Source organism: Corallococcus terminator, assembly GCF_049194865.1.
Taxonomy (GTDB): Bacteria; Myxococcota; Myxococcia; order Myxococcales; family Myxococcaceae; genus Myxococcus; species Myxococcus terminator_A.
The window spans coordinates 310,001-361,466 of record NZ_JBLZWL010000071.1; the positions used below are offsets into that span (position 1 = coordinate 310,001).

Annotated in this window: 46 protein-coding genes and 2 rRNA genes (1 of these 48 only partly in view); 27 read left to right on the top strand and 21 right to left on the bottom strand. The window is 69.2% G+C overall.

What is annotated here, in order from left to right; translation table 11 throughout:
- Window positions 1-1,535: ribosomal RNA gene (locus tag ACN469_RS23140) — 23S ribosomal RNA — on the top strand; it begins 1,429 nt to the left of the window's first position.
- A gap of 158 nt (window positions 1,536-1,693) precedes the next feature.
- Window positions 1,694-1,810: ribosomal RNA gene (gene rrf, locus ACN469_RS23145) — 5S ribosomal RNA — on the top strand.
- 167 nt (window positions 1,811-1,977) lie between these two features.
- Here the strand turns inward: rrf and ACN469_RS23150 are convergent.
- The gene (locus ACN469_RS23150) at window positions 1,978-2,949 is read right to left on the bottom strand and encodes a quinone oxidoreductase family protein (RefSeq protein WP_498770907.1); all 972 of its coding nucleotides are present in this window, start codon (window positions 2,947-2,949) and stop codon (window positions 1,978-1,980) included.
- 247 nt (window positions 2,950-3,196) lie between these two features.
- Here ACN469_RS23150 and ACN469_RS23155 point away from each other — a divergent pair, with 247 nt between their 5' ends.
- Window positions 3,197-3,643: a hypothetical protein gene (locus tag ACN469_RS23155; RefSeq protein WP_498770908.1), complete on the top strand. Its 447-nt coding sequence runs from the start codon at window positions 3,197-3,199 to the stop codon at window positions 3,641-3,643.
- A 4-nt stretch (window positions 3,644-3,647) separates the two neighbouring features.
- On the opposite strand, the gene ACN469_RS23160 is transcribed toward ACN469_RS23155, so the two are convergent.
- Window positions 3,648-3,848, bottom strand: coding sequence for a SlyX family protein (locus ACN469_RS23160; RefSeq protein WP_163865888.1), 201 nt, complete (start codon window positions 3,846-3,848; stop codon window positions 3,648-3,650).
- Window positions 3,849-3,912: 64 nt separating this feature from the next.
- On the opposite strand from ACN469_RS23160, the gene ACN469_RS23165 reads away from it, so the two are divergent.
- Complete coding sequence (locus tag ACN469_RS23165) at window positions 3,913-4,212, top strand: hypothetical protein (protein WP_498770909.1); 300 nt, start codon at window positions 3,913-3,915, stop codon at window positions 4,210-4,212.
- A gap of 6 nt (window positions 4,213-4,218) precedes the next feature.
- On the opposite strand, the gene ACN469_RS23170 is transcribed toward ACN469_RS23165, so the two are convergent.
- Together ACN469_RS23170 and ACN469_RS23175 are read right to left on the bottom strand one after the other, a co-directional pair.
- A complete protein-coding gene (locus ACN469_RS23170; protein ID WP_498770910.1) occupies window positions 4,219-5,103 on the bottom strand; it encodes a tetratricopeptide repeat protein in 885 nt (294 codons plus the stop codon).
- A gap of 135 nt (window positions 5,104-5,238) precedes the next feature.
- On the bottom strand, window positions 5,239-5,583 hold the full coding sequence (locus tag ACN469_RS23175; protein WP_498770911.1) for a putative signal transducing protein: 345 nt from the start codon (window positions 5,581-5,583) through the stop codon (window positions 5,239-5,241).
- A gap of 265 nt (window positions 5,584-5,848) precedes the next feature.
- Here ACN469_RS23175 and ACN469_RS23180 point away from each other — a divergent pair, with 265 nt between their 5' ends.
- Complete coding sequence (locus tag ACN469_RS23180) at window positions 5,849-7,786, top strand: sensor histidine kinase (protein WP_498770912.1); 1,938 nt, start codon at window positions 5,849-5,851, stop codon at window positions 7,784-7,786.
- 6 nt (window positions 7,787-7,792) lie between these two features.
- Here the strand turns inward: ACN469_RS23180 and ACN469_RS23185 are convergent, their stop codons facing one another.
- Window positions 7,793-8,215, bottom strand: coding sequence for a hypothetical protein (locus ACN469_RS23185; protein ID WP_498770913.1), 423 nt, complete (start codon window positions 8,213-8,215; stop codon window positions 7,793-7,795).
- A gap of 214 nt (window positions 8,216-8,429) precedes the next feature.
- Between ACN469_RS23185 and ACN469_RS23190 the strand changes: the two genes are divergently transcribed.
- Entirely contained in the window at window positions 8,430-8,636 is a 207-nt protein-coding gene (locus ACN469_RS23190; protein ID WP_498770914.1) for a hypothetical protein, read from the top strand.
- Between the two features lie 67 nt (window positions 8,637-8,703).
- Here ACN469_RS23190 and ACN469_RS23195 read toward each other — a convergent pair whose 3' ends face one another.
- From ACN469_RS23195 to ACN469_RS23210, 4 genes are all read right to left on the bottom strand, one after another.
- Window positions 8,704-9,543, bottom strand: coding sequence for a hypothetical protein (locus tag ACN469_RS23195; protein WP_498770915.1), 840 nt, complete (start codon window positions 9,541-9,543; stop codon window positions 8,704-8,706).
- Window positions 9,540-10,310, bottom strand: coding sequence for a hypothetical protein (locus tag ACN469_RS23200; protein ID WP_498770916.1), 771 nt, complete (start codon window positions 10,308-10,310; stop codon window positions 9,540-9,542). The genes ACN469_RS23195 and ACN469_RS23200 overlap by 4 nt, the downstream gene beginning before the upstream one ends.
- Complete coding sequence (locus ACN469_RS23205; protein WP_498770958.1) at window positions 10,307-12,619, bottom strand: TonB-dependent receptor; 2,313 nt, start codon at window positions 12,617-12,619, stop codon at window positions 10,307-10,309. The genes ACN469_RS23200 and ACN469_RS23205 overlap by 4 nt, the downstream gene beginning before the upstream one ends.
- A gap of 211 nt (window positions 12,620-12,830) precedes the next feature.
- Window positions 12,831-13,250, bottom strand: a complete 420-nt coding sequence (locus tag ACN469_RS23210; protein ID WP_498770917.1) for a hypothetical protein — start codon at window positions 13,248-13,250, stop codon at window positions 12,831-12,833.
- A gap of 118 nt (window positions 13,251-13,368) precedes the next feature.
- Between ACN469_RS23210 and ACN469_RS23215 the strand changes: the two genes are divergently transcribed.
- From ACN469_RS23215 to ACN469_RS23225, 3 genes are all read left to right on the top strand, one after another.
- On the top strand, window positions 13,369-13,551 hold the full coding sequence (locus tag ACN469_RS23215; RefSeq protein ID WP_498770918.1) for a hypothetical protein: 183 nt from the start codon (window positions 13,369-13,371) through the stop codon (window positions 13,549-13,551).
- 363 nt (window positions 13,552-13,914) lie between these two features.
- Window positions 13,915-15,612 carry a glycerol-3-phosphate dehydrogenase gene (gene glpD / locus ACN469_RS23220; protein ID WP_498770919.1) on the top strand — a complete coding sequence of 566 codons (1,698 nt, stop codon included), beginning with the start codon at window positions 13,915-13,917 and terminating at the stop codon, window positions 15,610-15,612.
- 227 nt (window positions 15,613-15,839) lie between these two features.
- Window positions 15,840-17,627 (top strand): S8 family serine peptidase, encoded by a 1,788-nt coding sequence (locus ACN469_RS23225; protein ID WP_498770920.1) that lies wholly within the window; start codon window positions 15,840-15,842, stop codon window positions 17,625-17,627.
- An 8-nt stretch (window positions 17,628-17,635) separates the two neighbouring features.
- Here the strand turns inward: ACN469_RS23225 and ACN469_RS23230 are convergent, their stop codons facing one another.
- Both ACN469_RS23230 and ACN469_RS23235 read right to left on the bottom strand, forming a co-directional pair.
- Complete coding sequence (locus ACN469_RS23230) at window positions 17,636-18,118, bottom strand: anti-sigma factor family protein (protein WP_498770921.1); 483 nt, start codon at window positions 18,116-18,118, stop codon at window positions 17,636-17,638.
- Window positions 18,115-18,732: an RNA polymerase sigma factor gene (locus ACN469_RS23235; RefSeq protein ID WP_498770922.1), complete on the bottom strand. Its 618-nt coding sequence runs from the start codon at window positions 18,730-18,732 to the stop codon at window positions 18,115-18,117. Before ACN469_RS23235 ends, ACN469_RS23230 begins: the two co-directional genes overlap by 4 nt.
- Window positions 18,733-18,881: 149 nt before the next feature.
- Between ACN469_RS23235 and ACN469_RS23240 the strand changes: the two genes are divergently transcribed.
- On the top strand, window positions 18,882-20,108 hold the full coding sequence (locus tag ACN469_RS23240; RefSeq protein WP_498770923.1) for an acyltransferase family protein: 1,227 nt from the start codon (window positions 18,882-18,884) through the stop codon (window positions 20,106-20,108).
- 53 nt (window positions 20,109-20,161) lie between these two features.
- Here ACN469_RS23240 and ACN469_RS23245 read toward each other — a convergent pair whose 3' ends face one another.
- Window positions 20,162-20,452, bottom strand: coding sequence for a FruA-associating protein, FapA (locus tag ACN469_RS23245; protein WP_498770924.1), 291 nt, complete (start codon window positions 20,450-20,452; stop codon window positions 20,162-20,164).
- Between the two features lie 141 nt (window positions 20,453-20,593).
- Window positions 20,594-21,640: an NAD(P)-dependent alcohol dehydrogenase gene (locus ACN469_RS23250; protein ID WP_498770925.1), complete on the bottom strand. Its 1,047-nt coding sequence runs from the start codon at window positions 21,638-21,640 to the stop codon at window positions 20,594-20,596.
- A gap of 103 nt (window positions 21,641-21,743) precedes the next feature.
- Between ACN469_RS23250 and ACN469_RS23255 the strand changes: the two genes are divergently transcribed.
- Entirely contained in the window at window positions 21,744-22,691 is a 948-nt protein-coding gene (locus tag ACN469_RS23255) for a LysR family transcriptional regulator (RefSeq protein WP_498770926.1), read from the top strand.
- Between the two features lie 11 nt (window positions 22,692-22,702).
- Here ACN469_RS23255 and ACN469_RS23260 read toward each other — a convergent pair whose 3' ends face one another.
- Entirely contained in the window at window positions 22,703-24,775 is a 2,073-nt protein-coding gene (locus ACN469_RS23260) for an ATP-binding protein (RefSeq protein WP_498770927.1), read from the bottom strand.
- Between the two features lie 250 nt (window positions 24,776-25,025).
- Here ACN469_RS23260 and mhpA point away from each other — a divergent pair, with 250 nt between their 5' ends.
- The 5 genes from mhpA to ACN469_RS23285 all read left to right on the top strand — a co-directional run bounded on the left by mhpA (window position 25,026) and on the right by ACN469_RS23285 (window position 30,345).
- Window positions 25,026-26,612 carry a bifunctional 3-(3-hydroxy-phenyl)propionate/3-hydroxycinnamic acid hydroxylase MhpA gene (mhpA, locus tag ACN469_RS23265; protein ID WP_498770928.1) on the top strand — a complete coding sequence of 529 codons (1,587 nt, stop codon included), beginning with the start codon at window positions 25,026-25,028 and terminating at the stop codon, window positions 26,610-26,612.
- A gap of 193 nt (window positions 26,613-26,805) precedes the next feature.
- Window positions 26,806-27,936: a M4 family metallopeptidase gene (locus tag ACN469_RS23270; protein WP_498770929.1), complete on the top strand. Its 1,131-nt coding sequence runs from the start codon at window positions 26,806-26,808 to the stop codon at window positions 27,934-27,936.
- A 3-nt stretch (window positions 27,937-27,939) separates the two neighbouring features.
- Window positions 27,940-28,281 (top strand): protealysin inhibitor emfourin, encoded by a 342-nt coding sequence (locus ACN469_RS23275; RefSeq protein ID WP_498770930.1) that lies wholly within the window; start codon window positions 27,940-27,942, stop codon window positions 28,279-28,281.
- A gap of 64 nt (window positions 28,282-28,345) precedes the next feature.
- Complete coding sequence (locus ACN469_RS23280) at window positions 28,346-28,744, top strand: BlaI/MecI/CopY family transcriptional regulator (protein WP_498770931.1); 399 nt, start codon at window positions 28,346-28,348, stop codon at window positions 28,742-28,744.
- Window positions 28,741-30,345, top strand: a complete 1,605-nt coding sequence (locus ACN469_RS23285; protein ID WP_498770932.1) for a transglycosylase SLT domain-containing protein — start codon at window positions 28,741-28,743, stop codon at window positions 30,343-30,345. Before ACN469_RS23280 ends, ACN469_RS23285 begins: the two co-directional genes overlap by 4 nt.
- Before the next feature lie 202 nt (window positions 30,346-30,547).
- Here ACN469_RS23285 and ACN469_RS23290 read toward each other — a convergent pair whose 3' ends face one another.
- Window positions 30,548-31,192, bottom strand: coding sequence for a TetR/AcrR family transcriptional regulator (locus ACN469_RS23290; RefSeq protein WP_498770933.1), 645 nt, complete (start codon window positions 31,190-31,192; stop codon window positions 30,548-30,550).
- Window positions 31,193-31,264: 72 nt separating this feature from the next.
- Here ACN469_RS23290 and ACN469_RS23295 point away from each other — a divergent pair, with 72 nt between their 5' ends.
- Complete coding sequence (locus tag ACN469_RS23295; protein ID WP_498770934.1) at window positions 31,265-32,080, top strand: alpha/beta fold hydrolase; 816 nt, start codon at window positions 31,265-31,267, stop codon at window positions 32,078-32,080.
- A gap of 43 nt (window positions 32,081-32,123) precedes the next feature.
- Window positions 32,124-33,134: an extracellular catalytic domain type 1 short-chain-length polyhydroxyalkanoate depolymerase gene (locus ACN469_RS23300; RefSeq protein WP_498770935.1), complete on the top strand. Its 1,011-nt coding sequence runs from the start codon at window positions 32,124-32,126 to the stop codon at window positions 33,132-33,134.
- Window positions 33,135-33,194: 60 nt separating this feature from the next.
- On the opposite strand, the gene ACN469_RS23305 is transcribed toward ACN469_RS23300, so the two are convergent.
- A complete protein-coding gene (locus ACN469_RS23305) occupies window positions 33,195-34,151 on the bottom strand; it encodes an MBL fold metallo-hydrolase (RefSeq protein WP_498770936.1) in 957 nt (318 codons plus the stop codon).
- 65 nt (window positions 34,152-34,216) lie between these two features.
- On the opposite strand from ACN469_RS23305, the gene ACN469_RS23310 reads away from it, so the two are divergent.
- Complete coding sequence (locus tag ACN469_RS23310) at window positions 34,217-35,107, top strand: LysR family transcriptional regulator (protein WP_498770937.1); 891 nt, start codon at window positions 34,217-34,219, stop codon at window positions 35,105-35,107.
- Between the two features lie 24 nt (window positions 35,108-35,131).
- Here ACN469_RS23310 and ACN469_RS23315 read toward each other — a convergent pair whose 3' ends face one another.
- The gene (locus ACN469_RS23315) at window positions 35,132-36,121 is read right to left on the bottom strand and encodes a dioxygenase family protein (protein WP_498770938.1); all 990 of its coding nucleotides are present in this window, start codon (window positions 36,119-36,121) and stop codon (window positions 35,132-35,134) included.
- A gap of 132 nt (window positions 36,122-36,253) precedes the next feature.
- Between ACN469_RS23315 and ACN469_RS23320 the strand changes: the two genes are divergently transcribed.
- The 5 genes from ACN469_RS23320 to mltA all read left to right on the top strand — a co-directional run bounded on the left by ACN469_RS23320 (window position 36,254) and on the right by mltA (window position 45,255).
- Window positions 36,254-37,075: an SDR family oxidoreductase gene (locus ACN469_RS23320; protein ID WP_498770939.1), complete on the top strand. Its 822-nt coding sequence runs from the start codon at window positions 36,254-36,256 to the stop codon at window positions 37,073-37,075.
- A 398-nt stretch (window positions 37,076-37,473) separates the two neighbouring features.
- Window positions 37,474-41,211 (top strand): ATP-binding protein, encoded by a 3,738-nt coding sequence (locus ACN469_RS23325; protein WP_498770940.1) that lies wholly within the window; start codon window positions 37,474-37,476, stop codon window positions 41,209-41,211.
- A gap of 131 nt (window positions 41,212-41,342) precedes the next feature.
- Entirely contained in the window at window positions 41,343-42,434 is a 1,092-nt protein-coding gene (locus tag ACN469_RS23330; protein WP_498770941.1) for an isopenicillin N synthase family oxygenase, read from the top strand.
- A 206-nt stretch (window positions 42,435-42,640) separates the two neighbouring features.
- Window positions 42,641-43,999, top strand: coding sequence for an amidohydrolase family protein (locus ACN469_RS23335; protein WP_498770942.1), 1,359 nt, complete (start codon window positions 42,641-42,643; stop codon window positions 43,997-43,999).
- A gap of 41 nt (window positions 44,000-44,040) precedes the next feature.
- On the top strand, window positions 44,041-45,255 hold the full coding sequence (gene mltA, locus ACN469_RS23340; protein ID WP_498770943.1) for a murein transglycosylase A: 1,215 nt from the start codon (window positions 44,041-44,043) through the stop codon (window positions 45,253-45,255).
- Window positions 45,256-45,279: 24 nt separating this feature from the next.
- Here mltA and ACN469_RS23345 read toward each other — a convergent pair whose 3' ends face one another.
- Complete coding sequence (locus tag ACN469_RS23345) at window positions 45,280-46,608, bottom strand: DsbA family protein (protein WP_498770944.1); 1,329 nt, start codon at window positions 46,606-46,608, stop codon at window positions 45,280-45,282.
- A 221-nt stretch (window positions 46,609-46,829) separates the two neighbouring features.
- Here ACN469_RS23345 and ACN469_RS23350 point away from each other — a divergent pair, with 221 nt between their 5' ends.
- Window positions 46,830-47,477 (top strand): hypothetical protein, encoded by a 648-nt coding sequence (locus ACN469_RS23350; protein ID WP_498770945.1) that lies wholly within the window; start codon window positions 46,830-46,832, stop codon window positions 47,475-47,477.
- Between the two features lie 66 nt (window positions 47,478-47,543).
- The gene (locus tag ACN469_RS23355) at window positions 47,544-47,762 is read left to right on the top strand and encodes a hypothetical protein (RefSeq protein WP_498770946.1); all 219 of its coding nucleotides are present in this window, start codon (window positions 47,544-47,546) and stop codon (window positions 47,760-47,762) included.
- Between the two features lie 11 nt (window positions 47,763-47,773).
- Here ACN469_RS23355 and ACN469_RS23360 read toward each other — a convergent pair whose 3' ends face one another.
- Window positions 47,774-48,376, bottom strand: coding sequence for a CDP-alcohol phosphatidyltransferase family protein (locus ACN469_RS23360; protein ID WP_498770947.1), 603 nt, complete (start codon window positions 48,374-48,376; stop codon window positions 47,774-47,776).
- 346 nt (window positions 48,377-48,722) lie between these two features.
- Between ACN469_RS23360 and ACN469_RS23365 the strand changes: the two genes are divergently transcribed.
- Window positions 48,723-49,574 (top strand): DUF4846 domain-containing protein, encoded by an 852-nt coding sequence (locus ACN469_RS23365; RefSeq protein WP_498770959.1) that lies wholly within the window; start codon window positions 48,723-48,725, stop codon window positions 49,572-49,574.
- Window positions 49,575-49,677: 103 nt separating this feature from the next.
- On the opposite strand, the gene ACN469_RS23370 is transcribed toward ACN469_RS23365, so the two are convergent.
- The gene (locus ACN469_RS23370; RefSeq protein WP_498770948.1) at window positions 49,678-50,667 is read right to left on the bottom strand and encodes a fatty acid desaturase family protein; all 990 of its coding nucleotides are present in this window, start codon (window positions 50,665-50,667) and stop codon (window positions 49,678-49,680) included.
- A 411-nt stretch (window positions 50,668-51,078) separates the two neighbouring features.
- On the bottom strand, window positions 51,079-51,466 hold a 388-nt coding region (locus ACN469_RS23375; protein WP_498770949.1), incomplete at its 5' end, for a cytochrome P450.

Consider the following 51,466-nt stretch of genomic DNA (forward strand, 5'->3'; position numbering starts at 1 on the left):
TAGATGATGGAAAGCAGGTTAATATTCCTGCGCCATCTTGTAAGCGTTGAACTAAGGGAGGACGGAGAAAGCTAGACGAGCTGACCGGCGGTTGTGTCAGTCCAAAGGCGTAGGGGTGTCGCGTACGATTAAAGGCGCGACAGCTATCCCCGAGACCCCATGGCGCCCCGTAAGGGGTAAGTCGTTGATGCTCTGCTTCCAAGAAAAGTCCCGTAGGGAGCTTGCAGGGTGTCCGTACCGTAAACCGACACAGGTGGGTGAGGAGAAAATCCTAAGGCGCTTGAGAGAACTCTCCTCCAAGGAACTAGGCAAATTTCCACCGTAACTTCGGAAGAAGGTGGGCCTCTGGTAGGTGAAGGCGTACAGCCGGAGCCGAGAGAGGTTGCAGAGAAATGGCGGTAGCGACTGTTTACCAAAAACACAGGACTCTGCGAAGGCGACAAGCCGACGTATAGGGTCTGACTCCTGCCCGGTGCTGGAAGGTTAAGGGGATTCGTCAGCCGCAAGGCAAAGCGATGATCCGAAGCCCCAGTAAACGGCGGCCGTAACTATAACGGTCCTAAGGTAGCGAAATTCCTTGTCGGGTAAGTTCCGACCTGCACGAATGGAGTAACGACTTCCGCGCTGTCTCGGAGAGGGACTCAGCGAAATTGAAATAGCTGTGCCGATGCAGTTTACCCGCAGCAAGACGGAAAGACCCCGTGAACCTTTACTATAACTTGACAGTGACACTAGGGATTGACTGTGTAGGATAGGTGGGAGCCTTTGAAGCCGGGCCGCTAGGTTCGGTGGAGGCAACGGTGAAATACCACCCTGTTGATTTCTGGTGTCTAACCATGTCCCGTCAGCCGGGATTGGGACACTGTCTGGTGGGTAGTTTGACTGGGGCGGTCGCCTCCCAAAGAGTAACGGAGGCGCGCGATGGTTCCCTCAGCCCGATTGGAAACCGGGCGGCGAGTGCAATGGCATAAGGGAGCTTGACTGCGAGACGGACACGTCGAGCAGGTGCGAAAGCAGGTCATAGTGATCCGGTGGTCCTGAATGGAAGGGCCATCGCTCAACGGATAAAAGGTACTCCGGGGATAACAGGCTTATCTCCCCCAAGAGTTCACATCGACGGGGAGGTTTGGCACCTCGATGTCGGCTCATCGCATCCTGGGGCTGGAGCAGGTCCCAAGGGTTTGGCTGTTCGCCAATTAAAGCGGTACGCGAGCTGGGTTCAAAACGTCGTGAGACAGTTTGGTCCCTATCTGCTGTGGGCGTAGGATACTTGAGAGGCTCTGACCTTAGTACGAGAGGACCGGGTTGGAGGCACCGCTGGTGTACCAGTTGTCTCGCCAGAGGCATCGCTGGGTAGCCATGTGCCGATTGGATAACCGCTGAAAGCATCTAAGCGGGAAACCGACCTCAAGACCAGGTATCCCGGGCGCAAGCCCCTGAAGACCCGTCGAAGACTACGACGTTGATAGGCCAGGTGTGTAAGCGCGGTAACGCGTTGAGCTAACTGGTACTAATTGGTCGAGAGGCTTACTTCCCCCTATCTCTTGCATGCCCCCTCAAGGGGAGTAAGGGACTCGGGGCCAAGGCCGAGACTGAATGCACTATGCATTCACCCGGACGAAACACTTAGCGCACAGCGAGACTTGTACTCGCAGACTATTGCAACTTACCCTTTGTATGCACTTACAGCTTTTCCGGTGGCAATGTCGGAGGGGTCACACCCGTTCCCATCCCGAACACGGAAGTTAAGCCCTCCAGAGCCGATGGTACTCCGCGGGAAACCGCGTGGGAGAGTAGGTCGCTGCCGGATTCTTTTTGAGAGAAGCCCTCGTCGCCTCGTGCGACGGGGGCTTTTCGCTTTTCCGCGTCCTCGCGTCCCAGGCTCCGCCGGGCACCGGCGTGACGGCCTTGGGCCGCCGGCCGGGCACGGCGGGCTGGAGGCCCACGGCGCCTCGTGGCCCGCGGGCGGGCCCGTTTTCAGGGCACCCGCAGCACCACCTTGCCCACCGTCGCGCGCGACTCCAGCCGCTGGTGCGCCCGCGTCGCCTCCTCCAGCTCCACCACCAGGCCCAACTTCACACGCAGCTCTCCTCGCGCCAACGCCTGACCCAGCGCTTCGCGGGCTCGGCGCTGCAAGGCTGGCGGGTGCGGTGTGCGCAGCCAGTACGCGCTGACTTTCAGGGACTTCGCGTACAGCGACTCCACGTCCACCGGCGGTGGGTGCCCGCTCGCACTTCCGTAGGCCACCAGGTGACCGAAGGGCGCGAGAGACTCGAGGCTGCTCTCCCAGGTGCTGGCTCCGACGGAATCCAGCACGAGCTCCACTCCACTTCCTTCGGTGAGCTTGCGAACCCACTCCGCCACTGAGCCGGTTCCTCCGTACACGAAGACGTCATCGGCTCCCGAGTCGCGCGCGAGCTTCGCCTTCTCCTCCGTGGAGACGGCTCCGAACACTGTCGCGCCTGCTTGTTTCGCGAGCTGTATCGCCAGGAGTCCAACGCCTCCCGCCGCCGCGTGAATCAGGACTCGCTGTCCGGGTTGCAGCCGGGCCGAGGTGTGAATCAGATGCCAGGCTGTCAGTCCCTGAACGAGAAGCCCGGCCGCCTCTTCGAATGAGACGTGTTCCGGTAGCTCGAGCAGCTCCTCTTCGGAGGTCGTCGCGAACTCCGCGTAGCTCCGGAGCGCGAGGGCCACCACCCTGCGGCCCACCCACTTCGCGTCGACCCCTGGTCCCACCGCGTCCACGAGCCCCGCGGCCTCGCTCCCCAGAATCCTGGGCAACGGTGACTGCGCGTCATACAGGCCGCGACGCCGCTCCGTGTCGGCGAAGTTCACCCCTGCCGCCTTCACCCGGATGCGGACCTCACCGGGACCAGGAGTCGGCGTGGGCACTTCGTCCAGACGCAGGACCTCCGGCCCCCCTACCTCGTGATAGCGAATGGCTTTCATGCGAGACCTCCTAACGGGGGACCTGGCTTCATGCCGCTGCTCGAACGGGGGCGCCCTCAGGCCCGCGAACTCATGCGTCGAGCTTCGTGTGTCTCGGCAGGTCCGTTGAGGCTGTCGGTGTTCCGCTGACGTTGGTTCATTGAGCGGAAAAAGCGACGGAACGACGGGAGGATCGCCTCGTGTGACTGGCCTCACTCCGCCTGGCTTGCTTGAGTGGTGGCCCCCCTCACGCAGAGGAGCCTCCCGCATGAAGCTGCTTCGTCCCTCGCTCGGTGTTCTGCTCGCGGCCGGATTCTTCGTCGCGCCCATGAACTCAGAAGCCACCACGGTTCGCGTCGGGCTCGGAGCCGACTATTGGATTGATCAGAGCGCGGCCTTCAGCTTCCTGCTCGGCGTGGAAGGCCGAATCACCGGTCCCATTTCCGTCGGAGCCCGCTTCGGCGCGTCGCTCATCACCGATGGCAACGACGTGGGCATCCCCCTGGACCTCGTCATTCGCGCCAACATCACCAGCGCCAAGGTCTACGTGGAGGGGCTCGTCGGCCCCTGGATTGTCATGGGCCGAGGGGACACACTCCGCGCCCATGCGGCCTTCGGCTTCGGCCTCCAGGGCAAGGCGGCCAGCATCGGCGTCGAGGTGGGCTACCTGGAACCCGACCCCGTCATCGGTCTGCGCCTGGGCTACAAGTTCTGAACCGTCAGTAGTGGGGCGGGCGCTCGTGCTGCCGGGAATCCACCAGCCCGGGCTCCGCCTCCAGCTTCTTCTTCAGGATGTCCAGCTCCACCCGCAGCGCCTCGATGACACGCTGCTGCTGGTAGAGCACGTCGCTCAACTCCTGCAGCGTCTCCTGCTGCTGCATGTAGCGAATCTCCAGCTCGGCGATGCGCTTCTCGTCCATGGGGCCTACCCTTACCCTGGAGAGGCCCTCGTCGTCCCCCCTCGCCACGCGCTCCCGTCTCGCCATGAACGTCCAGGAACATCTACAGCGAGCTCAAGAGCTCCTCGCGCGAGGACAACCCGAGCTGGCCGAGTCCGCTCTCAGTGATGCCATCGACGCCTCCGTCGCCGCGGATGACCTCATCCAGCTGACGCGCGCCCGCTTCGCGCTCGGAGCGTTCCTTTTTCAGCAGCAGCGCGACGACGAGGCGCTTCCCTACCTGCAGGCCGTCGTCCGCACCGAACGCGTCGACGGCGCCGTGGACTCGGAGGTCAAAGCCTCCGCGCGGATGCTTCGCCAGATTCGAGGAACCGAGCCTCGGTGAATCGGCTCAGGGAATGCTGCACGACTGGCGGATCAGCTCCATCCGTCCCGAGAAGCGTCGCTCCAGGTCCATCCGCGTCAGTCGCGCGTCATCGATGAGCTTGGCCCGGAGCTGAAGCGCGCAGAGCGCCGCGAGGGATTTGGGGCTCGCGAGGTCCAACCGGTCCGCCTGCCTCAGTGCCTCCTGCGCGGCCTCCAGGTCCCCCACCCGAAACAACGCCAGACCCAGCTCGTAGTACGCCAGCGAGAGCCTCGGGTCCTCCTGCGTGGCCTTGCGGAGCACCGCGACCGCCTCCGTGTCCTTGCCGTCCGCGCTCAACACCAGCCCCTGCTCCACCAGCAGCCGCGCTCGCGGCACCAGCCCCCGCAACGCGCTGAGCACCGCGAGGGCCTCCGAGGGCCGCTCGGCCGCGCTCAGAAGTCGCACATACCGCAAGCCGATGAGCGGGTCCGTCGGCGCCTTGCCGTACGCGACGCCCATCGCCTCCGAGGCCCCCACCACGTCTCCACTCTTCTCCTTCAGCTCCGCGCGCAGGACCTCCGGTCTCGGGTCTCCCGGTGCCACCTGTGTCGCCCGCTCCAGCGCGGTTCGGACACACCGCTCCATCCGCTCCGTGTCGCAGATGCGCGCGAGCAACAACTGGGTCTCCACCGCCGCCGGCTCGCGTCGCTCCGCCTCCTGCGCCAGCTCATGCGCCTCGGCGGGTGCTCCTTCCAGGAGCAGCTCCGCTGCTTCCCTCAGTTCGGCGGAGGTCGCCTTCGGGTGTGCTCGCAGCGGCATCAGCAACTTCACCCGCGCCTCTACCCCCTGCGTCACCCTCGCGATGGCCAGCTCCTGCTCCGGCATGTTCCTGGGCAGCAGGAGCGGGATGAGATGCAGCAGGACGGCCACGGCACAGACAATCACCATGCCGCGCAGGCCCCGATGACGCCTCGGAGGCCTGACGGCTTCGTGCGAACGCCTCTCGAGGACGTCGTCCACTGGCGCTGGTTGCTCGGCTTCCAACTTCCCATCTCCCCGCGCGAGCTACACCGCCCGAAGGCTCGTCCGAAGGCCCTTCGGCAGCTCCACCCCGCAGCTCCAGCAGAGCTCGAAGTTGCCAGGGTTCTCCTCACGACAGCCGGGGCACTCCACCGTGCGCGACGATTCCCCCTCGTCCTTCTTCAGCTCCGCCACCACGGCCTGGGCTTGCTCCACGTCGCCGGGCAGCAGCCATAGCTCCACCCACGTCTCTCCGCTCGGAATCTCTCCGCTCAGCGGGACGAGGGCTTCGCCACGCACCTGCACGGACATTCCCTCGGCTTCCAGCGTGCCCGCCAGCAACCGCGCCTCTCCTACCGTGCGGTGCACGGAGAACCGCACTCGCGTCATGTCTCTCTCTTCACAGAACGCAGGGCGCTCGGCAACCACACCTGCCCTCCTGCTCGTGCCTTCACTCACCGCTGCCTGCTCGTCTGCTTATTGTTCATGCTTTGTCACAAGTCGCGCGGAAGCAGATCCCCTCGCCCCCTCGTGTTTGCCTTTCACCGCGCGTCCAGGTGAAGATCAGCACCGACAGGCTGTCGGCTCGAGAGTCTCCCCGCGCTCCTGTCATCCGGTGTGTGAAGCCTTTGTCCAGGAAGCGAGACGCCGTCCGATGCGTGCGCACGCTCTCCATATCAGTACGTCCGCCTTCGGGCGCCCGGTGTGGGCTCGACATGGCGTGGCCGTGCTCTGCGCGGGCATCGCCTGGGGCCTCCCGTGGCTGCTGGGGCCCCTTCCCGCGTCCCTGGGCGTTCTGCTCTCCATCGCCGCGGTCCTCGCCGCCGCGCTCGTCGGTGGCGCGGGCCCCGCTTGGGTGGCCACGCTCCTGGGCTCGTTCGCCGTCGCCTCCAATACCTCCGCGAGTCCCGTCGCCGCTGTCGCCCTGGAGTTCGCCCTGTTCCTCGCGGTCGGGGGGCTCGTCGCCCTCCTCGCGGGACGGCGCTCGAATGGAACCGCCGCCGTCGGACCCTTCTCCCTCCGCCCCGCGCCGTCTCCTGTCGGAGAGCCGCTGGAGGCCCGCCTGTTGCGAAGCCTTGGCGACGCGGTCCTCGCCACGGATGCGCACGGCGTCGTGCGCTACCTCAATCCCGCCGCCGCTCAGCTGCTCCAGTGTCCGGAAGTCGAAGCCATCGGCGCGCCGCTGACCCAGGTGCTGCGCTCCCGGCCCGAGTCCGGCTCCTTCCCCACCATCCGACACCCGACCACGCTCGCGACCTGGTCCCAGTGGCCCCGCGCCCTGAGGCGACGCGACGGGGGAGAGCTGCCCATCGAGGAGTGCATCGCCCCACTCAAGGGGCGCGACGGAGAGGACCCTGGCGCGGTGTGGATGTTCCGCGATGCGACGTCACGCCGGCAACTGGAGCTCGAGCGCTCGCGGTTGCTCGAACGCGAGCACGCCGCACTGGGGGAGGCCCAGGCCCAGCGCGAGCGCATGGAGTCCCTCTTCATGCAGGCTCCCGCCGCCATCGCCGTCTTCCAGGGCCCCGACCACGTCTGCGCGCTGCTCAATCCCCAGGCGCGTGCCCTGCTGGATGTCGATGGCGGCGCCATCGGCAAGCCCCTGCGCGACGTCCAGCCGGCCATGGACCCGGGCATGCTGAGCCTCCTCGATGAGGTCTACCGCGAAGGACGGCCCTTCTCCGGACGCGAAGTGCCCCTGGCCTCGCCCTCGCCCTTCGTCACGCCCTCGCTCTCCCGACAGCAGCGGTACCATGACTTCACCTGGCAGCCCTGGCGCGATGCGCGCGGAGTCATCCAGGGCGTCATGGCCGTGGCCGTGGAAGTCACGGGGTTGGTGGTGGCTCGCCGCGCGGCGGAGGACCTGGCTCGCGACCTGCGCGAGGCCGTCCAGGCCCGTGACGAGTTCCTCTCCATCGCCAGCCACGAGCTGCGCACCCCCATCACCTCCGTCCAGCTCCAGCTCCAATTCCTCCTGCGCGCGGCCCCCTCAACGGATTCCGAGGGGCTCGTGCACCGCCGCGTCGAGAGCACGCTGCGCTCCATGGCCCAGCTCCATCAGCTCGTCGCGACGTTGCTCGATGTGTCTCGCATCCGCGCGGGGCGGCTCGACCTGCATCACGAACCGGTGGACCTGTCCTCCCTCACGCAGGACCTCGTCTCCCGCGTCCAGGAGGATGCCGCGGGCGCGCGGTGCTCGGTGCGGCTCGTGGTGGACGAGCCCCTGGTGGGCTCGTGGGACCGCGTGCGCGTGGAGCAGGTCATCACCAACCTGCTCTCCAACGCCTTCAAGTACGGCGCGCAGCGGCCCGTGGAGGTCCACGTCACCCGCGAAGGAGACTTCGCGCGGCTGTGCGTGAAGGACCACGGAATCGGCATCGCCCCCGAGGACCAGGCCCGCATCTTCCACCGCTTCGAGCGCGCCGTGTCCCAGCGCCACTACAGCGGCTTCGGTCTGGGCCTGTGGATTGTCCGGCAGATTGTCGAGGCCCTCCACGGCGACATCCGCGTGGAGAGCCGACCCAACGTCGGCTCCTCCTTCATCGTCCTGTTGCCCCTGGAGCGCGCCGCCACTGTCGACGTCTCCGCGTGAGGCCCGCTACTCCTCCTGACGAAGCTGGTGCGGCAGCACCACGTGCGCTTGCCGTGGAGCCCGGGCGTGCAGCTCCTTCGTCAGCAGCACGTCCAGCTCGCCGAGCAGCGCGTCGTAGTGCGGCCCCGCTCCTCGCGCGGGCAGTCGCTCCGCGGCCAGTCGGACCCGAGGGGACTCCTCATCCTCGAACGCGAGCGTCACCGCGAGGCCGTCCGGCCCTCCCGCCTGGGGGACCAGCACCGCGGGCGCCGGCTGCCGCGTCGCTTCCTCCAGCAGTGGCGCCAGACTCCGCGCCTCGTGGGGCGTCAAGTCCCGCTCCGACACCACCTCGCCCTGCTCCAGGACCCACAGGTGCTTGAGTCCCTCCACCCTCAGTGCCTGGGCCGCCGTGTTCGTCCGGCCGCTGCGCTCATAGGTCATCGTCTTCACGCCCATCACCTCCGTGGGAGGGAGGTAGGCACTCGGGCGCGCATCGCCATCCCCGCACGTGCGAACGGAGGCCCGCAACGAGGGGTACCCACCGCGCGGACGTACGCTGCATGACAGCGTGGCGAGCCCGCCGGCCGAGTGCCCCCTCGCGAGCCCCTCTCTACGGTGCGTCCCGCTCGAGCACTCACTGCTCGAGCCTCCGGAGGCCTCGCCCATGAGCAACAAGGGAAGTGGCAAGACGCCGAGCGCGAATGACCAGCGCTCCGATTCGAAGAACCCCAACAACCCCTCGCAGAAGTCCACGCAGGACAACCGCTCCAACCAGATGAACCCGAACCACGGGGGCAGCAAGAGCCCTCCGTCCACCACGCCGGGTGGCACGTCCAGCGGCGGCGGACGTCCGGACCCGTCGAAGCACTGAGTTCGCCCAACGTCATCCCATCTCCGGCGCGGACCAGCGTACCGGAGATGGAATGACGGAGGTCAGCTCAGCGCGCCTTGGGCGAGCACTCGCCCTCGCCACGGAAGTGGCCCGCCGTACGAACCAGCGCGGTGACGAAGTCGCGCAGGTTGCGCACGTTGCCCGCGCCCCCCGTGCCGTACTGCTCCGCCGGCAGCTCCGTGAGGTCCACGGCCGCCAGTTCCTCCAACGTCACCAGGCCGTCAGCCCCGGCGATGCCCAGCGTGTCCGCCGCCGCCATCGCGTCGAAGCGCATCTTCGCGTCCGGCGACTGCAGGTCGTCGAAGAAGAGGTGGTCGCCGTGGATGGTGAGCTGCACTGTCTCCTCGCCATCCTTCGGCACCGTCACGCCCGCGCCGAGCTCCGGGCTCTCGCAGCGCTCGTAGAGGGTGTTCGTCTTGAAGCCCCAGTCGAACTGCTTCGTCACGCGGCCCTTCGTCGCGGTGCCCACCACGAGCACGCTCAGGCCTTCCGTCTTCATCCGCTCGACGTCCGCCGCGTCCGCGTTGCCGGACACCGCGCTCGCCACAGGCGCAATCGCGTAGCTGATGTGGTCCCACTCCTGGGCGGACAGGTCCTTGAAGGACTCCACCACCACCGGTCCGGGCTTGTGCACGTCGAACACGCGGGCCTGCGTCTGCTGCGCGGCCACCTCGCCGCTCGTCTCCACCTTCACCTCGCTCAGCACGACGACGAACTTCTCGAAGCGCACCGTCCAGCCATCGACGAAGCCCGCCTCGTCGCCCACCGCGGCGGGAATCTCCTTCTCGATGAAGTCCTCGCCGTAGGTGGTGAACGTCACGTTGCCCGTACCATCGCTGCACGCGACGAGCCCCAGGCACGACAACCCCAGCATCCAGTTCTTCATTGCACGGCTCCTTCTTCCCACGTCACCACGTAGGCGGTTGTGTCTTCCACGCCGCGCAGCAGCGCATTGCGCGCCTGACTGTCGGCGGGGAAGGTGTAGACGCCATCCGCGTCCGGGTCGGTCGCGGTGGCGAAGTCGATGCGGTCCATCCACTTCCTCAGGTCCACGGAGAGGCGCACCCGGCCCGCTTCTGTCCCAAGGGACTTCTCGAAGCGCACGCCGGCCACGGGCTTGGGCAGGTCAGCGTTCACATCGAAACGGACCTGGCCTCCGTCCGGATTCGTCGCAGTGCCGACCACTCGCACAGCGTGGCCTCGCAGCACACCTTGCGCATCCGCGGGCGTCGTGAGCGTCAGCTCCAGCGAGCCGTACTCACCCGTCACCGCGCTCGCCGTACCGAGGACGCTGACTCCGCCGAGCAGGTCCACCGTGTGCGTCTCCAGCAGTTCGCCCAGCGCGTCTCCCGGCACGTAGTGGCCCGGGTGCGCGTGCGCCGTGCCGCCGATGAGCGAGTACCAGTCGAAGCGCGGTGTGGCCCGGCGGCTCGACAGCAACACGCGGCCCTCGAAGAAGCGCACCGGGCCCACGGAGACGTGCGCTGAGTCGAGGACGATTCGCCACCCGCGCTCGTTGCGCTCCTCCGACAGCTTCGCGGCCGTCACCTCCACGGGAAAGGCGCGCCGCTCCGCCTCGCTGCCACAGCCGAACGACAGGGAGGACGCGGCGGCCACGGCCAACGCGCCTTTCATCATGCGCCCGAGCTTCATAGATGGACCTCCAGGGTGAGCGAGGCCATCCGAGGCGACCCCGCGGTGAAATGTCTGGCCGGCACGAGGCTGGCTGGTGCACTCGGGTTGAAGCGCGAGCTGTAGACGAACTCGCCATCCCTCCAGCGCGAGTCGAGGAGGTTCCTCACCTCCAGCCGCAAGCCCAGCTCCCCTCGACGCAGCGCCACTTCCGCGTCCGCGAGGAACACCGCCTGGCTTCGCTCGTCGAAGGGCAGGGGACGCGGACCGAGGAACGTCAGGCCCGTGCCGATGGAGAAGAGGCTGCCTTCGCCTCCCAGCCACTCCACCGGGCGCTCCCAGCCGACATCCGCCCTGGCGACGAGCGGCGCGAAGTAGGGCAAGAGCGTGTCCGTCGCCGTCACATACGCGTGCGCCACGGTACCGCTCAGCGCCGCGACGAAGCCGGGCAGGGGACGCGCCTGGAGCGAGGCCGTCACTCCCGAGCGCAACGTCTCGCCCGTGTACACGGTGGTGCCCACCGTGTGGTCGAAGAAGAAGTCGTTCTCCACCTGCGAGCCGAAGGCACTGAGCTGCACGGCCCAGCGCTCGCCGTCCTTCCTCGCCCCCACTTCCGCGCCGTGCACGGAAACGAAGGGGGCTCGCTCTCCTTCGGAGAGGCTGCGCGCCTGGGGGGAACGGAAGCCGTCGCCATAGCTGGCGAAGAACCTCCATGCATCCGCGCCGTCGGACAGCGCGTACTCCAGGCCCGCCTTCGCGCCCAGGTGCACGCCGAAGGCGCTGCGCGAGTAGCCCTGCCCGTCGTAGAAACGCGGGTCCCGGAACGCGAGCGCGTCGAAGACCTCCACACCCAGCGCGTCGGCTCGGCCGCCCACTCTGAACGCCCATCGTCCGAGTGACATCCTTCCTTCCGACCAGCCCCAGACATTCGTCTGCGTGAAGCGCGCGTCGATTTCGTCAGAGAAGAACGTGCCGTCCGACTCGCGATAGCGACGCTGCGACTGCTCCACGCCGTCTCGCCTCGCGCCAAGGCCCAGCTCCAGCGTCACGGGACGGCCGAACGCCGTCACGTTCCGACGGTGCTCCGCTCGCGCTCCCAACACCGTGGCGTCATTCGTCTGCTCCAGGCCGTCGCCCCGCTCGTCCACCCGATAGCCCGTGAAGTTGTTGCGCAGGCGCAGGTCGGAGAGGACGCCGAAGAGCTCCAGCTTCGTGCGGCCCTTGCCCGCTCGGGGGAAGTCCACTCCGAGAAGGAGCTGGTGTCGTGACACCGTGCCTCCCTGGCGCGGCGTGGACGCGGAGAAGAAGTCGCTGCCACCCGTGAGCAGGTCGTCCTCTCGCACGACTCCCGGTGAGTCGAAGCGCGTGACGTAGCTGCCGCCGAGTGCTCGCACGGTGAGCCCGTCTCCAAGTCGCGCCGTCGCCTGCGCGAGCAGTGACGCCCGGCCGTAGCCTCGCTGCGAGCCGTAGCCCTTGCCCTCGCCGAGCTCCACCGCCGCGAAGGTTCCCGGGTCGTCTCCCGGACGCACCGTGGCCACGAGACGGCGCTGACGGTACTGCCCCAGCGTGCCCGCGACGTGGATGCCCTGCTCCTTCACTCCCAGGTCCATCCGCACCGTGCCGGCGACCGCGAAGTCACCCTGCGACGCGCGATACGAGCCCTCCGTGACCTCGATTGACTCGACGACCTCTGGGATGACGAAGTTGGTGTCCGCGTAGCCCAACGCGTGGATGTGACTCACCTCGTTCACCGGCAGGCCCGCGACGTTCAACTCCACGTCCTGGCCATGCAGCGCATCGAAGCCGCGCAGGAAGAGCTGGTGGGCCTTGCCTTCACCGCTGTGCTGCGAGGCCACGAGCCCCGGGACGGCGCGCAACAGGTCCACGGCGCTGCTGCGCGGAGCCGCGTCCAGGATGTCTCGGCCGAGCGTCACTTCCGAGGCGCTTCGCGCGGTCCTCGTGCCTCTCACCACGGTGTTTCCCTCGGGCTGGGCCTCGGCGGAGAGGGGCGCGTCCTGTCCTGGGAGGGGTGCGCTTGGGTTGTCTCGCGCGGCCTCGGTGTTGGTGTCCCTGCCTGCCTGTGACGGGAGCGCCTTGTCTTGTGAGGTGCCGTCCTGCTCCTCGTGGTGGGCGCCTGGCGTGGTGGGGTCTGGAGACGGGGGAGGCGTCGTGGGGGCGTGCTCTCGCGTGGCTTCCGTGGGCGTTTCACGGAGGGGCTCGACAGGTGGCTGCTGCTCCGGACGCACGCCGGCCTCTTGCGCCACGGCGACGCAGGGCAGGCACAACGCCAGGAGACAGGTCGACAGCACTGCCAGGACACGCACGAACATGGAGGCACCCACGGCAGGACCCTTCACGCTCCGCGCCCTCGTTCACGCCGGACTTCTCGCGTGACACCGCTGGCGCATCGTTGTGACAGCCCGCCGTCATGGAGACGGAAGTGATGTGCGATGACGCGTGAACGACTTCGTGCTCACTCCGCGCACACGTGCGCGAGAGCACCAGGCTCACGACGGGTTCAGCTGGTTCTAAGGCCCGGGACTACGGGCCTTGGGGCATCGCCGTCGGTCTCGGCGACGCTCCAGGTGCTACCGCGGGTCCGCGCGCGACCTCGGTCGTCCAGGAGAGCCAGCGCACGGCGGGCACATGGACCACGGCCCATGTCGTCGCGACCGCGCTCAGGTGCTCCACCGAGCCTGTCAGGTGCTTGTGCCCATCCGAGCCGTGGCCCTCGTTCCGCTGACCAGCGGCCTTGCGAGGCTGCTCCGGCGACAGGGGGGAGGTCTCGGCTCGGGCCTCGTGCGAGTGGGCCTTGCCGCCGTGTCGGTGGACATGTGCCGCGCCACCCAACCCGCCCGCATGACCCACCACCGCGTGCAACACCGGCGCGACGGCAAGCCCGTACACCAGGACCATCAGGCCCAGGCTCGCGAGGTCTCGTCGGTCGTGGGGATTCAGCAAGGCGCGGTCAGCGGCAGGAGGGCAGTCGCCGCCTCCTACCCGGCTTCCTCCGTGCATGCAAGGCAACGCCGGGCGAGATGTCCTCGATTCACAATGACATGCAGGAGCGTGCGCTCGGGTGGCTTCTGTGTTGCCGCGCGAGGGCGCGGCATGGCTCTGGGCGGCGAAGCGTCACCGACGACAGAACATCGGGGACAGCGAGTCGCATCTGGGCGGGCGCGATGCCGATGAGGGTGATGGCGCGAACCGTCAGTCGGTGAAGTCGGTGAGACACCGGAGCGTGTCGCTCGCCTCGCGTTGATGTGACGCGCCGGAGGTGACTCGCGCTCAGTTCACCGTGCGGCATGTGGCCCGCTCACCGTGCGCTCACTTCGCCCGTGGGTCGGAACAGGGCCCACTGTCCTCGTACCCGCGCACCGTGCCCTTGCCCGTAGGTCGGTGCAGGGCCCACCGTGCCCCAGAGCGTCCGTGTGCGGCCGTTTCCACGGTCCTTGGGCTCCCTCGGCTCCGCCCCCCTCCGGGACGAGCCTTCCGCCTTCGCCCCATCACTCCACCCAGGAGGTTGTCCACCATTCCTCCCTCGTGGATGTGGGTGCTGTAGCCCGCTTGACGCGACGCATTGATTCCCGTGTCACCCAGGGCGGTCCGTTATTACAATCAGCGTGTGCGTTCTGAATCCGCAGCGCTCCGCCAGTCGTCCACCGAAGGGGATATCCCACCGACGAGGCCTCGCTCCGAGCGGCTGAAGTCCCTGGCCACCGAGGAGTTCGATGTCCTCATCATCGGCGGCGGTGTCACGGGCGCCGGCTCCGCGCGCGATGCCGTCCTGCGAGGACTCAAGGTGGCGCTCGTCGAGCGCGAGGACTTCGCCAGCGGCACGTCCAGCCGCTCGTCCCGCCTCATCCACGGCGGCCTGCGCTACCTCGAACACGGCCACCTGGGCCTCGTCTTCGAGTCCAGCATCGAGCGCCAACGTCTGCTGCGACTCGCTCCACACCTGGTCCGCCCGCTCGCCTTCGTGTGGCCCGTCTATGCCGGCGCCCGGGTGCCTCGCTGGAAGCTCAACGCGGGCCTCATGCTCTACGACGCCCTCTCCCTCTTCCGGAACGTGAAGGGGTACAAGCGCCTCAACCGCGAGCAGCTCCACGCGGCCGAGCCCGCCCTGCGCACCGACGCCCTCAAGGGCGGCGCCCGCTACTACGACGCCGCCACCGACGACGCCCGCCTCACCCTGGCCAACGCCCTGGGCGCCGCCGAGGCCGGCGCCGTCGTCCTCAATCACGCCTCCGTCCAGCGCCTCACCGTCGAGGACGGACACGCCCGCGGCGCCGTCGTCGTCGACCACCTCACCGGCCAGGAAATCACGGTGCGCGCTCGCGCCATCGTCAACGCCACCGGCCCGTGGAGCGATGAGATTCGCAAGCTCGATGCCTCCGGCGGCAACGTGCACGCGGTGCGCGGCAGCAAGGGCGTCCACATCGCCGTCCCTCGCGAGCGGCTGGGCAACCGCGATGCCCTCACCCTGCTGTCCCCCAAGGACGGCCGCGTCATGTTCGTGCTGCCCGCCGATGGGTTCACCATCATCGGCACCACGGAGACGAACACGCGCGCCCACCCCGCGGAGGTGCGCGCCAGTGAGACCGACGTCGCGTACCTCCTCGAGTCCGCGAACGCCTTCTTCCCCGAGGCCCACCTCACCCGCGCCGATGTCGTCAGCGCCTGGGCCGGCATCCGCCCGCTCTCCGCCACCGGCTACCACGGCAGCCAGGCCGACCCGGGCAGCGCCAGCCGCGAGCACCACATCGACGTGAGCCCCACCGGCGTGCTCGCCATCAGCGGCGGAAAGCTCACCACCTACCGCGTCATGGCTCGGGATGTCGTGGACGCCGTGGAGCGGCAGCTGGGGCAGCCCCGCCGCAAGTCGCCCACCGAGACACTTCCACTGCCCGGCGGAGACATCCCCAGCATGGACGCGGAGCTCGCCGCCGCGCGGGAGCTCGTCGGCGACGCGGCCACCGCCGCCCACCTGGTGCGCGCCTACGGCAGCCGCTGGCGTCGGGTGTGGGCCCTCACTCGCGAGGACGCTTCGCTGGCACGGCCGCTCGCCGAGGGCCTGCCGTACCGCGCCGCCGAGGCCGTGTGGGGCGTCACCCACGAGTTCGTCCACTCGCTCTCCGACCTGCTCATCCGCCGACTCAAGGTCGGATTCGAGACGCGGGATTTGGGCCGAGGTGCCGCCCAGGTGGCGGCCGAGGTCATCGCACCTCGCGTGGGGTGGGATGCCGCCGAAGTCCAGCGGCAACTCGACACGTATGCCTCCGACGCGCTGCGTATCTTCGGCATCGACAGCGCGGAGTCCTGAGTCGGTCGAAGTCTCGCGCCCAGCGTTCGCCTGCTTACGTCCGCAGGTCTCACCTGCTGAGAGAGTCGTCCAGCGCCTGACAGGCCCGCGAGCAGCCGGACGGCCAGCGTGCTTAACTTGCACCTGGGGAACGGGAAGCGATGTGCTCTCGTTCACCCCGGCCGTGGATCCACGCCGGCGCAGGTGACGTACCTATCCGCTGGCTGGGATGCGCAAGGAGAATGACGATGAAGCGTTGGGTCTGGCTCGGGTTGCTCGGTGGGGCCGTGGCGTGCACCAAGGTGCCAGACCGTCCCCCCGTGGAGACCGAGGACGTCTGTCCCGGCACGGAGGAGATGTCGCTGCCCGCACCCCGCGCGCAGGGACTCGAGGCGCGGCCCGCCGCGGAGGATGGCTCGGAGTCGGTGCTCATCACCTTCCGCCCCCGGGTGTCCGCCAACGCCATGGCGAACACCGACGCCTTCGCCGAGGACGTGCGACGCGTGGGAGCCCAGGTCAGCCACCGCTTCCCCCGGCTGAACACCATCGTCGCCGAGGTGACGCCCGAGGCGCGCGCGGCGCTCGCCAACAACCCGGACGTCCTGCGCGTGGAGCCCAACCGCCCGGTGCACGCGTTCGGCATGCCGAGCCTGGCTCCCTCGCTCTGGCAGGGCGTGCTGCCCAACACGCGCGGCTCCGTCGGTGAATACACCGCCGGTCTGAAGGCCGTGCAGGCGACCGAGGTCTGGGACGCGAACAACGATGGCGAGCTGGACGTCGGCGCTCCGTCGGGCACGAACATCAAGGTCTGCATCATCGACAGCGGCTGGGACGACCGGCACCCGGAGCTGGCGGCGGCGTACATCGGCGGCAAGGACTTCCTCGACGGCGACAAGTTCCCGCTGGACCAGGCGGAGGAGGAAGGTGTCGTGCGGTGGGGCGGCGGCCATGGCACCCACACGGCGGCGACCATCGCCGCGCAGCTCGGCGCGGGCGCGCGCGTTCGCCCCGGTGAAGAGCCCAATGGCGTGGCGGGCGTGGCGCCCACCGTGTCGCTGCTCGTGGCCCGCGTGCTGAACGTCAACGGTGACGGCAACACCGGAAACGTCATCGCCGCCATGGAGTGGTGCATGGAGCAGGGCGCGAACATCGCCTCGCTGTCGCTGGGCTCGACGGTCAAGTCGGACGCGGAGGAGCTCGCGTTCAAGAAGGCGCACGAGGCGGGCATGGTGGCCGTCGCGGCCACGGGCAACCGAGGCACGAACGAGACGTCCTTCCCCGCCGGCTACGACACGGTGATTGCCGTGGGCGCGGTGGACTCCAACAACGCGTGGGCGACCTTCTCGCAGTACGGCGACTTCGTGTCGCTGGTGGCGCCGGGCGTGGGCGTGCTGAGCGCGACCATCGTCGGAGGCGCGCCGTATGGCGACGTCCAGGCCGGCGGCACGCGCTTCGCTTCGGACCCACTGGAGTACACCGGGGTCGGCACGTACACGGGGCGGATGGTGTACTGCGGCCTGGGCGAGCGCGCGGCCTCGTGCGGCGTGGGCGCCACCTGTGAGGGCTTCGTGGCGCTGGTGGACCGCGGCGGCGGCATCCTGTTCCAGGAGAAGGCGCGCAACGCCATCCGCGCGGGTGCCAAGGCCATCATCATGGGCGACAACAGCAGCGAGGCAGGCCCGGGCTTCACGCTCACCGAGCCCTCCGAGCGCTGGGTGCCCACGACGTCCGTCACGCTCGCCAACGCCAACACCCTCAAGGGGCTGACGGGGCAGGACGTGACGGTGGACGTCACCGGTTTGGACTACCTGCGCCAGTCGGGCACGTCCATGGCCACGCCGCACGTGGCCGGAGTCGCCGCGGTGGTGTGGAGCGCGTGCCCCGCGCTCACCAACGTCCAGCTGCGCGCGGTGCTCCAGGAGAGCGCGCGGGATTTGGGCGACACCGGCAAGGACCAGCGGTTCGGCCACGGCCTGGTGCAGGCCAAGGCCGCCGTGGACCTGGCGAAGCAGCGCTGCCCGACTCCCGCGCCGTAACGCGCGGGTCAGTCCCGCAAGGCCAGCACGGGTGAGGCGATGAGGCACGCGCCCACCCGGGCCTCCAGCGCGGCGGCGGCGTCCTCGCACGACTCCACGCCGGTGGCGACGATGAGCTCGCGGCTCCACGGCTCCTCCGCGCCGACACCGGTGCCGCCCCGAGGAAGGCTGAGGCCCACGAAGGCCACGGCCGCCGCGGCGGCCATCGCCATCTTCCCCCAGTGCCGCCACTGTCCCTCGCGCCGCGCGTGACGCACGGGCGGCTGGGCCTTCTGCGCGAGCCGGGCCTCCAGCGCGGAGAAGTTCAACGCGGGGCGAGCCGGCTCGCGGCGCGCGCGCTGGGCCATCCACCCGCGCTCCAGCCGCTGCCACGACAGGGCGTGCTTGCAGGCGGCGCAGGCCTCCGCGTGCGCGCGCACCCTCGCGGCGTCCTCGGGTGCCAGCTCTCCGGCGAGCAGCGCGTCCAGCTCGCTCTCTCGGCAGGTGCTCATGGGCGTCCTCCTCCGACGTGGCCGGCCAGTTGTTCGCGCAGGCGCAGGCGCGCGCGGTGGATTTCGTTCTTCACCTTCGGCAGCGACCAGCCCATCACCGAGGCAATCTCCTCATAGGCAAGCCCATGGTCGATGCGCAGCAGCAGCGCCGCCCGGCGCTCCGCGTGCAACATCCCCAGGGCCTCTGTCAGCAGCCCCGCCAGCTCCTGGTCCAGCAACAGGTCCTCCGGCGACGGCGTGGGCAACACCGCCTCCACCTGGGAGGCGTGCTCCTCGTCCGCCACATCCACGTGCACCCCCCGGGTGCGGCGGGACTCCAGATAGACATGCCGGGCGATGCCCAGGAGCCACGAGCCCACCCGGTCCTCGTCGCGCAGCGCGCCCAGCCGTGAATGGGCCCGCACGAAGGTCTCCTGGGTGGCCTCGTCCGCCGCGGCCTCGTCGCGCAGCAAGTCCCGCAGGAAGCGCCAGACGGCCGGGGAGTGCCGCTCGAAAATCGTGCGGAAGGCGGCGGGGTCTCCCGCGCGCGCCCGGCGCAGCAGGCCGCGCTCCCCATCCGTGTCGGATGGAGGCGCACCCACCAGGACCATCTTCACGGCGGAGAGGAGAGCCACGGCCCTACCGTGTCACGACAGGCCCGGGAGTTTCAGCGGCCCTGTCGATTCTGGATTCGAGGGGGTGTCACGGCACGCCCGCCTGGTCTTCTCCCGAGAGCCGGGAGCCAACCTTGTTGGGGAGTTGGCGTTGTTGGTATGAGAATCCCATGTCTTCCGATTACGCCCGCCCGGACGCGGCTCCGGCGGCGCACGCTCCGCGTCTGCACGGCCACCTTCCCGTGCTCGACGGTGTGCGGGGCCTCGCGGTCCTGCTGGTCGTCTTCTTCCACACCACGCACCTGAGCGACCAGAGCGTCGCGGGGCGTGCCACCTGGTGGTTGGCCGGCGCGGGTTGGACAGGCGTGGACCTGTTCTTCGTCCTCTCCGGCTTCCTCATCACCGGCATCCTGTGGGAGGCGAAGGGGCAGACGTATTACTTCCGCAACTTCTACGCGCGCCGCGTGCTGCGCATCTTCCCGCTGTACTACGCGGCGCTGGCCGTCTCGTTCCTCGTCCTGCCCTCGCTGGTGGGGCGGCTGAACCTGGACGAGCGCATCACCACGGATGGCGCTGTCTGGTATCTGCTCTACTTCTCCAACTTCTACCAGCTGTGGACAGACACCACGCACCCCATCCTGGGCGTCGTGTGGTCGCTGGCGATTGAAGAGCAGTTCTACATCGTCTGGCCCTTCCTCATCGCCGCCGTCTCCTACAAGGGCGCCATCCGCCTGTGTCTCGGCACCATCGCCATGGCGGTGGCGGTGCGCGTGGGCCTCACGCTGTACGGCGCCAGCGAGGAGAGCACGTACGTGGTGACGTTCTGCCGCGTGGACTCGCTCGCGCTGGGGGCGCTGTTGTCGCTGGCGCTGCGACATCCGGAGGGCAAGGGGCTGGCCGCCTTCCCGTGGATGCGCTGGGCGCCGTGGCTGGCATTGCCCATTGTCGCGGCTGTGATTGCGCTGCCGGTGGGCCCCGCCTTCAAGACGGTGCTGCGCACCGGCGGCTACACGGCGGTGGGCATCCTCTACACGGTGCTGGTGTACCGCGTGGTGGCCGCGAAGCCGGGCACGCTCCTGCACCGCTTCTTCTCCAACCGCGTGCTCCTGATGTACGGCAAGTACAGCTATGCCATCTATCTGGTGCACTCGCCGCTGGATGCCATCCTCCGTCGCACCGTGCTGAAGACGCCGCTGAAGGAAGTGGGAGGCTCCGACTTCCCCATGCAGTTGCTCTTCTACGTGGTGGCCGCGTCGCTCTCGCTGGGCATCGCCCTGGTGAGCTGGAACCTCTTCGAGAAGCACTTCCTCAAGCTCAAGGACTACTTCCCGTACAGCGAGCGTCCGGCGCCGACTCCCGCGCCCGCCCCGAGCAGCTCTCCGGGCGCCGCGAGCTGAAGCGCGACGCGCGCGCGGGAGTCTTGGCTTCCCGCGCGCCGTCGTGAGCGCCGTCAGCCTGGCTGGATGAGCGCCTTGGCCACGAGCAGGGCCCACGCCTCGGCGGAGTCCAGCTCCGCGCGGGCACTGGCATAGATGTCCAGGCTCTCGTCGGAGCCGTCTCGCATGAAGATGGCGTCATGCAGCTCGCGCTGCGCACGGCTGAGCCAGAGGCTCGCCTGGAGACGCAGCTTGGCCGCCGCGTGAGGGTCCTTCAGCGACTTCCCGGGCGACAGCAACTCGTGCTCCTCGGGATACAGCATCGTCATCTTGTTGTAACCGCCATGCTCAAGTGTCGTAGTCATGGATTGAGAATGCGAACCGAGCGCCGAGCAGGCACCTGTCCGCTCGGGCAGGTGTCTGTCGTGTAGCGAGCACGCGGCGCCCGTGAGCCACCCGCAGCGGAAACTTCCGGACGGTGCGGCTTCTATGCGCCGCGTCAGGCTTTACTTCAGGCTCTTCATGTCGATGACAAACCGGTATTTCACGTCACCCTTGAGAAGCCGGGTGTAGGCCTCATTCACCTGCTGAATGGGAATGACCTCCACGTCGGACACCACCCCGTGCTTGCCGCAGAAGTCGAGCATGTCTTGAGTCTCCTGGATGCCGCCGATGCTGGAGCCCGAGAAGTTCCGGCGTCGGGCGATGAGGGAGAAGGGCTGGACGGGCAGCGGCTTCTCCGGGACGCCGACGAGGACGAGGCTGCCGTCGAGGCGCAGCAGGCGCAGGTACGCGTTGATGTCGTGGGGCGCGGAGACGGTGTCGAGCACGAAGTCGAGGGTGCCTTCCTGGGCCTTCATCTCCGCCTCGTTGGAGGAGACGACGACTTCGTGGGCGCCCAGGCGCAGCGCGTCCTGCTTCTTCTTGTCGGTGTGGCTGAAGACGATGACGTGCGCGCCGAAGGCCCGCGCGAACTTCACGCCCATGTGGCCCAGGCCGCCCAGGCCGACGACGCCCACGCGCTGGCCGGCCTTCACGTTCCAGTGCTTCAGCGGTGAGTACGTGGTGATGCCCGCGCACAGGAGCGGCGCGGCGGCGGCCGGGTCCAGGTTCTCCGGGACGCGCAGGACGTAGGCCTGGTCGACGACGAGCACGCTGGAGTAGCCGCCCTGGGTGGGCTGCTGGCTTCCGGGCTCCTTCGAGTTGTACGTGTAGATGGGACCGCGCTCGCAGTACTGCTCCAGGCCCTGTTTGCAGGCCGGGCAGGTGCGGCAGGTGTCGACCATGCAGCCGACGCCGACGGAGTCGCCGACCTTGAACTTCGTCACGTTGGCGCCGACGCGCGTGACGCGGCCGATGATTTCGTGGCCAGGGACCATGGGGAAGAGGGAGCCGCCCCACTCGTCGCGGGCCTGGTGGAGGTCGGAGTGGCAGATGCCGCAGTACTGGACGTCGAACTGGACGTCGTCGGGGCCCGGCTCGCGGCGCTCGAAGTTGAAGGGGGCCAGTGGGGACTTCGCGTCCTGGGCGGCGTAGCCACGTGCGGGAATCATGGGAGGTCCTTGGTGGGGGGTGAGAGAACGCGTGGAATATGCGCGGGCGCTCCCGTGCGCGAAACCAATAGAATCCGGACATGGTCTGTAGAAAAACTTCGCAATGGCCTTCACCCCGCTCAACGCGCTGAATGCATTCCTCGCGGTGGCCCGCAGGCGCAGCTTCGCCGCCGCCGCGGAGGACCTGGGGGTCTCCGCCTCCTCGCTGAGCCAGTCCGTCCGCCAGCTCGAGGCGCGGCTGGGCGTGGCGCTGCTGACCCGCACCACCCGCAGCGTGGCGCTCACCGAGCCGGGCCGTCGGCTGATGGAGGGGGCGGGCCCGTCGGTGGACCAGGCGCTGGCGGCGCTCAAGGTGGCTGCTGTCCAGCCGGGCGAGGTGACGGGGCTGGTGAAGCTCACCGTGCCCACGGTGTCCGTGTCCCACGTCATCGCGCCCGTGCTGACACGCTTCCTCGCCCGCCATCCCCGCGTGGAGGTGGAGCTGCGCGTGGAGGACTCCATGGTGGACATCGTCTCCGAGGGGCTGGATGGGGGCATCCGCTTCTCCGAGTCCCTGGAGCGCGACATGGTGCAGGTGCGGCTGTCGCAGGGCTTCCGCTTCGTGGTGGTGGGCTCGCCCGCCTACTTCAAGCGCCGAGGGGTTCCGGAGAAGCCCCGGGACTTGCTGACGCATGACTGCCTTTGCATCCGCTCCGGTACCACGGGGGCGCTCTATCAATGGGAGCTGGAGCGCGGCGCGCGGAGCTGGCGCGTCCCGGTGCGGGGGCCGCTGGTCACCTCGAGCCACCACGCGCTGATGGAGCTGGCCGAGTCGGGCGTGGGCTTGATGTATGCCTTCGAGCCGGAGGTGGCCGAGCAGGTGAAGCGGGGCGCGCTGCGCATCGTCCTGGAGCCCTACTCAGCCCACGTCGACGGCTTCTTCCTCTACTTCCCCAGCCGCTCCCGCGTGTCCCCCGCGTTCCGCGCCTTCGTGGACGTGGCGCGCGAGGTGACCGCGGAGCAGCGCGCGCTCGAGGCCCGCACGGCGACACGTCCCCCGCGCGCCCGCTAGCCCGCACGGGCTCAGGCGCTGGGGATGCCTCGGGCGCGGGCCCTGACGCGGGCGGCTTCCTCGAAGGCACCGGCCTCCTCCAGCGCGGTGGCGGCGCGGAAGTAGAGCAGCGCGGCCTCCATGTGCCGGAAGGCGGAGGCCTCCGCGTTGGCGGCGGCGACGAGGTGGGGCGCGGCGCGCTCCGGCTCCTTGCCCTCCAGCCAGTGCTGAGCGACGACGACAGGCGCGGCCTTGCGCTGCTCCAGCGCGCTGGCCAGCCTGCGATGGAGCAGGGGAATCAGCGAGGGGGGAATCGTCTCCCGCACCACCTCGAAGAGCAGGTCATGCGTGAAGCGCTCTCCGCGCAGCACGTGCGCGGCCTCCAGTTCGGAGAGGTGCTGGGCCAGCGTCAGCGGCGTCATCTCCAGGACCTCGACGGCCAGCTCCAACTGGAAGGACGTCTTCGCGAGCGCCGCCAGCCGGGCGACTTGAAGTGCCTGGGGCGACAGCCGCTCCAGCCGCTGCTGAATCAAGTCACGGCCCCGGCCGGAGGGGTGGATGTGCTCGGGCCAGCCCCGCTCCAGCCCGCCCGACTCCAGCAGGTGGCGCAGCGCCTCCATGATGAACAAGGGATTGCCGCCCGTGTAGCGCATCACGTTGTCCGTCAGGTGCTCCGCGCCCGCCAGCTCCAGGCTCCCCAGCAGCGCGCCCACCGAGTCCATCTGGAGGGGCTCCAGCTCGATGACGATGGCGAGCCCCGCCTCCACGAGCTGCTGGATGCAGCCGATGGCCACCGGGGTCAATTCGCCCTTGCGGAAGGTGTCCACGAAGTGGGGGAAGGCGCCCCCCGGCTGCGTGTCGTGGCGACGCGACAGCATGAGCAGGGCGAACTCCGCGGTGGCCGCGTCCATGTAATGCAAGTCATCCGCGACGATGGCGTCCAGCCCCGCGCACAATTGGTAGACCGCCTGACAGTTGGCCTCCAGGAAGCGGCTGCGGTCCGCCTCGTCCACCATGGGCGGGGGTTGGCCCTCCGGGCCCGCCATGTCCGGCATCAGCCGCGCCAACTCGCGGCGCACCCACGGCTCCAGCTTGGAGTCCGGACGCTGGGCCAGGAGCTGTCGCAAGAGCCGCACGTGAGAGGAATAGGCCACGTGCATCTCCCCGGGACGCGACTCCAGGGTGATGTGGGTGCCGCGCGAGGCGGCGAAGTCATGCGCCAGCCGCGTCTTGCCCACCCCTGGCTCGCCGCTGAGGAAGATGGTCAGCCCCGCCTCCCAGGCCTCCTCCATCCGCGTCCACTCCCGCTCGCGTCCCACCAGCACGGGCGGACGCAGCACGGACAGGGGCAGCTTCGCCGCCTGCGCGCGCGGGGCGTGAGACGTCGTGGGGCCCCGCTCGATTTCCCTCGCCAGCGCCACCGTCTGCGGCAGGGGCTGGGTGTCCAGCTCCTCGCGCAACAGGCGGCGGCAGCGCTCGAAGGCGTTGAGCGCGGCCATCCGGTCCCCGGACACGTAGTGCAGCCGCATCAGCCGGCGCCACGCTTCTTCCGAGTACGGGTCCATGCCCAGCAGCTTCTCCGCCAGGACGAGCGCGCCGGACATGTCCCCCGCGCGCTCGCGCGCCTCCGACTCCGCTGACGCGGCCCGCCGGCGCAGCTTGTCCAGCCGCTCCCGCGCGCTTTCGAGCCACGCGTGGAACTCCGGGCAGTCGTCGAACTCCAGCGCGGAGAGCAGCACACCCTCCAGCTCCAGCACCTGCGAGTGGCGCCCGGCCAGCGCGTGGGCCTGGAGCTGCGAGACGTCGATGGTGATGCCCTCCGCCAGCGACAGGACATCCCCGCCCTGCACCAGCTCCGCGCCCGTGGACAGACGCAGCCGACGCAAGAGCTGTCGCATGTTGTTTCGGGCGGTGACTTCGCTGGACTCGCCCCACAGCAGGCCCGCGAGGCGGTACTTCGGATGGGGGCCTTCCAATGCCAACCACGTCAGCACCGCGGCGGTGCGGCGCTCCAAGGGCAGGTGTGCGCCGTCATGCCGCAGGCGCGCCTCGCCGAGCAGCTCCAGGTGAAAGACTTGCGTCCCTGCCGCGTCGTCGCCTGCCATGGCCTCCGGGGTTCCAAGAATGAGAGAGAGCGTTTCGCGCAACGTAACACGTCGCACCCGATGCTCCCTCACGGGTAGGGATGACCCCAGGAAGGGTCCGAGGTACCGGCCGCTTTCCCTCTCGAATTTCCAGCACACGGCAGCTCGCCGTCACGAGCGGACGACGTTGCGAAAGCTTTCGTGCGGTCACACCCTGGTCACACCTCATTCGTTATTGATTGCTCCAGACTGAATGAACCCGGGGGCTCTCATGGTTTGTGACAAGCAGCAGGCCGACATGGAGGTTGATGTCATCATCAGCGGCTGCGGTCCCGTGGGTGCCCTGACATGCAATCTGCTGGGCTCCCTGGGTGTGCGGACGCTGGTGCTGGAGCAGGACCTGGCGCCGCATGGCCAGCCGCGCGCCTTCTCCTGCGACGATGAGGCGCTGCGCATCTACCAGTCCACGGGCCTGGGCCCGGAGCTCCAGAAGGACATGCGGGAGAACCGCTTCGCCGAGTACGTGGGCGAGACGGGCAAGCGCTTCGCCGAGGTGCACACCGGCGTGGCGGACTTCGGCTTCGGCTACTCGCCCTTGTGGTTCTTCCACCAGCCGCTGGTGGAGGGGGTGCTGCGCGATGGCATGGCGCGCTACCCCCACGTGAAGCTCCAGGTGGGAGCGGGCGTGGAGAGCCTGGAGCAGGACGCCTCGGGTGTGACGGTGCGCTACCGGCTGCTGCAGACCGGAGAGCTGCGCACGGTGCGCGGGCGCTACCTGCTGGCGTGCGACGGGGCGCGCAGCGGCGTGCGCAAGGCGCTGGGCATCAAGATGTCGGGGCGGGCCTACGGGGAGCCCTGGCTGGCGGTGTCCGGCAGGGTGGAGGGTGACGCGCCGGAGCTGTGCCGCTTCGTGTGCGACCCCAATCGCCCGGCCTTCGTCGCGACGGGCGCGGTGGGGCAGTTCCGGTGGGAGTTCATGCTGATGCCGGGCGAGACGCGCGAGGAGATGGAGCGGCCGGAGACCATCAAGAAGCTCCTGGCGCCCTACATCGACCCCGAGCGCGTCCACGTGGAGCGCGCGCAGGTCTACACGTTCCACTGCCTCAACGCGGCGCGCTGGCGCGACGGCAACGTGTTCCTGCTGGGTGACGCGGCGCACACCATGCCGCCCTTCATGGGCCAGGGCCTGGTGTCTGGCATGCGCGACGCGTCGAACCTGGCGTGGAAGATTCAGCGCGTCGTCCGGGGCCTGGCGCCGGCGTCGCTCCTGGACACCTACGAGGAGGAGCGTCGGCCGCACGTGGAGGCGGTGCAGAAGCTGTGCGTGCGAGTGGGGCACCTCTTCCTCGCCCGCAACCGCTGGGTGGCTGGCGCGCGCGACATGGTGATGCGCGCGCTGCAGCGCATCCCCCGGGTGCGCCGCTTCATCCAGCACTTCGAGTTCAAGCAGCCGCCGATGCACGAGCGCGGCTACTACCTGGGCGGCGGGCACACCTCGGAGTCGCCGGAGGGCACGTACTTCATCCAGCCCAAGGTGCGGCTGCCGACTGGCCAGGAGGTGCTGCTGGACGACGCCATCGGCAACGACTTCGCGGTGCTGTGCCGCGCCAACGCTCCGGCCGCGCAGGTGGCGGCGGCGCGCGGGCTGGCGGAGGCCCTGGGTGGGCGGCTGCTCGCCGTCCAGTCGACGGGCGCGGATGGCGCCGACGTGCAGGCGGTGGAGGACATCACCGGGAAGCTGGGCGACTGGTTCTCGCGCCATGACTCGGACGTGGTGGTGCTGCGGCCGGACCGCTTCGTCTTCGGCGCGGTGAAGGCGGAGCGCCTGCCGGAGCTGCGTGACGCGCTGGGGGTCTGACGGACCCCTCGCCCGAGGGCCTCGTGGATATCCGAGGGGCGTTCGGGCCCCCCGTCCCACGAGGATGCGGCGAGGCGTGATGTCTGTCGTTGGCGGGGCGAGGGAGTGTGGGTAGTCCCCGGCGCCCCGATGTCATATCGCGGCGCAGGTGGCTCCACCTTGAGGACTGAGACGTTCTCGAGGGGGGACACCCATGCTGACGCGGCGAAGACAGCACGTTCATTCCATTCATTGCATCCTGCCTCCGTATCTCCTGCGGTCCATCGCGGAGAACGGCACGCCCCAGCAGCGCGTGAAGGCCCTGCGCACGGTGGCCACGGACAGCACCTTCCGGGCGCTGCGCTTCGCGGGGGGCCGGGTGGCCGCCTCCGCTTCCTCCGTCCGCCGGCTGCCGGCGATGATGGTGGAGTCGCAGCGGCAGCGCAGCATCTACGACTTGAAGGGCGAGGAGGCCTTCCCCGGGACGCTGGTGCGCTCGGAGGGGCAGGAGTCGTGCGGAGACCTCGCGGCCGACGAGGCCTTCGAGGGCCTGGGTGCCACGTATGACTTCTTCTGGGAGGTCATGGGGCGCAACTCCATCGACGGGGATGGGATGCCCTTGCAGGCGTATGTCCATTACGGGCACGACTACGACAACGCCTTCTGGGACGGGCGCCGCATGGTGTTCGGCGACGGGGACGGGGAGTTGTTCAATCGTTTCACCATCGCCCTGGATGTCATCGCGCACGAGCTGGCGCACGGCGTGACGGAGGACGAGGGGCCGCTCTGGTACTTCCGGCAGGCGGGCGCGCTGAACGAGTCGATGTCGGATGTCTTCGGCTCGCTGGTGAAGCAGCGGCTGCTCGGACACACGGTGGACCAGGCGGACTGGCTCATCGGCGCGGGGCTGCTGGCGGACGAGGTCGAGGGCAAGGCCCTGCGCTCCATGAGGGAGCCCGGGACGGCCTTCGATGACGACGTGCTGGGCAAGGACCCGCAGCCCGGCCACATGCGCGACTACGTGAACACGTGGGAGGACAACGGCGGCGTGCACATCAACTCCGGCATCCCCAACCGGGCCTTCTGCCTGACGGCCCTGAGCCTGGGAGGCAGCGCGTGGGAGCGCGCGGGCCGCATCTGGTACGAGGCCGTGAGGGACCCTCGCATCATGCCGGACACCAACTTCTCCGACTTCGCGCGCATCACCGTCATGTCCGCCACCCGGCTGTACGGCTCCGGCGACGAGGAGGCGGCCGTGAAGGAGGCCTGGGAAGAGGTGGGCATCCGCGTCTCGCGAGACCGGGTGTCCGTGCCGCAGTGGGGCAGCGTCCAGCCGGGAGCCTGAGCCGTGTCGCGAGACAGCGTCCGTATCCAGCTCTCGCAGGAGGGCGGGCTCGCCGCCTTCCCGGGGCTCGCTCGCCCGAGGAGCGTGGAGCTGGGCGAGCTCCCCGCCGAGCAGGCCGAGGCCATTGAGCACGGCCTGCGCGACGTGCGCTTCCATGCGCTGCCGGCCATCGTGGGCGGCGGTGGCTCCGCCTCCAGGGGCGCCGACCAGCGCCGCTACACCCTCACCGTCGAGGACGGGCCGCGGCGACACTCCGTGGAGCTGGTGGAGCCGGTGGAGGACCCCCGGCTGCGCGAGCTGCTGTCCCTGGTGAAGCGCGCCACGCGCCGACGGGGTGGACACTAGAACTAAGGGCTTAGTTGACGAAGAACTAAGGTCTTAGTAGTAATGCTGGCCACGGAGGACCTCCATGGCCAGACAACCCGAGCCCGAGGCGCCCCGGCCGTTGACGCCGGTGGAGCTCGAGCTGATGCACATCGTGTGGAAGCAGGGCGAGGTGAGCGTGGCGGACGTGCTGGCCACGCTGCCACCGGAGCGCGCGCTGGCGTACACGTCCGTCTCCACGGTGCTGCGCATCCTGGAGCAGAAGGGCGTGGTGGTGAGCCGCAAGCAGGGCCGGGGGCACCTGTACTCGGCCACGCTGCCGCGCGAGACATATGAGGCGCAGAGCCTGCGCCACCTGGTGGACACCGTCTTCGATGGCACGCCGTCCGCGCTGGTGGCGCGACTGGTGGAGGCGGTGCCGCTGGCGCCCGACGAGGTGGAGCAGATTCGCAAGCTGCTCAAGGGCAAGGGAGGCAAGCCGTGAGCGGGCTTGTGTCCTTCTATCTCGCGGTGGCGCTGCTGCTGCCGGTGGCGTTGTTGCTCGCGTGGGGCGCGCTGTCGCTCCTGTCGCGGCTGGGATGGGCGCTGTCCGCGAGGCAGGCGCTGCGCGTGGGGCGCGGGGCGCTGGCCCTGGTGTTGTTGCTGCCGCTCCTGGCGATGGGCGCGCGAGCGCTGACTCCGGCGGGGCCGTTGTTCACCTTCGAGCGCTCGATGGCGCGACAGGCGGAGCGGCTCCCCTCGGCTGTGTGGACGAGTGGGCCGCGTGCCTCCGAGCCGGTGGGCCCCGGAGCCGTGTCCGTGCCTGTGTCCATTGGAGTGCTGTTGTCACTGAGTTGGCTCGTGGGCGCGGGGTACTTCATCGGCCGGGCGCTCGTGCGTCATCGGCGGCTCTTGCATCGACTGGAGGCGCTGCCTCGGGTCCGAGGGGTGGGCCGCGTGGCGGTGGTGCTCGGCGAGGAGGGGACTCCGGCGTTCTCCGCGTGGTTTCCCCGCTGGGGAGCGCGTCCGTCCGCGTGGGTGGTGGTGCCTCCCGCGCTGCTGGAGGACGCGGAGGCGTTCCGGCTCACCGTTCTGCACGAGCTTCAGCACCACCGTCAGCGCGACACGCACCTGTCCCTGGGGCGACTGGTGCTCACGGGCGCCTTCTTCTGGCATCCGGCGGCGCATGGCCTGTCGGCCTGGCTCGCGTCGCTCCAGGAGCTCGCCTGTGACGAGGCGCTCGTCGCGAGCGGCCGGGCCCAGGCCCGCGCGTATGCGCGCTGTCTGCTTCAAGCGGCGCTTCGGCTCCCGGGCGCTCCGCCCGTTCCCGCCGGTGCCACCGGTATGTCTCATCCCACACAGAGGAGGATTCACATGCTGTTCCAGCCGCGCCCCCGTCGCACCCATGCCGTCCCCGCGCTGCTCGCCGCGCTGTCGTTGCTCCTGCTCCCCGTCGCCGTGCTGGCGCAAGGCGCGGCGCGTGGACGCACGGTGACGCAAGCCGATGCGGAGGCGCTCGCCCGGACGAGCCAGCCGAAGGGGGACCTGCCTGTCGTGGTGGACGCGAAGGTGATGGAGCAACTCAATCGCCTGGTCGGCACCGACAAGGGCCGCGCCTTCATGAAGCGGGCGCTGACGAACCTGGGCACGCACCGCGACGCGCTGGCGTCGACGCTGCGAGCGAAGGGCCTGCCCGAGGGACTGCTCGCGGTGGCGGTGGTGGAGTCGGCGGTGACGAACATGCCGGAGACGGATGGTCGGCCGTCGCTCGCTCCGGGCATGCGAGGCGCGGGGGTGTGGATGTTCATCCCCGAGACGGCGCGTCGCTACGGGCTGGAGGTGAGCGAGGCTCGCGACGAGCGGCTGGACGTGGCGCGCGAGACGCAGGCCGCCTCGGCCCTGCTGTCCGACTTGCACACGCGCTACGGCGACTGGCGACTGGCGCTCGCGGCGTACAACCAGGGTGAGAAGAAGGTGGACCAGGCGCTGGCGGAAGGCGGCAGCCGCGACGTGTCCGCGCTCATCGCGGGCGGCCACCTCAATGACTACGTGGCCACCGTGCAGGCCGGGCTGCTCATCGTCCGCAATCCGCACCTGCTGGACTGAGCGCGACGTGTGTCACCGCGATGACCTCGCGGTGTGCTTGTGGGTGGCCTCGACGTCGGTGGAGCAGGTGAAGCCGCGACGCCATGGTGCTTCCGCGCGGATGAAGGCCGCGAGCCCGACACCTTCGTGAAGCCTCACCGCTCCGCCCCAGCTCGCGACATGCGCGGCGCCAGCTCCGCGTGGACAGCGGCGAGGTGAAACCTCACCGCTCCGAGGTCGCTCCCAACATTCGCAGCGCCAGCTCCGCGTGGACATCCGAGAGGGTCTCCACGTCGAGCGCGCTGCCGGAGTCGTACCAGTAGGGCAGACGCACGCCCATCGCGGAGATGGCGGCGGCGGTGACGCGGGGATGGGGCGGAGAGAAGCTCTTCTGCGCCACCCCGCGCTCGATGACCTCCGCCAGCAGCGCGGCGGACTTGTCCCGCAGGGCCACCGCCGGGGCGGCCAGCTCCGGCGTCAGCGCGTACAGCTCCTCGTTCACCACCACCGCGAGCTGGGGATGCATCGCGTGCATGCGCGTGTGCGCGCGCACCAGCGCTCGGACCTGCTGCCTCGGCTCGGGCTCGGACTCCCTCAGCGCCGTCTGGAGCGCCTCGTGGTGGGCCTCATGGCCAATGCGCACCAGCTCCGCGAGCACGTGCTCCTTCGAGGCGAAGTGCGCGTACAGCGCGCTCGGCTGCAGCTCCAGCACCTTGGCCAAATCTCGAATCGACGTGTCGTGGTAGCCGCGACTCGCGAACAGCTGGAGGGCCGTCTCCAGGATGCGACGTCGGGTGCCGTCCGACGGTGCTGACGGCGGAAGGCTCGCCGGCTGGGCGCGAAGCCGGGAGCGAGGGGGTGTGCTCATGTGGGTTCTTGATAAACGAACGTTCGTTCAGATAGGGTGGGGATACGTCACTTCCGCGCCTGGAGTCCGAGGATGTCCACGTTGCAGCTCGAAGGCTTCACTCTCCACTACGAAGAGTCGGGGCAGGGCATTCCGGTGTTGCTGCTTCACGGGCTCGGCTCCTCCGGGGTCGACTGGGAGCTGGTGACGCCACGGCTGGCGAGCGGTTACCGCGTCGTCGTCCCGGATGCACGAGGTCACGGGCGCAGCGGTCGGCCGGCGGGTGCCTACGGCGTGCCGCTCTTCGCGAAGGACGTCGCCGCGCTCTGCGACTCGCTGGGCCTGAAGCAACTGCACGTCATCGGCCTGTCGATGGGCGGGATGATGGGCTTCCAGCTCGCGGTGGACCGGCCGGATTTGGTGCGCAGTCTGGTCATCGTCAACAGCGGCCCGGAGCTCGTCGCCCGCACGGCGCGCCGCAAGTTCGACTTCGCGCTGCGGCTCTTTCTCCTGCGCTTCCTGGGCCCGAAGGCCCTGGCCAAGGTGCTGGCGCCCAAGCTGTTCCCCAAGCCGGAGCAGGAGTCGCTGCGTCAGCGCGCCATCGCCACGTTCTCCGCCAATGACCCGGACGCCTACCTGCGCTCGACGCGCGGGCTGTTGGGCTGGAGTGTCATGGCGCGACTGAAGGACATCACCTGTCCGGTGCTCGTGCTCCACTCCGAGCGCGACTACACGCCCCAGTCCGCGAAGCAGGCCTATGTCGACCTGCTGGCCCACGCGCGTCTCCAGGTCCTGACGGACTCCGGCCACGCCGCTCCGCTGGACCAGCCCGGTCCGCTCACCGACGCCGTGGAGGACTTCCTCCGCGCCGTCGACAGCGATGCACCGGGCACCTCGCTCGGCGCCTGAGCCGAGCAGCGAACCCGAGCTCCACAACCCAGGAGGCTGGACGATGTCGATGCATCGACGTGGTGTCGCACTCTCGCGGTCGCTGTTTGTTCTCACGGTGTTGCTGGTGCTCTCCACGGGAGCACCCGCGTACGCCGGCTCGTGGGTCCATGGCAACTATGTGGGCGCATGGGGAGCCCGGGGCTACCAACTCTGGGTACCCACCGGCTACCAACCGGGGACGCCGCGCCCCCTGCTGGTAGCGCTACACGGCTGTCTCCAGAACCCGGACCAGTTCGCGGGCCTGTCGCGCCTGAACGAGAAGGCGGACGCGGAGGGCTTCCTCGTCCTCTATCCGAACCAGGCGACGTTCGTGAACGCGACGCAGTGCTGGAACTTCATGCTCGGCAACAACCAGGAGCGCGGCACGGGCGAGCCGTCGCTCATCGTCGGCATGGTGGACCTGATGAAGCAGCGCTACTCGGTGGACGCGCGCCGCGTCTACGTGGGCGGCGTGTCGGCGGGCGGTGTGCTCACGACGACGTTGATGTCCTGCTACTCGGACGTGTTCGCCGCGGGCATGGTGGGCGCGGGCGCCATGTACAAGGCGGCGACGACGGTGTCTGGCACGGGCTTCGCCATGCTCTTCGGCAGCATCTACTCGCCGGATGACAAGGGGAAGGACGCGTGGGTCTGCTCGGGTCGGCCGCGTCGCACGGTGCCGGTGCTCGTCGTGCATGGCACCGAGGACAGCGTCGTCAACCCGCTCAACGGCGAGCAGGCGGTGAAGCAGTTCCTCCAGACGAGCGACTACGGCGATGACGGCGTGGCCAACGACAGCATCAAGGGCACGCCGACGAGCACGCGGACCTTGAGCGTCCCCGGTGGCCGCACCTACGTCGTGAAGGACTACGTCTACGGCGGTGAGCTGGTGGCCCAGAAGTATGAGATTCGCGGCATGGACCACGCGTGGCCGGGAGGCAATGCGAGCTACCCCTTCGCCGACCCCACGGGCCCCGACGCCACCACGTTCATGTGGGACTTCTTCAAGCAGCACGCGCTCGACCTGCCGTAGCGCGCTGGACTTCCACCTGCGCTCCTCGTTGCTTCGAGGAGGAGCGTGGGTTGTTTCGCATCAGTGCTGGTGGCCCAGGCGCACCGCGACGTTCGGGTGCGCGGCGGCGAAGGCGCGCAGCTTCTTGAAGCTCTCGGTGCCGCGCGGCGCGTCGGCGGTGAAGGAGCCCGGCTCCACGTCGTGCTCCCAGCCCCAGCGGGTGTGGCTGGCGTCGCCCACGAGCAGCACGGGGCCCTTCGTGGAGCGCACCAGGTACGCGGTGCTGCCCGGCGTGTGGCCCGGCACCCAGAGCGCCCACACGGAGCCGTCGCCGAAGATGTCCACCGCGCCCTCGAAGAGTCCGCTCGCCTCGGCGGCGTAGGTCCACTCGGACAGCGCGGCCTTGCCCGCGAGCGCGCGGTCCGTGTTGGGCTTCAGCAGCACGTTGAGGAAGGCGCGGGCCTCGGCCTCGCCCGGTCCGGAGTAGACGGGGGTGCCCGCGGGCACGTCGGCCATGCCGGTGACGTGGTCCAGGTGCAGGTGCGTGAGGAACACGCCGGCCAGGGGCTGGGGCTGCTTCGCGAGCCACTCGCCCAGCGGCTGGTGCACCTTGAGCTTCTCCAGCTTCATGGTGCTGGCGACGAGGCCTTGCATGGCCGCCTTTTCTGGCGCGTCCCGCAGGGCCGTCTCGATGCCGGTGTCGACAATGAAGAGGCCCTTCGTCGGGTGGCGCAGCGCATGGAAGAAGACCTGGATGGGCTCGTCCCCGTCCTCCAGGTTCGCCGCCTTCGCGGTGGGGTGCTTCAGGTTGATGAGGCCACTCCGGTCCACGGCCCAGTCGGAGGAGGCGATGGACTCCAGCTCCACGGGGCCGGGCTCGTCCAGCACCGCGAGCAGGTCCTTCACGGGCCGGGCCGCGCCAAGCGATGACGGCTGGTGGGGGTGTGAGGTGGTCGCCACGCCCATGACTCCCAGGACGACGGCGCCGAGGACGAGGGCGGACAGGACGGCGAGGCTGATGCGCTTGGCGTTCTTCATGGGCCCCAAGGTACCGATGCGCTGGTGCATGGAAAATGGCCATTTTGGTATGAAGCCATCCGAATATGGATATTCCCTGGGATGACGCGCGCCTGTTCCTGGCCATCGCGGAGACGGGCAGCTTCAGCGCGGCGGCGAAGCGGCTGCGCATCGGCCAGCCGACGGTGAGTCGCAGGCTGGCGGCGCTGGAGTACGAGGTGGGGGCGAAGCTGTTCCGGCGGAGCGTGGACGGCGCGACGCTGACGTCCGCGGGCGAGCGGCTGCTCCCTCCCACCCGGAAGATGGCGGAGTGGGCCGGAGAGCTCCAGCGCGCCGCCGAGTCGGCGGACTCGTCTCCCCAAGGGCTGGTGCGCGTGACGGCGAGCCCCTTCGTCAGCTTCGACTTCCTGGCGCCCTTCGCGGGCCATGTGGCGCGCAAGCACCCGGGGCTGCGGCTGGAGGTGCAGTCGTCGGTGAACTACGCGGACCTGGGGCGCGGAGAGGCGGACCTCGCGCTGCGCACGAAGTCCACGCGTCACGCGGACCTCACCCGGGTGTACACGCTGGAGGTGGAGACCGGTGTCTTCGTCTCCAAGGCGCTCAAGGCGGCGTTGCCGAAGCGGCCGACGCTCCAGGAGCTGCCCTGGGTGGCGTGGGCTCCGCCGTTCGAGGCGATGCCGCCCAATCCCCAGCTCGAGTCGCTCATCCCGAACTTCGCCCCCGTCTTCACCGCCGACAACTTCCTGGTGCTGCTGGCGGCGGCGGAGGCGGGCGTGGGGGCGATTGCGCTGGCGAACACCCCGCACCGCTTCAGTCAGCAGCGGGAGCGAAATCTGGTGCCGCTCGACATCGACCTGGGGCCGTACAAGAAGAGCCAGCTCCACCTCATCTGCGCGAAGTCGGCGCTGGATATCCCCCGCGTGCGCAAGGTGTCGGAGCTGCTGGTGGAGGAGCTGGAGCGCGCGAAGCTTCGTTGACCTCGCGCGCTCGGAGAGGCGGGCTTACGGCATGGGGGGCATGCCGCCGTCCCAACCCGGCGGAGGGCCACCCGGGCCGCCCGGGCCGCCATCGCCGCCCGGGGGAGGACCGCCCGGGCCACCACCGCCTCCGCCGCCGCCCGGAATCTGGCACTGCGCGGTGTCGAGCGAGGAGCGGATGATGAGCGTCTTCCACGCGAGCATGGCGCCGTCCTCCTGACGTGAGGTCTGGAAGAGGTAGTTGCCCACGGACTCGGCGGAGACGACGTTGTCGTTGGCGTTCGTCGTGTCTCGCGGTCCGCGCGTGTTGTAGAGCGGCTGGTGGTTGATGACGTCGTCGTTGAGCGTGTCGTCGAAGAAGAGCTGTGACGTCACGTACTCCGCGTCGCCCACGCGAATGGTGAAGTGGATGTGGACGGTGCGGCTGCTGTACCAGCCAGGGAAGCAGGTATCGAAGTCCGCGCGGCCGTCGGCGTCCGTTTGCTGCACCCCCCGGAACCACCGGGCCGACGTGGCCGACGGGTCATCCCCGGTGCAGAAGGTGCTCGCGTCCTCACCTGAGTAGAGGCCCTCGGGCGCGGCGTGCCAGATGTCGACGGAGGCGCCCTGGATGGGCTCGCACGCCTCGTTCAGCACGCGGAAGGCGAGCCGCACGGGCAGGCCGTCATGGCCCTCGCTGATGTCCTTGCGGACCAGGGTCTCCGCGTAGCAGGGGCCCAGGGTGGCGGCGCAGGTGAGGGCGCAGGTGGTGCCGATGTCGCTGGTGAAGGGGTTGGCGTAGTTGCCCGCCATCACCGCCGTGCCGCCGGTGGCCCAGGCGGTGGCGGCGGTGCCGGAGTCGGGGGTGGTTCCCGAGTCGGAGTCGTCTCCGGTATGCGGGGTGCCCAAGTCATCCGAGCCGCAGGCGAGCACCTGCACCAGCGGTATCGCCGCCAGCGTCAGGCCCATGCCGCGCAGCACCCTCCGGCGGGACATCACCGAGGTGAGGGTGTCCTTCCTATCGTGGTCGCTCATCGCGAGTCCTCTCCTGGGCCGGTGCGAGTTGGGAGGGTCCGGTCCATGTCGCCCGTGTTCTTGGGGCCGAGAATCGCTATACCCAGGGAGTTCTTAAGCAGACCTTACGTGCCACCCAGGGAGACCGGCCGCATGACGACACTCAAGGGGAAGACGCTTTTCATCACCGGGGCCAGCCGAGGAATCGGCAAGGCGATTGCCCTCCGAGCGGCGCGCGACGGCGCCAACATCGTCGTCGCCGCGAAGACGACGGAGCCGCACCCCAAGCTGCCGGGCACCATCTACACGGCGGCGGAGGAAATCGAGAAGGCGGGCGGACGGGCGCTCCCCTTCGCGGTGGACATCCGCGACGAGAAGCAGATTGCCGCGGCGGTGGAGGCGACGGTGGCGAAGTTTGGCGGCATCGACATCCTCATCAACAACGCGAGCGCCATCAGCCTCACCGGCACGGAAGACACGCCGATGAAGCGCTATGACCTGATGCACGGCATCAACACGCGAGGGACGTTCGCCTGCTCGCAGGCGTGCATTCCGCATCTCAAGCGCTCAAGCAATCCGCACATCCTCAACAACTCGCCGCCGCTGAACATGGAGGCGCGCTGGTTCTCGCCGCACGTCGCGTACACGATGGCGAAGTACGGCATGAGCATGTGCGTGCTGGGGATGGCGGACGAGCTGCGCTCGGATGGAATCGCGGTGAACGCGCTGTGGCCGCGCACGGTCATCGCGACGGCGGCGGTGCAGAACCTGCTGGGCGGTGAGGAGACGATTCGCGGCAGCCGCAGCCCGGAGATCATGGCCGACGCGGCGTATGCCATCCTCACCAAGCCGAGCAAGAGCTTCACCGGCAACTTCTGCATCGACGAGGACGTCCTGCGCGCCGACGGCGTGACGAACTTCGACAAGTATCAGTCCGTGCCCGGCGCGGAGCTGTTCCCCGACTACTTCATCTGAGTGCGGGGTTGGTACGGCCCATGCTTCCGGTTCGGCAGCATGGGTCGTGCGTCGAATTCTCCGGCAAGGACTTGCGACAGGCGCCGCGCACCTTCTGAGTGTCTTTGAAGAAGGTGCGCTCGACCTCGCGGCAACCCTCCGGAAATTCCGGATAGTTCAAGCCGAGGTCACCAGGCACATGCTCTTTAGGTCCAGCCCGCCTGCCCTGGGGCGGGCCGGACTGCCGGTAAAATGTTCGGGAGCGGAGAGGCCCTGCCGAGGTGATTGCGTGCTTGTGGACGCGACACTAGAAGCCCAGGTCACTTCCATTCTTCCAACGAGCACTGATGTCCGCGTCGGACCTTCTCACACCGCGAAACAGGGGTTTCCAGGAGGGCCACCTCGGCGTAGACGGCGAGATGGCGGAGCTGGTCCGTTCCAAGGACTGGTCCTCGACGCCGCTCGGTCCTCTGTCCGGCTGGCCCACCAGCCTGAAGACCATGGTGGGCGTCGTCCTGGGCAACCGCTTCCCCATGCTCCTGTGGTGGGGACCCCAGATGCTTCAGATCTACAACGACGGCTATCGGCCCGTGCTCGGCCTGAAACACCCGGGCTCGCTCGGCGCTCCCGCCTCGGTCGTCTGGGCCGAAATCTGGGACGTCATCGGCCCCATGTCCCAAGGCGTGCTGAACGGCGGACCCGCGACGTGGAGCGAGCACCTTCCGCTGTTCATCAACAGCCGAGGCTTCGTCGAGGAGACCTTCCACACCTTCTCCTATAGCCCCGTGTACGACGAGGCGGACAAGGTCGGCGGCGTCCTGGTGACGGTGCAGGAGACCACCACCCAGGTGCAGGACCACCGCCAGCTCAAGATGCTGGGAGAGCTGGCCACCAGCTCCGCCGCCGCGAAGACCGCCGAGGAGGCCTGCCAGACGGCCGCCAGCATCTTCTCCGGCTACGACGAGGACCTGCCCTTCACGCTGCTCTACCTGCTCTCCAACGACGCCACCGAGGTCCGTTGCGTCGGCTCCAGCGGCATGGCTGGCTACTCGGGCCCCGCGAAGCCCGAGCGCGCCCCCTACCCCCAGTCCCCGGATGCGCCCGACGCCTGGCCCTTCACCGAAGCGGCGCGCATCGGCAAGGAGGTCCTCGTCGAGGACCTGGCCTCGCGCTTCGGAGACCTGCCCGGGGGCCGCTGGGGCACGGCGCCGACTCGCGCGGTGGTGCTGCCGCTGGCGCGCTCGGGACAGGCCCACCCGTATGGGTTTCTCGTGGCCGGCGTCAGCCCGCGCCGCATGCTGGATGACCGCTACCTGGGCCTCTTCCGCCTCACCGCGGACCCGGTGGTGACGGCCATCGCCAATGCCCGCGCCTACGACGAGGAGCGCCAGCGCGCCGAGGCCCTCGCGGCCATCGACCGCTCGAAGACGGCCTTCTTCAACAACGTCAGCCACGAGTTCCGCACACCCCTGACGCTGATGCTCGGCCCCACCGAGGACGCGCTGGCCTCGCCCGCGCGCGCCCTCTCCGGCGAGCCGCTGGAGACCGTGCATCGCAACTCGCTGCGGCTCTTGAAGCTGGTCAACTCGCTGCTCGACTTCTCCCGCCTGGAGGCGGGGCGCATCCAGGCCCGCTACGAGCCGGTGGACCTGTCCGCCCTCACCGCGGGCCTGGCGAGCGCCTTCCGCTCCGCGATGGAGCGCGCGGGCCTGCGCTTCGAGGTCGACTGCGCGCCGCTGCCCGAGGCCATCTACGTCGACCAGGACATGTGGGAGAAGATTGTCCTCAACCTCCTCTCCAACGCGCTGAAGTTCACCTTCGAGGGGACCATCCGCATCTCCCAGCGGTGGGTGGGGGGACAGGTGGAGCTCCAGGTCTCCGACACGGGCATCGGCATCCCCGAGAAGGAGCTGCCCCGCGTCTTCGAGCGCTTCCATCGCGTCCAGGGAGCGCGTGCCCGGACGCACGAGGGCTCTGGCATCGGTCTGGCCCTCGTGCACGAGCTGGTCCGCCTCCATGGCGGCACGCTCGGCGCGACGAGCACGGAAGGAAGAGGCACCACGTTCACCCTGCGCGTCCCCTCCGGCGCGGACCATCTGCCGAAGGAGCACGTGGGGGCTCGCGACTCGGCGGCTGTCACGGCGATGGGCGCCGCGCCCTACGTGAACGAGGCGCTGCGGTGGCTGCCGGGCGGGCTGGAGGTGGAGTCGCTGGAGCTGGGCGCCGAGGTGCCCCAGGTGGAGAACGTCGCCAAGGGCGCGCGCATCCTCCTGGCGGACGACAACGCCGACATGCGCGCGTACCTGACGTCGCTGCTGTCGCGGACCTGGGAGGTGGAGGCGGTGGCGGACGGCCTCGCGGCCCTGGAGTCCGCGCGAGCCCGGCCTCCCGACCTGGTGCTGACGGATGTGATGATGCCGGGGCTGGATGGCTTTGGTCTGCTGCGCGAGCTGCGCGCCGACGAGCGCACGCGCCGGGTCCCCGTCACCGTCCTCTCCGCGCGAGCCGGCGAGGAGGCGCGCATCGAGGGTCTGCGCGCAGGTGTCGACGACTACCTGGTGAAGCCCTTCTCCGCGCGGGAGCTGGTGGCGCGGGTGGAGACGCAGCTCACCAAGGCACGATTGCAGTCCATCCAGGAGGCCCATGGTCGGCTCCTGACGCGCGTCTTCACGTACGCCCCGGTGGGCATCTGCATCTTGCGCGGGCCCGAGCACGTCTTCGAGTTCGCCAACGCGAACTACCTGCGGCTCGTCGCCAACCGCCCCGTCGTCGGCCAGCCCATCGCGCGGGCGCTGCCGGAGTTGATGGGCCAGGGCATCTTCGAGCTCCTGGACAATGTCTTCACCACGGGCGAGCCGTACATCGGCCGCTCGGTGCGGTTGATGATTGTCTCCGGTGAGGGAGGCCCTCCGCGCGAGACCTTCTTCGACTTCGTCTACCAGCCGATGCTGGATGACGAGGGCCGGGTGGACTCCATCGTCGCCGTGGCCTTCGATGTGACGGACCTGTCCAACGCGCGCCGCGAGGCGGAGTCGGCCAGTCGCGCGAAGGACGAGTTCCTGGCGATGCTCGGCCACGAGCTGCGCAATCCGCTCGCGCCCATCCTCACCGCGCTCCAGTTGATGAGGCTGCGCGGTGGCGACGGCGCGGAGCGCGAGCGCACCGTCATCGAGCGACAGGTGCATCACCTGGTGCGACTGGTGGACGACCTGCTCGACGTGTCCCGCGTGACGCGCGGCAAGGTCGTCTTGCGCCGCGAGCGCGTGGAGCTGGCGGAGGTGGTGGCGAAGGCCATCGAGCAGGCCAGCCCGCTCCTGGAGCAGCGCGGACACCACCTGGTGGTGGAGCTGCCCAGACATGGCCTGTTGCTGGACGCGGACGCGACGCGCCTGGGGCAGGTGTTCTCCAACCTGCTCACGAACGCCGCGAAGTACACGGAGCCCGGGGGGAGCATCACCATCTCCGGCGCGCGCGAGGGTGACGAAATCGTCGCCTCGGTGAGCGACAACGGCAGCGGCATCACCCAGGAGATGCTGCCGCGCATCTTCGACCTGTTCTTCCAGGAGCGGCAGGAGCTGGACCGCTCGCAGGGCGGACTGGGGCTGGGGCTCGCGATTGCCCGGAGCCTGGCGACCCAGCACGGCGGCACCATCCAGGCCCACAGCGACGGCCGGGGCCAGGGCAGCACCTTCACCGTGCGCCTGCCCGCGGTGGAGACCCAGCTCTCCGTCGCGAGCGCGGTCCCCGAGAGCGTGGAGAAGGTTCAGGAGTCCGCGCCGGTGCCGCACCGGGTGTTGATTGTCGACGACAACCGCGACGCGGCCGACGTCCTGGCCGAGGCGCTGGAAATGTTGGGCTGCGAGACGCGCGTCACCTACGACGGCCCGAGCGCGCTCCAGGTGGCGCCGTCCTTCCGCCCGGAGCTGGCGCTGCTGGACATCGGCCTGCCGGTGATGGACGGCTATGAGCTGGCGCGCCACCTGCGCACCCAGCGGCCGGATGGAGGGCTCCAGCTCGTGGCGGTGACGGGGTATGGCCAGGAGTCGGACCGGCAGCGCTCGAAGGAGGCGGGCTTCGACGCGCACCTGGTGAAGCCCATCGACTTCGCCACGCTGGGCTCGCTGCTCAAGCGCCTGGGCTCGGCCCAGTCGAACTGACTCACCCCGCCGGGCGCGCGGCGGGCCCCGGCGTCGGCTATGCTGGGGGCCTCCGCATGGCCCTGGAGGGGCACGGCGCGCGCCGCCTCCCCTCCCACGCGGCTTGAGGGAGCAGAGACGAGGCGTTCGGGATGAGCAGCGATGTGGCAGGAGCGAAGGACGGAGTGGTGGTGCTCGATTACGCGAAGCTGGTGGACGGCGTCGACCTGTCCGCCGACATCGAGCGCGCGTATGGGTATGACGGCATTGGCCTGCTCATCGTCCGGGGCATCCCCGGGCTGGTGGAGCTGCGCCAGGGCTTGTTGCCGCTGGGCTTCCGGTTCGCCGCGCTGCCCAACGAAGTGAAGGACCGCTACGTCCACGAGCGCAGCAGCTATTCCTTCGGCTGGAGCCACGGCAAGGAAGTGCTCAAGCCCGGCCAGTTCGACGAGTTCAAGGGCTCCTACTACAACAATCCCCAGTACGACTCGCCCCAGGTGGACGCGGCGCTGGTGGAGAAGTACCCGGAGAACTACCTCCCCAACGTGTGGCCAGACCCGGACTTCCCCACGCTGCGCCCGGCCTTCCAGGCCCTGGGGCGGAAGATGGTGGACGTGGGTCTGCTCGTGGCGGCGCAGTGCGACCGGTACGTGACGGCGCGGCTGGGCGACAGGCTCTCACCGGATGCGCAGCTGGAGCGGACCATCCGCGAGTCGCGCGCGTGCAAGGCGCGGCTGCTCTACTACTTCGCCATCAACGAGGACGCGACGCCGCGCACGCGCGACTCCTGGTGCGGCTGGCACAGCGACCACGGCTCGCTGACGGGGCTGTGCCCGGCCATGTACTTCGACGCGGAGCCCGGAGCCTCGGAGCCGACGCGGCAGGACCTCGCGGTGCCAGACCCGGAGGCGGGGCTCTACGTGCGCACGCGCGGCGGCGAGGAGCGCAAGGTGGTCATCCCCAAGGACTGCCTCGCGTTCCAGATTGGTGAGAGCGCGCAAATCGTCACGGGCGGGCTGCTGCGCTCGACGCCGCACGCGGTGCAGGCGCTGGCGCACCCGGCGAGTCGCAACATCTCCCGCTCGACGTTCGCCGTCTTCATGCAGCCCGACAACGAGGAGCGCCTGCGTCCGCCCGAGGGCACGGACCCGGCGGAGCTGCGCGTGGGCGCCTTCCAGCCGGGCATGACGTTCGGCGACTTCGCCCGCGCCACCTTCGCGAAGTTCTACAACCCCTACGCGTGAGGCGCGGCGCGCGGGGTGTCTCCTCAAAAGCAGACACCTCGCGCGGCTGGGAGAAGTAGCCGCGCCTCGGCGGTGGCCGTGGAGTCGCCGAGAGCCAGACGAACGCGGACCCGCCCCTCGGTACCAGGGTGTGAAGGGCCGGTGCTTGCCTTTACAGTCCGGGAAGGCGAGCGTGTGGCTCCCCTGTCACTCCGGAGCGAAGCGCGATGCCCCTCGGTTCCTGGCGTTCGTTGTGCCTGGTCGTGAGTGCCCTGCTGTCCTGGGGGCTGGCCGCTCCCGCGAGGGCACAGGCGCCCGGGCCGGCGAAGGTCGCCGTGCGCGCCGCGAGGCTGTTCGATGGCAAGAACGCCAAGCCCCTGTCGAACGCCGTGGTGCTGCTGGAGGGCAATCGCATCCAGGCGGTGGGCTCCAACCTGGCCATTCCCGAGGGTGCGCGGGTGTTGGACCTGGGAGACGTCACCCTGCTGCCGGGACTCATCGACGCCCATTCGCACCTGCTCCTGAACGTCGAGCTGGGGAACGGCGGGGAGGGGTCGAGCCTGGAGTTGCAGGTGGCGCGGCTGAGCACGGCCGAGCGCGCCTTGCTGGGCGCGAAGCTGGGGCGCGAGCTGCTGGAGGCGGGCATCACCACGGTGCGGGACGTGGGCAACTCCGGAGTGAATGGGGATGTGGCGCTGCGCAATGCCATCCAGAAAGGCTGGGTGGAGGGGCCGCGCATCTCCGCGTGCACCCGCGCGCTCGCGGCGCACGGAGGTCAGTTCGGGGTGATTCAACAGCCGGTCCAGGGGCTCATCGACCAGGAGTACGTGACGGTGACGGGCGCGGACGAGGCGCGGCGTGCCGTGCGTCAGGCCGTGTATGACGGCGCGGACTGCATCAAGGTCATCGTCGACAACGGCCACAACCTCCTCTCCGTGGAGGAGCTGAAGGTCATCGTCGAGGAGGCGCACCGCGTGAAGCGACCGGTGGCCGCGCACACGACGAAGGACGAGAGCATCCGCGCGGCGGTGGAGGCCGGCGTGGACTCCATCGAGCATGGGTATTCGCTGCCGGATGACGTGCTGACGCAGATGGTGCGCAAGCGCACCTTCCTGGTGCCCACCGAGGGACCGCTGGAGAGCTGTGACGAGTTTCCCCCGGACGCGGGTGACGCGGAGGCTCGGCGCGCCATGGCGGAGCGCTGCCGGAAGCTCGTGGCGAAGGGATATGAGCGGACCCGTCGAGCGGTGGCGGCGGGCGTGAGACTGGCGGCGGGCTCGGACATGTATCTCGCGGTGCCGGGGCTGACGCGTGGCGAGGCCACGGTGCGCGCGCTCAGTGCCTATGGTGAAGCAGGAGTCCCTCCCGTGGACGTGCTGCGCGCGATGACCGCGAACGCGGCGGAGCTGCTGCGCATGCAGGACCGGGTGGGCACGCTGGAGGCGGGCAAGCTCGCGGACCTGGTCGCGGTGAAGGGCGATCCGCTGAAGGACCTCAAGGCCCTGCGTCAGGTGCGCTTCGTGATGAAGGACGGCCAGGTGGTGGTGGATGTGCCGCGGGCCCCGGTGGCGGCGCCGCCGCGCTGAAGCTGTCACGAGGGCCAGGGCTGGAGTAGGTACCAGGGGCCATGCCTTCCTGGTCCGCTCGACGCGTCTGCCTCACGTTGCTCCTCCTCGTCTGCGCCTCCTGCGCGCGAGTGCCGCGTCCCGCGGTCACCCGTCCCCAGGAAGCGCTGGTGGAGCTCTCCAACACGGTGCAGCTCGTGGACGACGGCGAGTCCGCGTCGCTGCGAGTCGCGTTGGACCAGAGCCTCATCTGGCTGCGCACGCGGCCGGTGGACCACCGCTTCGTCTACGGCCCGCGCGAGGTGACGGCCGGGGCGCTGGTGTCCGCCCTGGAGCGGCTGCGCGCGCGCCTCACCGACGGCATGTCGTCCCTGGACGTGTCGAAGGCGGTGATGGAGGACTTCGAGTTGATGGAGTCCGCCGGAGGCGAGGACGGCACGGTGCTCTTCACGGGCTACTACGAGCCCGTGCTCGAAGGGAGCCTGACGCGGACCGACGAGTACCGCGTCCCCGTGCTGTCCGCGCCGGAGGACCTCATCGAGGTTCCGCTGGAGCCCTTCGCGGAGCGCTTCGCCTCGGAGCGCGTCTTCGGTCGACTGGAGGGCAAGAAGCTTGTTCCCTACTGGAACCGCGCGGAGATTCGCGGAGGCAAGCTGAGCCCGCGCAAGCTGGAGCTGGCGTGGGTGAAGGACCCGGTGTCGCTCTTCTTCATGGAGGTGCAGGGGAGCGGCACGCTGCGGCTGAATGACGGCGGCGAGCGTCGCGTGGGCTACGCCGCGTCGAACGGCCGGCCCTACCGGAGCATCGGCGCGCTGCTCATCCAGGAGGGCGTCATCCCCCGCGAGCAGATGTCCATGCAGGCGCTGCGCGCGTGGCTGGCGGCGAACCCCACCGAGCGGGACAGGGTGCTGGACTACAACGAGTCGTATGTCTTCTTCCGCTTCCTGCCCGGCGCGGCGGTGGGCTCGCTGGGGCGCGAGGTGACGGCGGGGCGCTCCATCGCCACGGACGCGCGCCTGTTCCCCAAGGGTGGCCTGGCCTTCATCCACACGGACCACCCGGTGAAGATGGCGGATGGCTCCGTGCAGTGGAGGCCGCTGTCGCGCTTCGTGTTCAACCAGGACACGGGTGGGGCCATCAAGGGCGCGGGGCGCGTGGATGTCTTCTGGGGCCGAGGCCCCGAGGCGGAGCTGGCCGCCGGCATGATGAAGCAGAAGGGGCGGCTGCTCTTCCTCGTCCCCAAGCCCCGCGCCCCGGTGGCCGAAGCCGCCCGGTGACGCGAGGCGCTTTGGACGCGTGGCTCAGCGCTGGGCCACGCCCGCCTTCTTCAGCTCCTCGTCGATGATGCGACGGAAGTGGTCCACGGGCATCGCGCCGACGACGGGGCGCCCGTTGACGAAGAACGTGGGAGTTCCCCCCGCGCCCACGCGCGTGCCCTCCTTCGAGTCCTCGTCGATGCGCGCGTCGAACTTCCCGGAGTCGAGCGCCTGCTTGAAGCGCGTCACATCCAGGCCGACCTGCTTCGCGTAGCCCTCCATCGCCTCCCGGTCGAGCTGCCGCTGGTTGGCGAAGAGCAGGTCATGAAACTCCCAGAACTTCCCCTGCTCGTGCGCCGCGAGTGACGCGGCGGCGGCCAGCTTCGCGTGGGGATGGTTGGGCAGCGGCTGGTGCTTGAAGGCCACGCGCAGCTTGCCCTCGTACTCCTTCTCCAGCGTCTTCAGCGTGGGCACCGCGCGAGAGCAGAAGGGGCACTCGAAGTCGGACCACGCGATGATGGTGACGGGCGCGTTGGCCGCGCCGCGCGAGGGGGCCGTGCCCACCTCCACCTGCTGCCGGGGCAGCTCCGCCGGAGCGGGAGGCGCGGGCGGACTGTCCACGCCGCGCTCGATGGTGCGCGCGTAGACCTCCGCCTTCGGCACGCCGCCCTTCACCAGCGACTCCGCCTTGTTCAGCTCCTCGTCCACCACCTTGGTGAAGACCTCCAGCGGCTGGGCGCCGTTGATGAAGCGGCCGTTGACGAAGAAGCCCGGCGTCCCGTTGGCGCCGAGCTGCCTCGCCAGCGCGTCATCCTTGCGGATGCGGTCCGCCAGCTTCGGGGCCGTGAGGTCCTTCTTCCAGCGCGCGATGTCCAGTCCCAGCTCCTTCGCGTAGCGCTCCAGGTCCGCGTCGGACTGGGCCCTCGGGTTGGCGAAGAGGACGTCGTGGTACTCCCAGAACTTGCCTTGCTCTCCGGCCGCCAGGGCCGCGAGCGCGGCGGGCCTGGCGCGCGGGTGCATGTCGTCCAGCGGGTGGTGCTTCATCACCACGCGCAGCTTGTCGCCATACTGCTGCTGGAGCTGCTTCACCGTGGCGTGGCCGCGAGCGCAGAAGGGGCACTCGTAGTCGGAGAACTCCACCAGCGTGACGAGCGCTGTCTCCTCACCGTGGATGAGGGAGCCATCCACCGGCACCTTGTAGACGACGGGAGAGATGGGCGGGCGCTGGCGCGCGGGGGGCTGGGCCGCGGCGGTGGGGGCGGGCGCGCCCTTGGCGATGGCGGCGGTGGGGGCGGGCGCGGACGTGGTGCGGCCTCCCACGAACCCCAACACGAGCCCCACCACGAGGCTCACCCAGACGGATGGCTTGCTCACGACACGACTCCTGGAAAGATGACTGCTCGGAGTGCGGCCAGGGCGCCGAAAGTTTCAGCGTGATTTTCGGAAGGCCCCAGAAGGCGAGCCGTCCAGCGCTGCCCTGCTGGCCTGCTCCCAGGGCGCTTGCCTGCCGCCGTGCCGGTTGTCCATGAGCGGGCAGGCCCCACCTTTGTGGAGACGAAGGGAGGCCGTGACGCATGCGAGGGAAGGTTGCCTGGATGGCGGTCGTGGTCGCGAGCCTGTCGCTGATGCTGTGCGCGCAGGGCTGTACGGCGAAGGCCCAGTCGGAGCAGGAGGCGCCGAAAGCGGCGAAGGTGCCCGCCCAGACGGCGACACCTGCCGAGGTGTCCGAGCTGTGGAACAGCGTGTCGGGGCTGCGTGCGGAGGTGCGCCAGCTCAAGCAAGAGGTCGCGAAGCTGCGTGCGCAGGTGAACGAACAGGCCCAGCGGGGCACGGGCGGCGCGGGGACGGGCACCCAGGCTCAGGAGCCGAACGGCTCGGAGGCCGATGCCCAGGCGCGCGGCACGGGAGGCCCGGGCGCGGCGGGAACGGCGCCACGGCAGGTGGAGAACGCCGTGCCGCCCGCTGGCACCAACGTGCCCGCGCCGACGGGGACGGCGGTGGTGCTGGCCACCTTCACGGGGACGGTGCGCTCGGTGGCGCCTCCCGACATCGTCCTCGCGCAGGACAGCGGGGAGCCGTTGACGCTGGAGGTGAGCCCACGCACCCGGGTGCTGCGGGACGGCAAGAGCATTGGTGTGCGGGATTTGGACCCGGGAGATCGCGTCAACGCGGTCGTGGACATGGTGGGTGAACACGAGACGGTGGAAATCTCGGTGCTCCGGAAGGAGGACCCGAACAAGTGAGGCGTGGGAGCGGCGCGTCAGTCGCTCCCATTCAGGTTCGTCGTCGCTCGAAGGGAGGTTCCCGTCATGACGGCCTTTGACCGATACCGCGCGTTGCTGCGCAAGTTCGAGAATGTGCGTGCGCGGCATCCAGAAGGTGGCTCACCCGAAGAGGATGCCTTGCTGGACGACCTGGATGATGTCTGGTCGGAGATGAGTGAGGGCGAGCGCGCCGCCGCATCCCCTGAGCGAGACAGGGCCCTGGGGCCCTCGGAGTCGCAGGACTCCGCGCCGCCGCCGGGCTGAAGTTCTTCTGATTACTTGCGGGCCGTGGGGACAGGTGTGCCTCGCGGCCCGTGCTCGTCGGTGCGCCGCGAGCCAGGCTCGACACCCCGTGGCCCCTTTCGGGACCGCAGCACCGCGAGCGTGTAGTCCACCACCGACGCCAGCGACAGCACGGCGATGAGCACGACGAGCGGGCGCACGGCGACGGGAAACAGCAGCACGCACAGCAGCGTCACCAGTTGCAGCGTGGTGACCACCTTGCCGAGCATCCGCGCCTTGAGCTCCGCCCGCCGCAGCTTTGGCACCAGCCGGGTGACGATGAAGCCCACCGCGGTGCCGATGTCCCGCACCAACAGCAGCAGCACCTCCGGCAGCGCGATGAGGCCGTCCAGGTAGCAGACGAGGATGGCCGTCACCATGAAGGCGCGGTCGGCCACCGGGTCGATGAGCGCGCCCAGTCGCGTGGCCAGGCCCTTGTGTCGCGCAATCCAGCCGTCGAGGAAGTCGGTGAAGGCCGCCAACATGACGAGCGCCGCGCGCGCCCTCACGTCGGACTCGACGATGAAGGCCACCGCCATGGGCAGGCGGGACAGGGACAGGATGTTGAGCAGCACGAGGCTCGCCTGGCGGCGCATCTTCGTTCAAAGGTAGTGCTCGGCCGTCATCACGCACCTGCCGTGGGGGACGGGGTGTCGTCGAGTCGTCGGTCATCGCCGCGTCGGCAGGGCAGGCGACCATGGGCGCGCGCCTTTCCTGAAACAGACTCCACGAGGGAACCTTCGGGCGGCGACAATCCTCCCATCCGGAGCGTCGCTCCCACCTGCCTGGAGTCTCCCCGTCGTGATTGCGCCCGAGTGCCCGCCCCGCCCCCCGTCCTCCCCACCGCGCATCGGCGCCACCTGGCTTGGCCGGGCCTGCCTGATGGCGCTGCTGTGGCCGGGCGCCTCGGGTGCTGTCCCGCTGGAGACGCGCCTGCGGGGCATGGTGCTCGCGACGGCGGCCTCACGCGCTCCCGAGCAGGCGACGCCCGTGGAGCCTCGCGCCGCCACGCGCGAGGAGCTGGCACGCTACGCCTGGCTGTCGAAGGACGCCCAGGTCCGTCCACTGGACGCCGCCATCCCCGCGCCGGAGGGCTACACGCGGGTGGCACTGGAGGCGGGCTCGTTCGGCGCGTGGCTGCGCGGCCTTCCGCTGCGCGCGCAAGGCACGCCCGTGTTGCACTTCCGGGGCGGGGAGGTGTTGCCCGGAGACGATGCGCGGCTGGCGGCGGTGGCGGAGCTGGATATCGGCTCGGCCAACCTCCAGCAGTGCGCGGACTCCATCATCCGGCTGCATGCGGAGTGGCAGTGGACCAGCCAGCAGCGCGAGCACATCGCCTACCGCTTCACCAGTGGACACCTGGCGTCGTGGCCGAAGTACGCGGCGGGAGACCGGGCGCGAATCAATGGCTCCAAGGTGACGTGGGCGCGGAGCGCGTCGGCGGACACTTCACGCGCGGCGTTCCGTTCATATCTGGACCTGGTCTTCACCTACGCGGGCACGCTGTCACTGGAGAGCGCCAAGGGTCGTCCCGCGCGAGACGCGCTGCGTCCCGGGGACTTCTTCGTGCTGGGCGGAAGCCCGGGCCATACGGTGCTGGTGCTGGACCTGGCGGCCGACGCGGGAGGCCGCCGCGTGGCGCTCCTGGGGCAGGGCTTCATGCCCGCTCAGGACTTCCATGTCCTCTCCTCGGGAAACGACTCCGTGGGGCCCTGGTTCCCGCTCGATGCCGACGCGGTGACGACGCCCTTCTGGAAGCCCTTCCCGTGGACGTCGCTGCGTCGCTTCCCGTGAGGCGTGCCGTCGGTCCGTCGTTCTCCGCGGGGCCCCCACCCCGACAGTGACTGACAGGTACCGACGCCTCGCTCGCCAGGGCGATGCGCGCGTCGTCGCTTCCTTACGAGTGCAGCGGCATCCGCACGCCCTGCGACGGCGGCGGCGTGGTGGTGGTGGTGGGCAGCGTCTCTTCGCTGGTGGAGCCCGCGGGCTTGCGCGTGAGGTACTGCACCAGGCTGTTGTGCTTGCCCAGGTACGTGTCGAAGCGATTCACGCCGTCCTCGAGCAGGCCCGCCTTGTCCAGTTGCTCGTGCATGACGGGCAGGTTGTAGAAGGGCACGGACGGGAACGCGTGGTGCGTCAGGTGGTAGTTGCAGTTGAGCGGCGCCACGAAGAAGTTCTCCAGCAGCGTGCCCTTCACGTCGCGCGTCTCACGCGTCTCGTCGCCCTTGATTTCGACGTCCAGCGGGTGCTCGCCCAGCGCGCGCATCCGGAAGAAGGCCATCATCACCGTCGTCGTCGGCAGCACCCACAGGAGCAGCCAGTGCAGCCACGCGCCCGTCGTCACCAGCACGGTGATGAGCGCGGTGACGTAGAGGACGTAGCGCACGTGCTCGGCGGCGGACACCTTGGGCTTCGCGCCGCCCAGCAGCCGGCCCCAGTACGTCCAGGGCAGCACCACCTTGAGGTGGCTCGGCGCGTACAGGCCCAGCGCGTCGCCCAGGAACACCGCCGCCGCCTTCACCGGCGTGCGCGGGAAGTGCCAGGACGGGTCCTGCTGCATGGAGGCCCAGTACGGGTCCTTGTCCGTGTTCACGTGCCGGTGGTGCTCCATGTGCTGGTGGCGGTAGCCCGCCGTCGTCATGTTGAGCGGGAAGGCGCACAGGAAGTCCGCCACCACGTCGCCCACCTTCCGGTTGGACAGGAAGTGGTAGTGCGCGGCCTCGTGCATCAGCGCGAGCATCGCGTGCTGCCGCGTGGCGATGACCAGGGCGGCAATCGGCCACGCCCACCACCGGTCCACCCACACCACCGCGGCGAACGCGGCGACAATGACGAGCCACTGAGTGCCAAGCGCGCACAGCGCCCGCACATTGTTCACCCGGGACATCTCCCGGGTCATTTTTGCCAGGGCCTGCCTGTCGACGCGTCGCGCAAACTGCACATCCGCTTCGTCAACGACTTCGGCGTACATGAGGGGGCTCCTTCGTCTTTACGTGCAAGCGGGGTAATCCAGGACTCTTTCTCGCGAAAACAACCAGTATGGCAAGAAATTTCTCTCCGTAACGTACGCACGCCCGTTTCAAACAGCCAAGTGAAGTCGGCCGAAACCCCATGGGGGTCGACACTGACTCCGACTTTTGCCGGAAGCCGGGTGCGAGTGGACCGCCTGTGGGCGGGTCGGGTCCACTGAAGTCAGGCCCCAGACATGCGAAGGGCCCTGGAGACGATGAAGGTCTCCAGGGCCCGGCTCATGACATGGATGTGGGTGCGCTGGAAGCGCCGAATGCCGCGCGAGCGACTAAGGCGTGGAAGTGGACGGCGTCCACTCGACCTTCAGGTGGCGCATCTGGCGCAGGACGATGCTCTGCCAGGTGCCGTGGTCCTGGCCCTGCACCATGCGCGGGTCCTCCAGGGCGTCCAGGAGCACGTTGGTGGTGATTTGAGCCTGGAGCCGAGCCAGGGGCGCGCCCAGGCAGAAGTGCGTGCCACGGCCGTACGTGAGGTGCTGGGGCGGCTTCTCGCGGTCCACGTCGAGCTTGTTGGAGTGCGGGCAGAGCGACTCGTCCCGGCTTCCGGCGGCGTACAGCATGAGGAGCCGTGAGCCCGCGGGGAGCTTCATGCCGCCCACCTCCACGTCCTCCAGGGCGGTGCGAATCATCGCGTGCTGGACGGAGTCGAAGCGGCAG

Coding starts and splice junctions, on each gene's coding strand:
- ACN469_RS23155 (WP_498770908.1), top strand. CDS start 3,197: ATGAAGCTGCTTCGTCCCTCGCTCGGTGTTCTGCTCGCGGCCGGATTC.
- ACN469_RS23335 (WP_498770942.1), top strand. CDS start 42,641: ATGCCCCTCGGTTCCTGGCGTTCGTTGTGCCTGGTCGTGAGTGCCCTG.
- ACN469_RS23255 (WP_498770926.1), top strand. CDS start 21,744: ATGGCCTTCACCCCGCTCAACGCGCTGAATGCATTCCTCGCGGTGGCC.
- ACN469_RS23260 (WP_498770927.1), bottom strand. CDS start 24,775: ATGGCAGGCGACGACGCGGCAGGGACGCAAGTCTTTCACCTGGAGCTG.
- ACN469_RS23160 (WP_163865888.1), bottom strand. CDS start 3,848: ATGGACGAGAAGCGCATCGCCGAGCTGGAGATTCGCTACATGCAGCAG.
- ACN469_RS23195 (WP_498770915.1), bottom strand. CDS start 9,543: ATGAAGAACTGGATGCTGGGGTTGTCGTGCCTGGGGCTCGTCGCGTGC.
- ACN469_RS23370 (WP_498770948.1), bottom strand. CDS start 50,667: ATGTCCCGGGTGAACAATGTGCGGGCGCTGTGCGCGCTTGGCACTCAG.
- ACN469_RS23310 (WP_498770937.1), top strand. CDS start 34,217: ATGGATATTCCCTGGGATGACGCGCGCCTGTTCCTGGCCATCGCGGAG.
- mltA (WP_498770943.1), top strand. CDS start 44,041: ATGCCTTCCTGGTCCGCTCGACGCGTCTGCCTCACGTTGCTCCTCCTC.
- ACN469_RS23200 (WP_498770916.1), bottom strand. CDS start 10,310: ATGAAGCTCGGGCGCATGATGAAAGGCGCGTTGGCCGTGGCCGCCGCG.
- mhpA (WP_498770928.1), top strand. CDS start 25,026: ATGGTTTGTGACAAGCAGCAGGCCGACATGGAGGTTGATGTCATCATC.
- ACN469_RS23360 (WP_498770947.1), bottom strand. CDS start 48,376: ATGCGCCGCCAGGCGAGCCTCGTGCTGCTCAACATCCTGTCCCTGTCC.
- ACN469_RS23175 (WP_498770911.1), bottom strand. CDS start 5,583: ATGACGCGAGTGCGGTTCTCCGTGCACCGCACGGTAGGAGAGGCGCGG.
- ACN469_RS23180 (WP_498770912.1), top strand. CDS start 5,849: ATGCGTGCGCACGCTCTCCATATCAGTACGTCCGCCTTCGGGCGCCCG.
- ACN469_RS23290 (WP_498770933.1), bottom strand. CDS start 31,192: ATGAGCACACCCCCTCGCTCCCGGCTTCGCGCCCAGCCGGCGAGCCTT.
- ACN469_RS23225 (WP_498770920.1), top strand. CDS start 15,840: ATGAAGCGTTGGGTCTGGCTCGGGTTGCTCGGTGGGGCCGTGGCGTGC.
- ACN469_RS23315 (WP_498770938.1), bottom strand. CDS start 36,121: ATGAGCGACCACGATAGGAAGGACACCCTCACCTCGGTGATGTCCCGC.
- ACN469_RS23150 (WP_498770907.1), bottom strand. CDS start 2,949: ATGAAAGCCATTCGCTATCACGAGGTAGGGGGGCCGGAGGTCCTGCGT.
- ACN469_RS23205 (WP_498770958.1), bottom strand. CDS start 12,619: ATGTTCGTGCGTGTCCTGGCAGTGCTGTCGACCTGTCTCCTGGCGTTG.
- ACN469_RS23250 (WP_498770925.1), bottom strand. CDS start 21,640: ATGATTCCCGCACGTGGCTACGCCGCCCAGGACGCGAAGTCCCCACTG.
- ACN469_RS23230 (WP_498770921.1), bottom strand. CDS start 18,118: ATGAGCACCTGCCGAGAGAGCGAGCTGGACGCGCTGCTCGCCGGAGAG.
- ACN469_RS23305 (WP_498770936.1), bottom strand. CDS start 34,151: ATGAAGAACGCCAAGCGCATCAGCCTCGCCGTCCTGTCCGCCCTCGTC.
- ACN469_RS23295 (WP_498770934.1), top strand. CDS start 31,265: ATGTCCACGTTGCAGCTCGAAGGCTTCACTCTCCACTACGAAGAGTCG.
- ACN469_RS23245 (WP_498770924.1), bottom strand. CDS start 20,452: ATGACTACGACACTTGAGCATGGCGGTTACAACAAGATGACGATGCTG.
- ACN469_RS23165 (WP_498770909.1), top strand. CDS start 3,913: ATGAACGTCCAGGAACATCTACAGCGAGCTCAAGAGCTCCTCGCGCGA.
- ACN469_RS23330 (WP_498770941.1), top strand. CDS start 41,343: ATGAGCAGCGATGTGGCAGGAGCGAAGGACGGAGTGGTGGTGCTCGAT.
- ACN469_RS23365 (WP_498770959.1), top strand. CDS start 48,723: ATGGTGCTCGCGACGGCGGCCTCACGCGCTCCCGAGCAGGCGACGCCC.
- ACN469_RS23240 (WP_498770923.1), top strand. CDS start 18,882: ATGTCTTCCGATTACGCCCGCCCGGACGCGGCTCCGGCGGCGCACGCT.
- ACN469_RS23325 (WP_498770940.1), top strand. CDS start 37,474: ATGGCGGAGCTGGTCCGTTCCAAGGACTGGTCCTCGACGCCGCTCGGT.
- ACN469_RS23355 (WP_498770946.1), top strand. CDS start 47,544: ATGACGGCCTTTGACCGATACCGCGCGTTGCTGCGCAAGTTCGAGAAT.
- ACN469_RS23270 (WP_498770929.1), top strand. CDS start 26,806: ATGCTGACGCGGCGAAGACAGCACGTTCATTCCATTCATTGCATCCTG.
- ACN469_RS23190 (WP_498770914.1), top strand. CDS start 8,430: ATGAGCAACAAGGGAAGTGGCAAGACGCCGAGCGCGAATGACCAGCGC.
- ACN469_RS23350 (WP_498770945.1), top strand. CDS start 46,830: ATGGCGGTCGTGGTCGCGAGCCTGTCGCTGATGCTGTGCGCGCAGGGC.
- ACN469_RS23280 (WP_498770931.1), top strand. CDS start 28,346: ATGGCCAGACAACCCGAGCCCGAGGCGCCCCGGCCGTTGACGCCGGTG.
- ACN469_RS23300 (WP_498770935.1), top strand. CDS start 32,124: ATGTCGATGCATCGACGTGGTGTCGCACTCTCGCGGTCGCTGTTTGTT.
- ACN469_RS23320 (WP_498770939.1), top strand. CDS start 36,254: ATGACGACACTCAAGGGGAAGACGCTTTTCATCACCGGGGCCAGCCGA.